The 57,230-nt window shown below is 71.2% G+C and carries 50 protein-coding genes (2 of these 50 cut by a window edge); 32 read left to right on the forward strand and 18 right to left on the reverse strand.

The window, feature by feature from the left end; translation table 11 throughout:
• Positions 1-821, forward strand: the 3' portion of a protein-coding gene (locus I6G21_RS08075; protein ID WP_006947314.1) for an IS630 family transposase. 238 nt of this gene lie to the left of the window's left edge; 821 of the gene's 1,059 nt are visible here — the last part of the coding sequence; the start codon falls outside the window, past its left edge; it ends in the stop codon at positions 819-821.
• A gap of 2 nt (positions 822-823) precedes the next feature.
• On the opposite strand, the gene I6G21_RS08080 is transcribed toward I6G21_RS08075, so the two are convergent.
• Entirely contained in the window at positions 824-1,420 is a 597-nt protein-coding gene (locus tag I6G21_RS08080; RefSeq protein ID WP_006947316.1) for a cadmium resistance transporter, read from the reverse strand.
• The gene (gene cmtR, locus I6G21_RS08085; protein ID WP_006947315.1) at positions 1,417-1,776 is read right to left on the reverse strand and encodes a Cd(II)/Pb(II)-sensing metalloregulatory transcriptional regulator CmtR; all 360 of its coding nucleotides are present in this window, start codon (positions 1,774-1,776) and stop codon (positions 1,417-1,419) included. The genes I6G21_RS08080 and cmtR (I6G21_RS08085) overlap by 4 nt, the downstream gene beginning before the upstream one ends.
• Before the next feature lie 295 nt (positions 1,777-2,071).
• Here cmtR (I6G21_RS08085) and I6G21_RS08090 point away from each other — a divergent pair, with 295 nt between their 5' ends.
• Entirely contained in the window at positions 2,072-3,052 is a 981-nt protein-coding gene (locus tag I6G21_RS08090) for an Abi family protein (protein WP_038566154.1), read from the forward strand.
• Positions 3,053-3,389: 337 nt separating this feature from the next.
• Here the strand turns inward: I6G21_RS08090 and I6G21_RS08095 are convergent, their stop codons facing one another.
• Complete coding sequence (locus I6G21_RS08095) at positions 3,390-4,895, reverse strand: multicopper oxidase family protein (RefSeq protein WP_058731094.1); 1,506 nt, start codon at positions 4,893-4,895, stop codon at positions 3,390-3,392.
• Positions 4,896-5,107: 212 nt separating this feature from the next.
• Positions 5,108-5,554: a DUF6153 family protein gene (locus tag I6G21_RS08100; protein WP_129358159.1), complete on the reverse strand. Its 447-nt coding sequence runs from the start codon at positions 5,552-5,554 to the stop codon at positions 5,108-5,110.
• A gap of 150 nt (positions 5,555-5,704) precedes the next feature.
• On the opposite strand from I6G21_RS08100, the gene I6G21_RS08105 reads away from it, so the two are divergent.
• The 11 genes from I6G21_RS08105 (at position 5,705) to I6G21_RS08155 (ending at position 15,831) form a co-directional block, all read left to right on the forward strand.
• A complete protein-coding gene (locus I6G21_RS08105; RefSeq protein ID WP_006944934.1) occupies positions 5,705-5,914 on the forward strand; it encodes a heavy-metal-associated domain-containing protein in 210 nt (69 codons plus the stop codon).
• Positions 5,915-6,060: 146 nt separating this feature from the next.
• Entirely contained in the window at positions 6,061-8,328 is a 2,268-nt protein-coding gene (locus I6G21_RS08110; protein WP_038566134.1) for a heavy metal translocating P-type ATPase, read from the forward strand.
• Between the two features lie 52 nt (positions 8,329-8,380).
• Positions 8,381-8,653 (forward strand): YHS domain-containing protein, encoded by a 273-nt coding sequence (locus I6G21_RS08115; protein WP_006944982.1) that lies wholly within the window; start codon positions 8,381-8,383, stop codon positions 8,651-8,653.
• 114 nt (positions 8,654-8,767) lie between these two features.
• Positions 8,768-9,373 (forward strand): YdhK family protein, encoded by a 606-nt coding sequence (locus tag I6G21_RS08120; RefSeq protein WP_006944980.1) that lies wholly within the window; start codon positions 8,768-8,770, stop codon positions 9,371-9,373.
• A 44-nt stretch (positions 9,374-9,417) separates the two neighbouring features.
• Positions 9,418-11,583 carry a heavy metal translocating P-type ATPase gene (locus I6G21_RS08125; RefSeq protein WP_038566131.1) on the forward strand — a complete coding sequence of 722 codons (2,166 nt, stop codon included), beginning with the start codon at positions 9,418-9,420 and terminating at the stop codon, positions 11,581-11,583.
• Between the two features lie 11 nt (positions 11,584-11,594).
• Positions 11,595-11,963: a metal-sensitive transcriptional regulator gene (locus I6G21_RS08130; RefSeq protein ID WP_171969963.1), complete on the forward strand. Its 369-nt coding sequence runs from the start codon at positions 11,595-11,597 to the stop codon at positions 11,961-11,963.
• 43 nt (positions 11,964-12,006) lie between these two features.
• The gene (locus I6G21_RS08135; RefSeq protein WP_038566125.1) at positions 12,007-12,531 is read left to right on the forward strand and encodes a carboxymuconolactone decarboxylase family protein; all 525 of its coding nucleotides are present in this window, start codon (positions 12,007-12,009) and stop codon (positions 12,529-12,531) included.
• A gap of 268 nt (positions 12,532-12,799) precedes the next feature.
• The gene (locus tag I6G21_RS08140) at positions 12,800-13,348 is read left to right on the forward strand and encodes a hypothetical protein (RefSeq protein WP_038566122.1); all 549 of its coding nucleotides are present in this window, start codon (positions 12,800-12,802) and stop codon (positions 13,346-13,348) included.
• A 285-nt stretch (positions 13,349-13,633) separates the two neighbouring features.
• Positions 13,634-14,389 carry a hypothetical protein gene (locus I6G21_RS08145; RefSeq protein ID WP_196826333.1) on the forward strand — a complete coding sequence of 252 codons (756 nt, stop codon included), beginning with the start codon at positions 13,634-13,636 and terminating at the stop codon, positions 14,387-14,389.
• Between the two features lie 152 nt (positions 14,390-14,541).
• Positions 14,542-14,991, forward strand: coding sequence for a TlpA family protein disulfide reductase (locus tag I6G21_RS08150; protein ID WP_051805394.1), 450 nt, complete (start codon positions 14,542-14,544; stop codon positions 14,989-14,991).
• 72 nt (positions 14,992-15,063) lie between these two features.
• The gene (locus tag I6G21_RS08155) at positions 15,064-15,831 is read left to right on the forward strand and encodes a cytochrome c biogenesis CcdA family protein (protein WP_224800058.1); all 768 of its coding nucleotides are present in this window, start codon (positions 15,064-15,066) and stop codon (positions 15,829-15,831) included.
• A 201-nt stretch (positions 15,832-16,032) separates the two neighbouring features.
• Here the strand turns inward: I6G21_RS08155 and I6G21_RS08160 are convergent, their stop codons facing one another.
• On the reverse strand, positions 16,033-17,094 hold the full coding sequence (locus tag I6G21_RS08160; protein WP_038566119.1) for a cation diffusion facilitator family transporter: 1,062 nt from the start codon (positions 17,092-17,094) through the stop codon (positions 16,033-16,035).
• Positions 17,091-17,462, reverse strand: coding sequence for an ArsR/SmtB family transcription factor (locus I6G21_RS08165; RefSeq protein ID WP_099049768.1), 372 nt, complete (start codon positions 17,460-17,462; stop codon positions 17,091-17,093). The genes I6G21_RS08160 and I6G21_RS08165 overlap by 4 nt, the downstream gene beginning before the upstream one ends.
• Before the next feature lie 92 nt (positions 17,463-17,554).
• Between I6G21_RS08165 and I6G21_RS08170 the strand changes: the two genes are divergently transcribed.
• The 6 genes from I6G21_RS08170 to I6G21_RS08195 all read left to right on the forward strand — a co-directional run bounded on the left by I6G21_RS08170 (position 17,555) and on the right by I6G21_RS08195 (position 22,926).
• Positions 17,555-18,019 (forward strand): methyltransferase family protein, encoded by a 465-nt coding sequence (locus tag I6G21_RS08170; RefSeq protein ID WP_038566116.1) that lies wholly within the window; start codon positions 17,555-17,557, stop codon positions 18,017-18,019.
• Between the two features lie 19 nt (positions 18,020-18,038).
• Entirely contained in the window at positions 18,039-18,407 is a 369-nt protein-coding gene (cmtR, locus tag I6G21_RS08175) for a Cd(II)/Pb(II)-sensing metalloregulatory transcriptional regulator CmtR (protein ID WP_038566113.1), read from the forward strand.
• Positions 18,404-20,320 carry a heavy metal translocating P-type ATPase gene (locus I6G21_RS08180; protein WP_129358158.1) on the forward strand — a complete coding sequence of 639 codons (1,917 nt, stop codon included), beginning with the start codon at positions 18,404-18,406 and terminating at the stop codon, positions 20,318-20,320. Before cmtR (I6G21_RS08175) ends, I6G21_RS08180 begins: the two co-directional genes overlap by 4 nt.
• Positions 20,320-20,901 carry a signal peptidase II gene (locus I6G21_RS08185; RefSeq protein ID WP_029144369.1) on the forward strand — a complete coding sequence of 194 codons (582 nt, stop codon included), beginning with the start codon at positions 20,320-20,322 and terminating at the stop codon, positions 20,899-20,901. Before I6G21_RS08180 ends, I6G21_RS08185 begins: the two co-directional genes overlap by 1 nt.
• A 39-nt stretch (positions 20,902-20,940) precedes the next feature.
• Positions 20,941-21,573, forward strand: a complete 633-nt coding sequence (locus I6G21_RS10855; protein ID WP_311197648.1) for a hypothetical protein — start codon at positions 20,941-20,943, stop codon at positions 21,571-21,573.
• A 171-nt stretch (positions 21,574-21,744) separates the two neighbouring features.
• A complete protein-coding gene (locus I6G21_RS08195; RefSeq protein WP_058731092.1) occupies positions 21,745-22,926 on the forward strand; it encodes a permease in 1,182 nt (393 codons plus the stop codon).
• A gap of 371 nt (positions 22,927-23,297) precedes the next feature.
• Here I6G21_RS08195 and I6G21_RS08200 read toward each other — a convergent pair whose 3' ends face one another.
• Entirely contained in the window at positions 23,298-23,984 is a 687-nt protein-coding gene (locus tag I6G21_RS08200) for a cytochrome c oxidase assembly protein (protein WP_074046523.1), read from the reverse strand.
• A 68-nt stretch (positions 23,985-24,052) separates the two neighbouring features.
• Here I6G21_RS08200 and cmtR (I6G21_RS08205) point away from each other — a divergent pair, with 68 nt between their 5' ends.
• Positions 24,053-24,412 carry a Cd(II)/Pb(II)-sensing metalloregulatory transcriptional regulator CmtR gene (gene cmtR / locus I6G21_RS08205; protein ID WP_006947315.1) on the forward strand — a complete coding sequence of 120 codons (360 nt, stop codon included), beginning with the start codon at positions 24,053-24,055 and terminating at the stop codon, positions 24,410-24,412.
• A complete protein-coding gene (locus I6G21_RS08210) occupies positions 24,409-25,005 on the forward strand; it encodes a cadmium resistance transporter (protein ID WP_006947316.1) in 597 nt (198 codons plus the stop codon). The genes cmtR (I6G21_RS08205) and I6G21_RS08210 overlap by 4 nt, the downstream gene beginning before the upstream one ends.
• 2 nt (positions 25,006-25,007) lie before the next feature.
• Here the strand turns inward: I6G21_RS08210 and I6G21_RS08215 are convergent, their stop codons facing one another.
• Together I6G21_RS08215 and glnA are read right to left on the reverse strand one after the other, a co-directional pair.
• On the reverse strand, positions 25,008-26,066 hold the full coding sequence (locus tag I6G21_RS08215) for an IS630 family transposase (RefSeq protein ID WP_006947314.1): 1,059 nt from the start codon (positions 26,064-26,066) through the stop codon (positions 25,008-25,010).
• Between the two features lie 564 nt (positions 26,067-26,630).
• On the reverse strand, positions 26,631-28,055 hold the full coding sequence (glnA, locus tag I6G21_RS08220; protein WP_061225493.1) for a type I glutamate--ammonia ligase: 1,425 nt from the start codon (positions 28,053-28,055) through the stop codon (positions 26,631-26,633).
• 258 nt (positions 28,056-28,313) lie between these two features.
• Between glnA and I6G21_RS08225 the strand changes: the two genes are divergently transcribed.
• A complete protein-coding gene (locus I6G21_RS08225; RefSeq protein WP_061225492.1) occupies positions 28,314-28,754 on the forward strand; it encodes an RDD family protein in 441 nt (146 codons plus the stop codon).
• A 141-nt stretch (positions 28,755-28,895) separates the two neighbouring features.
• Here the strand turns inward: I6G21_RS08225 and I6G21_RS08230 are convergent, their stop codons facing one another.
• From I6G21_RS08230 to lipB, 3 genes are all read right to left on the reverse strand, one after another.
• On the reverse strand, positions 28,896-29,645 hold the full coding sequence (locus I6G21_RS08230; RefSeq protein WP_061225491.1) for a DUF4191 domain-containing protein: 750 nt from the start codon (positions 29,643-29,645) through the stop codon (positions 28,896-28,898).
• A gap of 98 nt (positions 29,646-29,743) precedes the next feature.
• Positions 29,744-30,802: a lipoyl synthase gene (lipA, locus tag I6G21_RS08235; RefSeq protein WP_081046186.1), complete on the reverse strand. Its 1,059-nt coding sequence runs from the start codon at positions 30,800-30,802 to the stop codon at positions 29,744-29,746.
• Positions 30,803-30,860: 58 nt separating this feature from the next.
• Complete coding sequence (gene lipB / locus I6G21_RS08240; RefSeq protein ID WP_058731666.1) at positions 30,861-31,541, reverse strand: lipoyl(octanoyl) transferase LipB; 681 nt, start codon at positions 31,539-31,541, stop codon at positions 30,861-30,863.
• A gap of 122 nt (positions 31,542-31,663) precedes the next feature.
• Here lipB and I6G21_RS08245 point away from each other — a divergent pair, with 122 nt between their 5' ends.
• A complete protein-coding gene (locus I6G21_RS08245; protein ID WP_129357593.1) occupies positions 31,664-33,637 on the forward strand; it encodes a protein kinase in 1,974 nt (657 codons plus the stop codon).
• 29 nt (positions 33,638-33,666) lie between these two features.
• On the opposite strand, the gene I6G21_RS08250 is transcribed toward I6G21_RS08245, so the two are convergent.
• The 4 genes from I6G21_RS08250 to I6G21_RS08265 all read right to left on the reverse strand — a co-directional run bounded on the left by I6G21_RS08250 (position 33,667) and on the right by I6G21_RS08265 (position 39,192).
• Positions 33,667-34,020: a hypothetical protein gene (locus I6G21_RS08250; RefSeq protein WP_058730683.1), complete on the reverse strand. Its 354-nt coding sequence runs from the start codon at positions 34,018-34,020 to the stop codon at positions 33,667-33,669.
• A 212-nt stretch (positions 34,021-34,232) separates the two neighbouring features.
• Positions 34,233-36,023, reverse strand: a complete 1,791-nt coding sequence (sucB, locus tag I6G21_RS08255; RefSeq protein ID WP_058730682.1) for a 2-oxoglutarate dehydrogenase, E2 component, dihydrolipoamide succinyltransferase — start codon at positions 36,021-36,023, stop codon at positions 34,233-34,235.
• A gap of 54 nt (positions 36,024-36,077) precedes the next feature.
• Positions 36,078-37,451: a dihydrolipoyl dehydrogenase gene (lpdA, locus tag I6G21_RS08260; protein ID WP_058730681.1), complete on the reverse strand. Its 1,374-nt coding sequence runs from the start codon at positions 37,449-37,451 to the stop codon at positions 36,078-36,080.
• A 220-nt stretch (positions 37,452-37,671) separates the two neighbouring features.
• The gene (locus I6G21_RS08265) at positions 37,672-39,192 is read right to left on the reverse strand and encodes a leucyl aminopeptidase (RefSeq protein WP_129357592.1); all 1,521 of its coding nucleotides are present in this window, start codon (positions 39,190-39,192) and stop codon (positions 37,672-37,674) included.
• A gap of 345 nt (positions 39,193-39,537) precedes the next feature.
• Here I6G21_RS08265 and I6G21_RS08270 point away from each other — a divergent pair, with 345 nt between their 5' ends.
• The 3 genes from I6G21_RS08270 (at position 39,538) to I6G21_RS08280 (ending at position 43,943) form a co-directional block, all read left to right on the forward strand.
• Entirely contained in the window at positions 39,538-40,461 is a 924-nt protein-coding gene (locus I6G21_RS08270; protein ID WP_129357591.1) for a proteasome assembly chaperone family protein, read from the forward strand.
• Between the two features lie 148 nt (positions 40,462-40,609).
• Positions 40,610-42,103, forward strand: coding sequence for a hypothetical protein (locus tag I6G21_RS08275; protein WP_061225490.1), 1,494 nt, complete (start codon positions 40,610-40,612; stop codon positions 42,101-42,103).
• A 241-nt stretch (positions 42,104-42,344) separates the two neighbouring features.
• Positions 42,345-43,943: an RNA polymerase sigma factor gene (locus I6G21_RS08280; RefSeq protein WP_061225489.1), complete on the forward strand. Its 1,599-nt coding sequence runs from the start codon at positions 42,345-42,347 to the stop codon at positions 43,941-43,943.
• A 138-nt stretch (positions 43,944-44,081) separates the two neighbouring features.
• On the opposite strand, the gene I6G21_RS08285 is transcribed toward I6G21_RS08280, so the two are convergent.
• Positions 44,082-44,291 (reverse strand): DUF7455 domain-containing protein, encoded by a 210-nt coding sequence (locus tag I6G21_RS08285; protein ID WP_058730676.1) that lies wholly within the window; start codon positions 44,289-44,291, stop codon positions 44,082-44,084.
• A 219-nt stretch (positions 44,292-44,510) separates the two neighbouring features.
• Here I6G21_RS08285 and I6G21_RS08290 point away from each other — a divergent pair, with 219 nt between their 5' ends.
• The 6 genes from I6G21_RS08290 (at position 44,511) to cydC (ending at position 56,546) form a co-directional block, all read left to right on the forward strand.
• Positions 44,511-46,616, forward strand: coding sequence for a DNA gyrase/topoisomerase IV subunit B (locus I6G21_RS08290; protein ID WP_061225488.1), 2,106 nt, complete (start codon positions 44,511-44,513; stop codon positions 46,614-46,616).
• Positions 46,617-46,793: 177 nt separating this feature from the next.
• Positions 46,794-48,425: an L-lactate permease gene (locus I6G21_RS08295; RefSeq protein ID WP_129357590.1), complete on the forward strand. Its 1,632-nt coding sequence runs from the start codon at positions 46,794-46,796 to the stop codon at positions 48,423-48,425.
• 105 nt (positions 48,426-48,530) lie between these two features.
• Positions 48,531-49,577, forward strand: a complete 1,047-nt coding sequence (locus I6G21_RS08300; protein ID WP_217265788.1) for a malate dehydrogenase — start codon at positions 48,531-48,533, stop codon at positions 49,575-49,577.
• A 290-nt stretch (positions 49,578-49,867) separates the two neighbouring features.
• Complete coding sequence (locus I6G21_RS08305) at positions 49,868-51,454, forward strand: cytochrome ubiquinol oxidase subunit I (protein WP_129357589.1); 1,587 nt, start codon at positions 49,868-49,870, stop codon at positions 51,452-51,454.
• A 9-nt stretch (positions 51,455-51,463) separates the two neighbouring features.
• A complete protein-coding gene (cydB, locus tag I6G21_RS08310) occupies positions 51,464-52,531 on the forward strand; it encodes a cytochrome d ubiquinol oxidase subunit II (protein WP_058730672.1) in 1,068 nt (355 codons plus the stop codon).
• Positions 52,532-52,538: 7 nt separating this feature from the next.
• The gene (gene cydC / locus I6G21_RS08315; protein ID WP_129357588.1) at positions 52,539-56,546 is read left to right on the forward strand and encodes a thiol reductant ABC exporter subunit CydC; all 4,008 of its coding nucleotides are present in this window, start codon (positions 52,539-52,541) and stop codon (positions 56,544-56,546) included.
• A gap of 38 nt (positions 56,547-56,584) precedes the next feature.
• On the opposite strand, the gene I6G21_RS08320 is transcribed toward cydC, so the two are convergent.
• Positions 56,585-57,230: the 3' end of a DNA gyrase/topoisomerase IV subunit A gene (locus I6G21_RS08320; protein WP_129357587.1), read on the reverse strand. Its footprint extends 1,901 nt past the window's final position; only the last 646 of its 2,547 coding nucleotides appear in the window; its start codon lies beyond the right edge, outside the window — the gene reads right to left on this strand; the stop codon is at positions 56,585-56,587.

Below are 57,230 nucleotides of genomic sequence, written 5' to 3' on the forward strand. Positions count from 1 at the left end.
CGGGCCGACCGAAACGCATCGATGATGCCGTGATCATCGCCACCACGCTCGAGCCGCCACCGGCCAAACTCGGGGTGACGCATTGGTCCTCGCGGTTGCTGGGCAGGCACTTGGGGATCGGGGATGCCACCGTCGCCCGTGCCTGGCGCAAGTACGGGGTCAAGCCATGGCGGCGGGAGACGTTCAAGTTCTCCACAGACCCGGAGCTGGAGGCCAAGGTCCGCGACGTGGTCGGGCTGTACCTGAACCCACCGGAGAAGGCGGTCGTGCTGTGCGTGGATGAGAAGTCCCAGATCCAGGCCTTGAACCGGACCGCGCCGATCCTGCCGCTGCGACCAGGCTTGCCGGAGAAGGCGACCCACGACTACAAGCGCAATGGCACCACCACGCTGTTCGCCGCTATCGAGGTAGCCACCGGTGCGGTGACCGACCAGTGCTACGACCGGCACGGTAAGGCCGAGTTCCTCGACTTCCTCAAGAAGGTCGCCAGGGCTTACCCGCGCCGGGAGCTGCACGTGGTCCTGGACAACTACCACACCCACAAGCACGAGGACATCAAGCAGTGGCTGGCCAAGCACCCGCGGATCACGTTGCACTTCACCCCGACCAGCGGGTCCTGGCTCAACCTCGTCGAGGTTTTCTTCGGGATCATCACCCGACAGGCCATCCGCCGCGGCTCCTTCGACAGCGTCAAGCAACTCGTCACAGCGATCAGCACCTTCATCGACGGCTGGAACGAGCGCTGCCACCCATTCATCTGGACCAAGACCGCCGAGGAAATCCTGCCCCACGCCACCCGTCAAACCAGTTCAGGCGCGTGACATCAGAGACCGAACGCGCCGCCGCCGACGAGGATTGCGACGCCCAGTCCGATCAGGACGATGGGGAAGAGGATGTGCTCCCGCCGTTCGAGGACCTCGGCGATGGGTCGACGCGTGGCGACGAACTTGGCGGTGGCCACCAGCACTGCCACGAGCACGAGGAAAACGATGCAGAAGGTGATGACAGCGGGAGTACTGATGTTGAGGAAGACCGGGACGTAAACGCCGATGTTGTCCCCACCGTTGGCGAAGGTGACGCCGGCGACGGTCGCCACGGCAACGCTCTTACCTGACACGGCGGCATCATCGTCGTCGCCCTCGCCGCGGTAGACCTCCCACGCAGCCCAGAGACCCAGCGCGAGGGGGATGAGCCCAAAGTAGGGAATCGCCTCCTCTGGCAGCGCCCACCCCGCCCCCAAGGTCACCACGAGTGCGGCGGCGAGGATCCCGACGAAGCCAAGGTATTGCCCGGCCAAGATCTTCGCGGTCGTCCCGGGGCGTCCGGCACCTCGGGCGAAGAAGAGCGAGAGCACGATGATGTCGTCGATGTTGGTCGCGATGAAGAGCCCGATCGCTTGGAGCAGCGCCGCGGCCGTCATGCGCCGGACCTGCCGTCGTGGCAACCAGGCACCTCGCAGGCGACGTCGAGGCAGGGGGCGTCCGCGTCGACGGCCAGCTTGACCTCGACCAGCTCGGTGAGCGCACGTGCGAGGTGGGGGTCAGCGATCTCGTAAAGGGCCTGGCGGCCCTCATGGGTGGCGACCACGATCCCGCAGTCCCGCAGGCAACCCAGGTGGTTCGACACATTCGAGCGCGTCAGGTCTAGCGCGTTGGCGAGCTCTGCCGGATGCGCGGGGCACGCCAGAAGCGACAGAAGGATCCGTGAACGCGTGGGGTCGGCCATCGCCCGGCCCAGACGCTGCATGGCGTCTAAGCGGGAAGCAAGAGTCAGCATGCACTGAACGATACAGTAACCGCTGAACTACAATCGCCCCACCCAACTCGTCAAACAAGTTCAGACGCGTGACACTAGGAACCTGAGGACCGTCCAGCACCTCATCGACTCGGAAGGCCTGGGCGTGGTCGAGGCCGCAAAGACGGTGGGCTGGTCGAAGGCCACCTACTATCGCCACCGGGCGGCGCAGGCCGGTTCGTAGGAGCCCGTCGTCGGCTCCCCGTGCTAGAGTCGAGTCATCACGATCAGCCCGTTGCCGCAAGGCGCGGGCTGATTTTCTATCTGAAGGAAGCTCGTGGTCGAGTACACGAAGGAGTGGCTTCCGCTCGACCAGCAGGTCGAGCGGCTGATCGACCGCGGCCTCGCGGTCGACGACCCAGAACGAGCGCTCCGACTGCTGCAGTCGATCGGCTACTACCGACTCACCGGCTACCTGTACCCCTTCCTCGAGGCCGAGGAGTACACCGACGACGGTCGCGAGCGAACTCGGGTACTGAACAGGTATCTGCCCGGCACCGCGCTTCACCATGCCGAGACGATCATCGACTTCGACCGCCGACTGCGGATGCTGGTCATGGAAGGCGTCGAGCGCATCGAGGTCGCGGTGCGGATGCAGGCGGGGTACGTCCTCGGCAGGTCCTCCGCGTTCGCCCATGAGGACCCGGCGGCCTTCGACGACTCGTTCACGAAGGCGGGCACGGACAGCCGCGATCCGCAGCCCAGCTCGCACGTGAAGTGGCTGCAGCGCGTCAAGGATCGGCGGGACGGGTCCGACGAGCAGTTCGTCGCGCACTTCCGGGAGAAGTACGACGATCGCATGCCGGTCTGGGCCCTCACCGAGCTCCTCGAGCTCGGACAGCTGTCGAGCCTGTACAGGGGAATGCTCCAGCCGGATGCCGAAGAGCTCGCCCTCGCGTTCGGCGTCCCGAGGAAGAAGCTCATGGCCAGCTGGCTCGCCAGCCTCAACTACGTGCGCAACGTGGCGGCCCACCACTCGCGGCTGTTCAATCGGAAGCTTCAGAACGCGCCGTCGCGTCCTGCTTCAGGGCTGGTGTCGATGCTCGATCACCTCCGTGCGCCGGAAGCGCCGAAGAAGGACTTCGGCACCTACAACGCGCTGGCCGTGATCGCCTACCTCCTGCTCACGGTCGCCCCGGAGTCCGGGTGGCCTCGCCGGCTAGCCGAGCTGCTCGAAGCGTTCCCAGCGTCGCACGCCCTGACGGTCGGATCGATCGGCGTCCCCGACGGCTGGGAGTCGCTGGACCTGTGGCGGTGAGCTCGACGCCGATCAAGTCTCGTAAAGGTGCTTGTTGAGACAGGGGCAGTGAGACATAGTTCTGAGACCGAGGCCCCCGCATGACTGCGGGGGCCTCGTCTCGTCCCGTCAAGGAGATGTCTTCGAGACGCGTCTTCGGAGCACCGCCGAAACCTGCCATTGTCGACGCTGCATCTTCGATGGGACGCGAAAGCAGTCAAAGAACGGTCGCGCTGCTGTCTCGCATCCGCGATGCACACTAGCGAGCGGTACGGCAACGGCGGCGGGGCCGTGCAACCACAGAGCACGCGGCCCCGCCGCTGATGACTGGTCCTACCCAGAAACGTCCGGCCGGAGTTCAGCCCTGCTGGTAGGCGATCGTCGTCATCATGCCGGCTTCCCCGTGGTAGACGTTGTGGCAGTGGCTGAGCCACCGGCCGGGGTTGTCGGCGTCGAACTCGACGCGGAGCGTCTTGCCGGGCAGGACGATCGAGGTGTCCTTGCGGGGCCCGCCTCCGGGATGCTGGTAGGTGTGGCCGTGCAGGTGCATCGGATGCCACATCTTGGTCGAGTTCTTGAACTCCAGCGCGACGCGCTCGCCCTCCTTGAGGCCGAGGGCGTCGCGCATGGGCTGCTCCATGTCCATGCGCTTGCCGTTGATCGCCCAGTCGTACTTCTCCATGCCCCCGGTCAGCTCGAGGACGAGTGTGCGGTCGGCGGCGCGCTGGGGCAGGGCGACCGCATCGATGGCCTTGAGGTCGGCCGCGGTGGCGGGAGCCTTCGTCTGCGGGAGCTTCGCGTCCTTGGCCGGGGCGCTGCCGGATCCGGTGCGCAGGACGGCGACGGCCTGGTCCTGCTTCCCAAGGGCCTCGGCGACGACGGCGAACGCGCCGTCGCCGGCGGTGATGACGGCGTCGTAGCGCTCGCCCATGCCGAGCACGACGCTCTCGGCCTCGAACGGCTGGATCGGGTAGCCGTCGGTGTGGGTGATGGTGAGCGGGTGCTCGGCGACGCCGAACCGGAAGGCGGTGTCGCCGCCGGCGTTGATGATCCGCAGTCTGATCTTCTGGCCCGGCTTCGCGGTGAAGGTCTCCGGGTCGGCCGCTGGCCTGCCGTTGATCAGGTAGAGCGGATAGTAGACGTCGCCGGCGTCGCCGCCGAGCAGCGGCGAGGTCGCCCCCATCAGGGTGTTGCCCATCCGCATCGGCCCCATGTCCATTCCGCCGTGGTCCATCATGCCCTTGCCGAGTTCCTTCATCACCTGGTCGGGCGTCGCGATGACGCCGTCGAGCCAGTCGTCCAGGACGATGATCCACTCCTGGTCGTAGTCGCCCTTCTCGTTCGGGTCGTCGATGATCAGCGGGGCGTACAGGCCGCGGTCCTGCTGGACGCCGACGTGCGGGTGGAACCAGTAGGTCCCGGCGTGCGGGAGCACGAACTCGTAGGAGAACGCGCCGCCTGGCTCGACCGGCTTCTGCGTCAGGTTCGGCACGCCGTCCATGTCGTTGCGCAGTGCCAGGCCGTGCCAGTGCACGGTGGTCGGGTCGGGTAGATCGTTGGTCAGGGCGACCTTCAGGGTGTCGCCGATGTTGCCGCGGATCGGCTCGGTCGCCGACGCGCCGGTGAACGCCCAGGTCTTCGCCTCCTTCCCGGCCAGGTCCACGGTGGTCGGCTCGGCGGTCAGCGCACGCTGCACGGTTGTGCCGGTGCGGCGGCGCTTGGATTCGGCCTTCTCGACGGCGGCGCTGTCGGGCCCGACGAACGAGGTCGTCTTGCTGGTGGAGGTGCAGCCGGCGAGGCCTGCGGCGGTGAGGGTCAGTGCGCCGGCGGCGAGGAACTGGCGGCGGTTCAGGTCGGTGTGCATGGTTGAACGGTGTCCTTCTGTGTCGATGGTGAGCGGTGCCACGGGCATCGGCCTGGACGCGCTCGACGACCACGGGTGATCGGATGCGCAGGCTCGAGGGCTCTCGGGAGAGGGGTCAGCGCCATCTGGGCGCGATGCCGTCGCAGATGCAGGGCAGGCGCATGGGCATGCCCCGATGGGCAGGAGCGCCGCTGGGGGGCGCTCCCCGCTGCTCACGTTCGATAGATCGACAGTTCCAGGTGCGACAGCGCTAATCGGCGGGGCGTCTGGAGAGGCGGCACCGGCTCGGGCGCGCGGCCGAGCTCGGGCAGGGTCGCGGCGAGCGGGGCCGGAAGGACGGGGATGCTCTTGCCGGTCGGCCCGGGGACGCAGGTGGAGCCTGAGCCGCTGCTCATGGCACCCGCGCAGCCGCCGGAGCCGTGGACCATGCCATGCGATCCGGACGTCGACGACGAGGGGGCGACGGCCGCCTCTGCGGTCAGAGCTGGCGTCGCCGGGGCGGAATGCTTCATCGAGGCCATGGGGGCGCTCATGGCCGTGGCCCCGGCACCGTTGGCCAGCGAGTGCATTCCGAGGAGGCCGGCGATCAGCAGGGCCGCGAGGACGAGGAGCTGCAGCCGGTGCCGGCTGCGGCGGGGTTCGTCGGTCGCGGTCTCCACGCTGCACAGCATACCCCGGTGGCGTATCCCGTCTCCAAGGGAGGATCCGTCGGCGAGGCGCACCCCCCGCGTTGCGGGAATACCCGGCAGGGGTATACGGTTACTCGTACGCGGTACCCACTGGGGGTATCTCTGCTGAGGAGGCATTCGATGGCTGCGAACGAGTACCAGGTGACGGGCATGACCTGCGGGCACTGCGAGATGTCGGTCCGCGAGGAGGTCAGCGGGATCCCCGGCGTCGAGGACGTCGAGGTCAGCGCGCAGACCGGCAAGCTCGTCGTGTCGGGCTCCGGCGAGATCGACGACGCGAAGGTCCTGGCCGCCGTCGAGGAGGCCGGCTACACGGCCGTGCGCGCCTGACGACACCACCACCAGCGCGGCTCACGCTCCCCGTCGACCCCGACGGCGGCGGGGGCGGAGCGCGCACCACTGACCGCATCGGCGACATGACCGCCCCTGCGCACGAACCGGACGTCTCAAAGCCCGGAGAAGAAAGGACGCAGAGGATGACTGCACCAGCGCCGCTCAGCACGGACGCCGGCATCGAGCTGGAGATCGGCGGGATGACGTGCGCCTCGTGCGCGAACCGGATTGAGCGCAAGCTCAACAGGCTCGACGGCGTCACCGCGTCGGTCAACTACGCCACAGAGAAGGCCAAGGTCACCGTGCCCGCGGGCTACGACCCGCAGCTGCTGGTCGCCGAGGTCGAGAAGACCGGCTACACCGCCGCCCTGCCCGAGCCCCCGGACGCGAAGACCGATGACGCCTCCGACGGAGGCGCGGACGCCGACCCTGAGCTGATCTCTCTGAGGCAGAGGCTGATCGGGTCGATCGTGCTCACCGTGCCGGTGATCGCGATGGCGATGATCCCTGCCCTGCAGTTCACCTACTGGCAGTGGGCCTCGCTGACCCTGGCCGCGCCGGTGATCGTCTGGGCGGGCTGGCCGTTCCACAAGGCCGCATGGACCAACCTCAAGCACGGCACCGCGACGATGGACACGCTCGTCTCGATGGGCACCTCGGCGGCGTTCCTGTGGTCGCTCTACGCCCTGTTCCTCGGACACGCCGGCATGCCGGGCATGAAGCACCCGTTCGAGTTCGCCCTGGCCCGCTCCGACGGCGCGAGCAACATCTACCTCGAGGCGGCCGCCGGGGTGACGATGTTCATCCTCGCCGGCCGCTACTTCGAGAAGCGCTCCAAGCGCCAGGCCGGTGCCGCGCTACGCGCCTTGCTCGAGCTCGGCGCGAAGGAGGTCTCGGTGCTGCGGGACGGGACCGAGATCAAGATCCCGACCTCCGAACTGGCCGTCGGCGACGAGTTCGTCGTCCGGCCCGGCGAGAAGATCGCCACCGACGGGACGGTCGTCTCCGGCAGCTCCGCGGTGGACGCCTCCATGCTCACCGGCGAATCCGTGCCTGTCGAGGTCGGCGAAGGCGACCCGGTCACCGGGGCCACCGTGAACGCCGGCGGCCGGCTCGTCGTCCGGGCGACCCGCGTCGGCTCGGACACCCAGCTGGCGCAGATGGCCAAGCTGGTCGAGGACGCCCAGTCCGGCAAGGCCGCTGTCCAGCGGCTGGCCGACAGGATCTCCGGAGTGTTCGTCCCGATCGTCATCGCCATCGCGCTCGTCGCCCTGGCGGCGTGGCTGATCTCCGGGGCCGGCGTCTCGACGGCGTTCACCGCCGCGGTCGCGGTCCTCGTCATCGCCTGCCCCTGCGCCCTGGGCCTCGCCACCCCGACCGCACTGCTGGTCGGCACCGGCCGCGGCGCGCAGCTGGGCATCCTGATCAAGGGCCCCGAGGTCCTCGAATCCACCCGCAAGGTCGACACCGTCGTGCTGGACAAGACCGGCACCGTCACCACCGGCAGGATGACCCTGGTCGACGTGATCGCCGAGGCCGGCACCGACCGCGCCGAGCTGCTCCGCCTGGCCGGGGCCCTGGAGGACGCCTCCGAGCACCCGATCGCCCAGGCCGTCGCCAAGGGCGCGGTCCAGGAGACCGGCCAGCTCCCGACGCCGGAGGACTTCGCCAACGTCGAGGGCAAGGGCGTGCAGGGCGTCGTCGACGGCCACGCCGTGCTCGTCGGCCGGGAGTCCCTGCTGGCCGACTGGTCCCAGCACCTCTCCCCTGACGTCGCCGCCGCCAAGGCCGCAGCCGAGGCCGAGGGCAAGACCGTCGTCGCCGTCGGCTGGGACGGGCAGGCCCGCGGCGTCCTCGTCGTGGCCGACACGGTCAAGCCCACCAGCGCCGAGGCGATCCAGGGCCTGAAGGGCCTGGGCCTGACCCCGGTGCTGCTCACCGGAGACAACGAGGCCGTCGCGAAGCGGATCGCCGCCGAGGTCGGCATCGACCAGGTCATCGCCGAGGTCCTGCCCAAGGACAAGGTCGACGTCGTCGCCCGCCTCCAGGGCGAAGGCAAGGTCGTCGCGATGGTCGGCGACGGCGTCAACGACGCCCCCGCCCTCGCCCAGGCCGATCTGGGTCTGGCGATGGGCACCGGCACCGACGTCGCCATCGAGGCCTCCGACATCACTCTGGTGCGCGGGGACCTGCGGGCCGCCGTCGACGCGATCCGGCTGTCCCGCCGGACCTTGGGCACCATCAAGGCCAACCTGTTCTGGGCCTTCGCCTACAACGTCGCGGCCATCCCGGTCGCGGCGCTGGGCATGCTCAACCCCATGCTCGCGGGCGCGGCGATGGCGTTCTCATCCGTCTTCGTCGTCGGCAACAGCCTCCGCCTGCGCGGATTCCGCAGCGTCACCCCGCACTGACCCGCACAACCACCCACCCGAACTGAACTGATCGCACGAGAGGCATCCGACGATGACGAACGACTCCCACGCCCACGCCAGCTGCTGCAGCACCTCCAGCGCCGCGAACCCGGCGGTCGACGCCGAGGGCCGCGAGAACCTGCTGAGCGGCAGCGACGACATGACCACCTGCCCCGTCATGGTCGGCAGCCGGGTCAGCAAGACCGCGGCCGAGGCGGCAGGCCTCTTCCGCGACTACCGAGGCCAGCGCTACTGGTTCTGCTGCGCCGGCTGCGGGCCGGCCTTCGACGCCGACCCCGCCAAGTACGCCGCCGCCATGGCGTAGTCCGAGCACCGGATCGGAGCGCCCGGATAGACGCTCCGGCGGACCAGCAGGATTGCGATATACCCCACCGGGGTATATGGTCGGAGATGGACAAGGCAACGAACAGGAGACCACATGCGCAAGCGCCTCACCATGACCCTCGCAGCAGGAGTGCTCGGCGGAGCACTCCTGCTGACCGGCTGCAGCTCCGGCGACCAGGACCCCTCGAAAGCCGGCCCGCACCACGGCGGCAGCAGCTCGACGAGCTCCCCGGCCAGCAGCGACGGCGGGATGGACCACTCCTCGATGGAGCACCCGATGGACGGCGGCCCAGCGCCCGCCGGCATCGAGAAGGCCGCCTCCCCCAAGTACCCGGTCGGCACCCAGGTGATCCTCACCGCCGACCACATGATGGGCATGGACGGCGCGAAGGCCACGATCGTCGGCGCGTACGACACCTACACCTACGCGGTGAACTTCACGCCCACCACCGGCGGCGAACCGGTCAAGGACCACAAGTGGGTCGTCCAGCAGGAGATCAAGGACGCCGGCAGCAAGCAGCTGGCCGACGGCACCGAAGTCACCCTGGAGGCCGAGCACATGAAGGGCATGAAGGGCGCGAAGGCCACCATCGCCTCCTCCACCGACGAGACCGTCTACATGGTCGACTACGAAGCAGGCGGCATGAAGATGACCAACCACAAGTGGGTCGTCGAGAGCGAGATCAAGCCGGCCTCCTGAGCCGGCCACCACCGCAGAGCAGGGCCCGGACAAGGGAAGCAGCAATGACAGACCCGAACGCGCATCAGCACCACCACGGCGACACCGCAGACGCGCCCGCCCACAGCGGGCACGCCGTCGCGACCACCGCGCCCGGCCACGGGGAAGATCCGCACGCGGGGCACGCAGGCCACGTCGCGCACCAGGGGCAGCACGGAGACCACGCCGGTCACGGCGGTCATGGAGGCCACGGGGACCACGTCGGCCAGTTCCGTCGGCTGTTCTGGATCAACCTCGTCATCGCCGCCCCGGTGGTGGGGCTCTCGCCCATGTTCGCCATGCTGCTCGGGTACTCCGTGCCCGGCTGGGCGGGGTGGGTCGCAGCGGTGCTCGGCACCGTCATGTACGTCTGGGGCGGCAAGCCGTTCCTCACCGGTGCCTGGAGCGAGCTGAGGAGCCGCAAGCCGGGGATGATGCTGCTGATCGCGCTGGCGATCACCGTGGCGTTCTTCGCCTCCTGGGCCGCCACCCTCGGGCTCGTCCACCACGAGCTGGAGTTCTGGTGGGAGCTGGCGCTGCTGATCGTCATCATGCTGCTGGGGCACTGGATCGAGATGCGCTCCCTGGCCCAGACCACCTCCGCGCTCGACTCGCTTGCCGCCCTGCTGCCCGACGAGGCCGAGCGTGTCGAGGGCGACGACATCGTCAAGGTGGACCCCGCCGAGCTTCGCGTCGGCGACGTCGTCATCGTCCGCCCCGGCGGCAGCGTCCCCGCCGACGGCACCGTCGTCGACGGCCACGCCGACATGGACGAGTCGATGATCACCGGCGAGTCCCGGCCCGTCGCCCGCGGCGAGGGCGACCCGGTCACCGCCGGCACGGTGGCCACCGACTCCGGCCTGCGGGTCGAGATCACCGCCACCGGCGACGACACCGCCCTGGCCGGCATCAACCGGCTCGTCGCCGAGGCGCAGGGCTCCTCCTCCCGCGCTCAGCGCATCGCCGACCGCGCCGCCGCCTGGCTGTTCTGGTTCGCCCTCGGCGCTGCCCTGATCACCGCGATCGTCTGGACGCTGGCCGGGTCCCCCGACGACGCCGTGGTCCGCACCATCACCGTGCTCGTGATCGCCTGCCCCCACGCCCTGGGCCTGGCGATCCCGCTGGTCGTCTCCATCGCCACCGAGCGCGCCGCTCGCGGCGGCGTCCTGGTCAAGGACCGCCTCGCGCTGGAGTCCATGCGCCAGGTCGATGCCGTGCTGTTCGACAAGACCGGCACCCTCACCAGGGGCGAGCCCACCGTCACCGGCGTCGAACCGACCGGAGACCTGGACGCCAACCAGGTCCTCGCCCTGGCCGCATCGGCCGAGGCCGACAGCGAGCACCCGCTCGCCCGGGCCATCGTCGCCGCCGCCAAGGACCGCGGCCTCGCCCTGCAGCAGGCCACCGGATTCTCCTCCTCGCCCGCCGTCGGCGTCACAGCGACCGTGGCCGGCCACGAGATCCGCGTCGGCGGCCCCCGGCTGCTCGAGGAGACCGGCCAGCACGAAACTGAATCCGCAGAAGCCTGGCGCGGCGAGGGCGCGATCATCCTGCACGTCCTGCGCGACGGGCAGGTGATCGGCGGCCTCAAACTCGCCGACGAGGTCCGCCCGGAGTCCCGCGACGCCGTCGACGCGCTCCACGAACTGGGTGTCGAGGTCGTCATGATCACCGGCGACGCCGAGGCCGTGGCGAACGAGGTCGGCCAGGAGCTCGGCATCGACCGCGTCTTCGCCGGCGTCCGCCCCGAGGACAAGTCGGCCAAGGTCGCCCAGCTGCAGCACGAGGGCAAGAAGGTCGCCATGGTCGGCGACGGCGTCAACGACGCCCCGGCGCTGGCCCAGGCCGACGTCGGCATCGCCATCGGCGCGGGCACCGACGTCGCCATCGCCTCCGCCGGCGTCATCCTGGCCAGCTCCGACCCCCGCTCGGTTCTGTCGGTCACCCAGCTGTCGAAGGCCGCCTACCGGAAGATGAAGCAGAACCTGTGGTGGGCCGCCGGGTACAACCTGATCTCCGTCCCGCTGGCGGCCGGCGTCCTCGCACCCGTCGGCTTCGTGCTGCCGATGTCGGTCGGCGCGATCCTGATGTCGCTGTCCACCGTCGTCGTCGCCCTCAACGCCCAGCTGCTGCGGCGCATCGACCTCACCCCCCAAGCCAGCACCCGCTCGATCCTGGAGCGTCAGAAGTGAAGGACACGCCCATGACACTCGACACCACCACCGACACCACTGACAGCACCGGCACCGCCAGCCCCGGCACCGAAGTCGCCGCCGCCGCGGCCCACCATCACGGCTACATCAGCGACAAGGACCGCTACCTGACGCGCATGAAGCGGATCGAGGGCCAGGCCCGCGGCATCGCCAAGATGATCGACGACGAGAAGTACTGCATCGACATCCTCACCCAGGTCTCAGCGCTCACCCGAGCCCTGCAGGGCGTCGCGACCGGGCTGCTCGACGCCCACCTCAAGCACTGCGTCCTCGACGCCGCCAAGCTCGGCGACGACGACGCGGCGATCGCCAAGATCCAGGAAGCCACCGACGCGATCAACCGCCTCGTCCGCTCCTGAGGCTCACGAGCAGCGCACCCGCGCACACGAAGGAGAAGGACCCATGCCCCGTTTCGCCCCGCTGACCGCGGAGACCGCCGTCGGCGCGTCCCGGGACCTGCTCGGCGAGCTCGTCGAGCGCCACGGCACCGTGGGCGACATGGTCTCCACGATGGCCCACTCCCCGGCCGTCCTCGGCGGCTACCTGCAGCTGAGTAGAGCGATGCGCCGCGCCAAGCTCGACCGGAGAATCAGCGAGCTTCTCTCCATCGCGGTGCAGGCGCAGCAGGGCTGCGGCCTGTGCCTCGACGCCCACGTCGCGGCCGCCCGCTCCCTGGGCGTCGCCGAGGAGGAGATCAGCCTCGCCCACCAGGGCACGTCGAGCAATCCCGCCATCTCGGCCATGATCCGGCTCGGGCGGCAGGTCTATCGGGAGCCGACCTCCGTCACCGACGAGCAGATCGACCAGCTCCGCGCGTTCGGCTACAGCGACCGCGCGATCGCCGACGTCGTCGGCGTCGTCGCGCTCAACATCCTCACCGGCGCGTTCAACCTCGTCGCCGGGCTGGGACCCGAGGACCAGCACTGACGCCCGAGGGCATTCTCTTCGGCGACCCGACTGTGCACGGGGCCTTTCGACCGGCGGGTGCGGGCCGCGTCGTCGGCCTCGCACCGGCTGGCCTGGCAGCGGGAGCCGTGCTCGCAGCAGTCGCCCTGGCCTCGGCCAGAGCGGGGTCTGGCGGTCAGCTCCCGGGTCGGATTGGCATGTCGCCGGTGTTTGCCGAATACTTGTCCGGGGCCACGGCGTGCTCCGCGGCACTCTGGGGCCACCGAATCGAGCGGAAGGCGGGAAGGCAGTGCAGCGTTTCCTGAGCATCGCGCGCCGCTTCTCGCCGGTGCTCGCGGTCCTCACCGTCGCAGCTCTGCTGATGCTGCAGCCGCCGGCTCGCGCCGCTGACCATTTCTCGATGTCTGCGTCACTGGGCACCGCCGCCGCCGATGCCGGCGCTGCCGAGATGGCGACCGGCCATTCCCCGGAGAACAGCGCTCCCATTGTGGTCCACGGCCAGTTCTCGACCAAGAACGTCGGTGACCAGCAGGCGGCCGCGGCCGCCGGCCATTTGTCCATGGGGACCGTGTCCTCCGGGATGGGCATGGCGTCGGGCTGCGGCCCGGACTGCGGCTCGCCGGCGAGCCCGTCCCCGGGTCCGATGGACTGCGTCGCAGCGGGCTGCCTGATCCTGCTGGTGCTGCTGGTCGGGATCGGAGGCCTGCGGCCGGCAGCCCGCGGAGGCGGCTGGTCGCTTCCGCGCCCATCACGGCGCACTCTTATGGAATCGTTGGTCCTCCGCTGCTGGGCTCGCCCTCCGCTGAGCCTCGCCGAGCTGTCGATCAGTCGCACCTGAGCCGGTCGCAGGTCCATCCGCGCCCGTTTCGGGGCAGCAGACATGCAGCCGTGGCCGTTCCCAGCCGGAGAACCGGCAAGTAACCACGGACCCGGCAAGTAACCACGGAACCTGTGGGCGGGTGTGCCGACCCGCGACGCTCGCGACGCCCCGGCGTCCATTCTCTGACGACTCCTTTGACAACTCGCGACGACCCCACCGGCTGGAGTTGAGCGGTCCATGCATCCTCGGCGACGTCGGGCACGTCTTCCCCGGTGGCCGTCGACCATCCCAGCTGAGAGACCCATGACCAAGAACCAGAAATCATCCACTAAGTCTTCGAAATCGTCGCCATCGCAGCGCTCGACCGGCGGGCGTACGGCCAGCAGCCGGTCCGCGCGGGACCGGCTGCGGCAGATGCAGCTCCAGGAGGCCAAGGCCCGACGGGCGCGACGGCTGATCACGGGTGCCGCGATCGCTGTCGTGGTGCTGGCCGTCGCCGCCGGAGCGGTGGTCATCGCCAGCCTCCAAGGCGGTGGATCCGACGGCCCCACCGGCGGGGCTGCCGCCGCGGGGCGTCGGGACCTGCCGCCATGGTCGCTGCCCGCCAACACCTCTGACGCGGCGAAGGCCGTCGGCCTCCGAGTCGGCCCGATGGAGGGAACGGCGGCCCACTTCCACTCCCACCTCGACATCAGCGTCAACGGGCAGCCCATCGCCGTGCCGGCCAACATCGGCGTCGACCCCGCTAGCGGCCAGATGTCGGAGCTCCACACCCACGACGAACGCGGCGTGCTGCACGTCGAGGCCCCCACCGCCGACGGCCGCTACACCCTCGGCCAGGTCTTCACCGAGTGGCAGGTCCGCCTCGACGCCGAAGGCATCGGCGGACTGGACAACAGCAACACCGACAGCCTGCGCGCCTACGTCGACGGGAAGCGATTCCAGGGAGACCCCGCCACGATCCAGCTCACCGCCCACCGGCAGATCTCACTGGTCTACGGGCCGCGAGACGCCACCGACGACCCGGCGGCCAGCTACGCGTTCGAGCAGGGCGAGTAGACGATGCCAGCGAGAGGACCACAGACCGCGGCCCGGACCGTTGCGCTGGCCGCCGCCGTGCTGAGCCTGGGGCTGGCCGCGGGCTGCACGAAGTCCATAGACCCCGCCTCGCCGTCGAAGGACGGCTCCGCCGGGCCGGCCTCCGGTGTGGTGTGCAGCTCTATCAACCCGGACAGCGCAAGCCCGCCTCGACCGCCGAAGGGCCCGACGTCAGGACCGGCGGGAACGTGACCACCGACCATCCCGGCAAGGTGGTCGTGGTCAACGTGTGGGCGTCCTGGTGCGGGCCCTGCCGCAAGGAGGCCCCCGACCTCGCCGCCGCGAGCCGTGACACGGCCAAGACGGCCCGGTTCGTCGGCCTCAACATCCGCGACGACCGCGAAGCCGCGCAGGCCTTCACCCGCGCCTTCAAGACCCCCTACCCGAGCATCTTCGACCCCGAGGGCAAGCAGCTGGTGAAGTTCTCCGGGCAGCTGTCCACCACGGCCATCCCGACCACCCTGGTGATCGACCGCGCAGGGCGCAGCGCTGCCCGCATCACCGGACCCGTGGATCGCGACACCCTCGCCGCGCTCATCACCGACACCGCCAACGGCAAGTAGCCGACCGGCCCCAGGCATCGACCAGCGCTGCGGCCGGCCCGGGAGTCGACAGACCACGAGAAAGGAAATCTGGTGCTCGAGTCACTGGGAAGCTGGGCCGCGCAGACGGTCAGCGGGGCGATGCCATTGGCGTTGCCGGTCGCGTTCCTGGCCGGCCTCGTGTCGTTCTTCTCGCCCTGCGTGGTGCCGCTGCTGCCGGGATATATCTCCTACGCAACCGGCCTGTCGGCCGCCGAGATCGTGGCCGCTCGACCGCGGACGAGGATGTGGCGCGCGCTGGCGGGGACCGTCTTGTTCGTCGCCGGCTTCGGCGTCGTGTTCGTCGGCAGCGCCACCCTGGCCGGGGCTCTCGGCGGCATCGTCCTGCGATGGCAGGGACCCCTCACCCGCGCGATGGGCGCGATCATGATCGTGCTTGGCCTGATCTTCGCCGGCCTGGTCCGCTTCGGCCAGCGCGACCTACGGCCCACCCGGCTGCCTCGGGTCGGCCTCGCCGCTGCTCCGCTGGTCGGTCTCATCTTCGGCCTGGGATGGACGCCCTGCACCGGCCCGACGCTCGGCGCGGTGCTGACGATGGCGCTGAACGCGGGCAGCGCGGCCAAGGGCGCATGGCTGGCCGTGGCCTACACCCTCGGGCTCGGCGTGCCGTTCATCGTCGCAGCGGTGGCCTTCCAGCGCATCAGCCGTGCCGTCGCCTTCCTGCGGGCCCGGCAGGAACTGATCATGCGGATCGGCGGCCTGTTGATGATCGCGACCGGGGCGCTGATGATCACCGGCGTTTGGGGCTGGCTGATGGGCGTCATCCGGCAGGTCGTCAGCGGATTCGTCACCGTGATCTGACCGCGTTCCGAGCCCGACCCGCCGGCTCGCCGCCCCGGGCTCGGGCAGGTGAGGTGATGACTGCTGGCCGCGGCACCCTTGCCGCGATGGGCAGCAGGAGTCATGATCGGCAGCTCCGGCATCGACCACCCGTGCGGGCAGCCGCGTTGCCTCTCACCAAGTGAGGGCATCAAGTGAGGGCGCGTCATCTGCGTTTCGGTGTCAGGCCGCAGACCCCGTGACCCGCACCGCCATCTCGTCCACGTTCGGCATGCGCTCCTTCACCGACGCCTCCGCCTCTGCCGCCACGCGGTCGGCCTCGGCCAGGCTCAGCGACCGCGTGCGCAGCAGGGCGTCGCCGTGCAGGCGATGGCCGACCCACCGCAGCCGCACCTGCTCCACCGACTCGACCTCGGTCAGGTGCTCCAGGGCGTGCTCGGCCCGGTCGAGGAGCTCGGGCTCGATGCCGTCCATCAGCCGCCGGCCGACCGATCGGACAGTGCCGACCAGCAGCACCGCGATCATCGCCGAGATCAGCAGCCCGACGATCGGGTCGGCCAGCGGGAAGCCCAGCAGCACGCCGATCCCGCCGGCGACCACCGCCAGCGAGGTGAACCCGTCGGTCCGGGCGTGCACGCCGTCGGCGACCAGCGCGGCCGAGCCGATCTTCCGGCCCACGCGGATCCGGTACACCGCGACCGCCTCGTTGCCCAGGAACCCGGCGATCCCTGCGGCGATCACCCAGCCGATGTTCTCCATCGGGCGTGGGTTGATCATCCGGTCGATCGCCTCGTAGGCGGCCACGATCGAGGACAGCGCGATCATCAGCACGATGAACAGGCCGGCGAGGTCCTCGGCCCGGTTGAAGCCGTAGGTGTACTTCCGCGTCGCGGCCCGCCTTGACAGTGCGAACGCGATCCACAGCGGGATCGCGGTGAGCGCGTCGGAGAGGTTGTGGATCGTGTCGGCCAGCAGCGCGACCGAGCCGGAGAAGGCGACGATCACCGCCTGCACCACGGTGGTGGCGATCATGATCACGAGGCTGATCTTCAGCGCCCGGACGCCCTCTGCGTTCGCCTCCATCGCGTCGTCGATCGAGTCCGCGGCGTCGTGGGAGTGCGGCACGAAGATCCCGTAGAGGAATCCCTTGAGTCCCGTCGGGTGCGAGTGGCCGTGGCCATGCCCATCGCCGCGATCATGATCGTGGTCGGGCTCATGGTCATGATCGTGCCCGGGCTCGATTTCGACGGCGTCGTGCGGATGGGCGTGGTCGTGCCGGGTCATGCTCGTTCCCGTTCCTGGTGGTGGTGCGCCGGGGGCTGGCCCTGCGCAATGGAGTGCTCGGCCTGGAAGATCGCGTCGGACACCAGCTGCGAGGCGTGCTCGTTCTCCAGTCGGTAGAACACCCGCTGCCCCTCCTGCCGGGTCGACACGATCCGCGCCATCCGCAGCTTCGCCAGATGCTGCGACACCGCCGCCGGGGACTTGTCCACGATGTCGGCCAGATGGTTGACCGACACCTCCCCGCTGCCGCGCAGCGCCAGGATGATCCGCACCCGCGTCGCGTCCGCGAGCAGCCCGAACACCTCCACCGCCAGCTCCACGAACGGCGAGTCCGGGTCCAGCCCGCACATCTGCTTATCTGCGTCCATGCGCAGATTATCGCATGACCGATGCGTCAGCGCATCCTGTATGGTCATCGCATGATGACCATTCTTGCTCGGACCGCCGAGGGGTCTCGATCATGACGCGCGTCCCGCCGCTCCTTCTGGCCGCCGGCGCGGCCGCGGCTCAGGGGCTGATCGCGCGGGGGTCGGCGAGCACCGCGCTGTCGCGGGCAACGGCTGGCGCGATGGCCGCGGCATCGGCAGGGCTGCTGCTCTCATCGACCACGGCGTTCCGACGCCGGGGCACGACCGTCGACCCCCTCGCCGTCGACCGGGCAGAGGCGCTGGTCACGACCGGGCCGTTCCGCCTCACGCGGAACCCGATGTACACGGTCATGGCCGGGCTGCTCCTCGCCCACGCGGCCCTTCGCCGATCGTGGGCGGCGCTCCTGCCCGCCGCCGGCTTCGTCGCCCTGATCGACCGGATCCAGATCCCGGCGGAGGAGAGCGCCCTGCGGGAGAAGTTCGGTGCCGCCTTCGACGCCTATGCGGCCGCGGCTCCCCGCTGGATCGGCCCGCCAACCTTGCCGTCTGGTCAGTGATCACTGTATAGTTCAGCGTGTGCTGACTATTGCTTCGCGTCTCGACGTCATGAACCGGCTCGGCCGGGCCATGGCGGACCCGACGCGCTCCCGGATCCTGATGTCCTTGCTCGACGGCCCGAGCCACCCCGCCGTGCTCTCGCGCGAGCTCGGGCTGACGCGCTCGAACGTGTCCAACCACCTGACCTGCCTGCGCGACTGCGGGATCGTGGTCGCCGAGCCCGAGGGCCGTCAGACCCGCTACGAGATCGCCGACCCGCACCTGGCCGCGGCGCTGACGGCGCTGGTGGACGTGACGCTGGCCGTGGACGAGAGCGCGCCGTGCATCGACCCGCAGTGCTCGGTGCCGGGCTGCTGCGCCGCGACCGGCTCGGGGGACGCCTCGTGAGCGCCGCCTGCGGCTGCGACGAGCCGACCACCAGCTCATCCGAGGAAGCCGAGGAGACCGAGCGCCCTTGGTGGCGCGACCCGGGACTGGTCGTGCCGATCCTCTCCGGCGTCGCGTTCGGCACCGGCCTGGTGCTGGAGTGGTCGGGGCTGCACGTCGCGGCGCTGGTCGCGTTCTGGGCGGGGCTGCTGCTGGGCGCGTACACGTTCGTGCCCGGCGCGCTGCGGAACCTGGTCGTCAGGCGGAGGCTGGGGATCGCGCTGCTGATGACGATCAGCGCCGTCGGCGCGGTGATCCTCGGCTACGTGGAGGAGGCCGCCGCGCTGGCGTTCCTCTACTCGATCGCCGAGGCCCTGGAGGACAAGGCGATGGACCGCGCTCGCGGCGGCCTGCGCGCGCTGCTCAAGCTCGTGCCGGATACCGCGACCGTGCTGCGCGACGGGGCCTCGGTCGAGATCCCGGCGAAGGAGATCGCCGTCGGCGACGTGCTGCTGGTCCGCCCGGGCGAGCGGGTCGCGACCGACGGGACTGTCCGGTCCGGCCGCTCCAGTCTGGACACCTCGGCGATCACCGGCGAGTCGATCCCGGTCGAGGTCGCCCCCGATGACGCGGTGTCGGCGGGCGCGATCAACACCGCGGGTGTGCTGGAGGTCGAGGCGACCGCGGCGGGCACCGACAACTCGCTGACCACCATCGTTGAGCTGGTCGAGCAGGCCCAGGCCGAGAAGGGCGAACGCGCGCGCATCGCCGACCGGATCGCCCGCCCGCTGGTGCCCGGCGTGATGGTCCTCGCCGTCCTGGTCGGCGTGCTCGGCTCGCTGCTCGGCGACCCCGAGACCTGGATCACCCGCGCCCTGGTCGTCCTCGTCGCCGCCAGCCCGTGCGCGCTGGCGATCGCGGTGCCCGTCACCGTGGTCTCCGCGATCGGGGCGGCGACGAAGTTCGGCGTCGTCATCAAGAGCGGTGCCGCCTTCGAGCGCCTCGGCGGCATCCGCCACCTCGCCGTGGACAAGACCGGCACCCTGACCCGCAACCGGCCCGAGGTCACCGCCGTCGTCGCCGCCGACGGCATCGACGACGCCCAGGTGCTCGCCTGGGCCGCCGCCGTCGAGCAGCACTCGACGCACCCGCTGGCCGCCGCCATCGCCGCCGCGGGCCAGGCAGCCCCCGCCGCGCAGGACGTGGCCGAGGAGGCCGGGCACGGCATCGGCGGCCTGGTCGACGGCCGCCGGGTGACGGTGGGCAGCCCCCGCTGGATCGACGCGGGGGCGCTCAAGGCCCGGGTCGAGGACCTGGAGGCCGAGGGACAGACCTGCGTGCTCGTGGCCGTCGACGGCCGCCTGGCCGGGGCGATCAGCGTCCGCGACGAGCTGCGCCCCGAGGTCCCCGAGGTCGTGCGCACGCTGCGGGCCCAGGGCGTCGAGGTGAGCATGCTCACCGGCGACAACGCCCGCACCGCGCACGCGCTCGCGCAGCGCGCCGGGATCGGCGACGTGCACGCCGAGCTGCGGCCCGAGGACAAGGCCCGCATCGTCGCCCAGCTCTCCGAGGCCTCGCCCACGGCGATGATCGGCGACGGCATCAACGACGCTCCCGCCCTGGCCGGGGCGACCGTGGGCATCGCGATGGGAGCGACCGGCTCCGACGCCGCGATCGAGTCCGCCGACGTCGCCTTCACCGGCCACGACCTCGGCCTGATCCCGCAGGCGCTGCGCCACGCCCGCCGCGGCCGGGCGATCATGAACCAGAACATCGTGCTGTCCCTGGCGATCATCACCGTGCTGCTGCCCCTGGCCATCACCGGCGTGCTCGGCCTGGCCGCGGTCGTCCTCGTCCACGAGGTCGCCGAGGTCGTCGTCATCGCCAACGGGCTGCGCGCCGCGCGTGCCCGCAAGCCTCAGGCAGCGGGCTGATGCGGGCGAAGGACGCGGTCCGCGGGTCCACTGCCCGGATCGCTCATGGTCCGAGGCGGACGCTCCTGGTAGCGGGGACCTTCCTGCTCGGCGGTTTGGTCGTCCTGGTCGACCAAGGGACCAAGGCATGGGCTGAGGCCACCCTCTCGACGCAGGAGCGCATCCCGCTCGTCGGCGAGCTGCTGGGACTCCAGCTGGCGTACAACCCCGGTGCGGCGTTCTCCTTCGGTGAGGGCTCGACCTGGGTGTTCGCGCTGGTCGCTGTCGCGGCCGCGGTCGCCGCGGTCGTCTTCGCGTTCCGTGTCCGGCGTCTTCGGTGGGCGGTCGTGATCGGTGCCGTCGGCGGTGCGGCGGCCTCGCACGCCGGGGACCGGCTCTTCCGCGCCCCCGGCTTCGCCCGCGGCCACGTCGTGGACTTCCTGGCCTACGGCGACTGGTTCATCGGGAACGTCGCCGACATCGTCATCGTCGTGGGCGCGGTCACCGGGGCGTTCCTGATGCTCCACGACGGCTCATCGCCAGAAGACTCCCCGAGTTCTTCGGCACGGCTCAGTTCCGAAGAGGCTGGCGAGCGGAGCTGACGACGGCTGCCGAGCCGCAGACAGGATTGAGAGGAGAAGATGTTGGAGATCACGCTGCAGTACTTCGACGGGTGCCCGAACTGGGAGGTGATCGACCGGCGGCTCGCCGAGGCCCTCGACGGCCGATCGGACGTCCGCGTCGCGCATCAGCGAGTCGAGACCGCCGACGACGCCGCCCGCCTCGAGTTCCACGGGTCCCCGACCGTCCTCGTCGACGGCGTCGACCCCTTCGCCGACGAGCACACACCGGTCGGGCTCGCCTGCCGGGTGTTCCGCACTCCTGCCGGGCTGGCCGGGTCGCCGACCGTCGATCAGCTGCGCGCAGCCATCGGTCGCGCGCCGACGTCGGCGGTGACGGGGCTCGAGTCGCCGGTCGGACCGCTGGGCGGGCTGCCGATCGCCTGCGCGCTCGCGCCGACCGCGGGCAAGCAGCAGCTCGAGAGGTGGCGAGCCTTCGACGACGACTACCTCCTCGAGGTCGAGCGCGGAGAGGCCAGACTGGTCGTGCACTACGCCCGGACCGGCGACTCAGCGCGGCGGCTGCGCGATCTGGTCGCGACCGAGAGCGCCTGCTGCTCGTTCGTCGACTGGCAGATCGACGACGACCACGCCGACCTGCGCCTTGTCGTCACCGGCACCCCTGAGCAGCTCGCTGGTCTCAGCATCGGCTAGGTAGGTGCTCGGGGCCAGCCGCTGGCCGCGGCGACGCCGATGCGCCACCAGCATCGTCGTCCCGGTTTCTCAGGCAGCTCGGCGCAATCCGCGCGTGGACGGGCCGCGTCCGGGTACGGGACCGGATGGCCGAACAGTCGCTGACCGTGTTGCCGGGAGGAACGAATCCTGATGGACGTCCTGAGCGCAGCCGTCGACGCGCTGGCGATGGCCGGCTCGATGGGCTGGCAGATCCTCTGGCCCCTCGTGCTCGGCTTCACGCTGTCCGGCGTCATCCAGGCGGTGGTGCGCAAGGAGCGCGTCACGCAGCTGATGGCCGACGACTCGCCGAGATCGATCGCGGTCTCCGCACTGTTCGGCGCGGCGTCCTCGTCCTGCTCCTACGCCGCGGTCGCGCTGGCCCGGGCGCTGTTTCGCAAGGGCGCGGACTTCGCGGCGGCGATGGCCTTCGAGATCGCCTCGACCAACCTGGTGCTCGAGCTCGGGCTGGTCCTGTGGTTCGTGATGGGCTGGCAGTTCACCGCCGCGGAGTTCGTCGGCGGCCCGATCATGATCGTGCTGGTCGCGCTCGGATTCAGGCTCTGGATGCGCGGCCGGATCGTCGAGGCGGCGCGGCGGCAGGCCGAGCAGAGGCTCGCCGGGTCGATGGAGGGCCACGCCGCCATGGACATGTCCGTCCAGGGCGACGCCGGATTCTGGGCCCGGCTGCTCTCCCGGGACGGCGTGACCGCGGTCTCGCGCTACTTCGTGATGGACTGGGCGGCCGTGCTCCGCGACATCGTGCTGGGCCTGCTGATCGCCGGCGCGTTCGCCGCCTGGGTGCCCAAGGCCTGGCTGCAGGCAGTGTTCTTCACCGAAGACCCGGTCGCCTCGTTCGTGCTGGGCCCGCTGATCGGGCCACTGCTGGCCGTGATCAGCTTCGTCTGCTCGGTCGGGAACGTGCCACTGGCGGCGGTGCTGTGGAACGGCGGGATCAGCTTCGGCGGCGTGGTCAGCTTCCTGTTCGCCGACCTGATCATCATCCCGATCATCCTCATCTACAAGAAGTACTACGGCTGGAAGGCCACGTCCCGGATCTGCCTGGTCTTCTACGCCGCAATGGTCATCGCCGGGTACGCCGTCGAATTGATCTTCGGCCCGCTCGGCATGGTCCCGCACGACCGGAGCCTGGCGGTCGCCGAGACCGGCATCAGCTGGAACTACACCACCTGGCTGAACATCGCCTTCCTCGCACTCGCCGCCGCCCTGCTGACCGTGTTCCTCCGCACCGGCAGTATCGGCATGCTGCGCATGATGGGCGGCTCCCCGGAGCCGGCCGGGCGCGGCGACTCTGCCTCGCACAGGCAAGAATGATCAACGGCCGACCAGTTCCGAGGTGCCGGCCGGCCCCACTCATGCGGTCGCCACACTTGGTCGCCGCTTTCCGGCGCACTCGCGGCGTGGACGGATCAGCTGTCGTGCGCCCGCGCCGGCTGATACCGTCCCGGGGGCCGTGTCCGACCAGTCCCGCAGGCCCGGCTGCTGCACCGCGAGGATGACCCCGAAACCCCATCGTAGGCAAGGCACAGGACCGACCGCCCGGCGAGGAACTTGCCCGTCCCGCGGACGAACGCCAGGCCAGCCGTCCGCAATTCAGGCAGGGGGGCCTCATCTCGACGCTGCGACGGTGTCGAGTCCGCTTCTCACAGCGAGGGAGTCGGCACTATCGCAGGTCCGGGCCGGCACTACCGATCTGAGCCCCGTCCCGCCTGCGTCGTCTCGGTATCACCACGGCCGTCACGTGCTGCGAGGACGGCCAGGTATCGGTTATACGCGGCCAGTTCGGGGTCCCCACTCCGATCGGCGTCGCGGTCGGCTGAAGCGGACCTGGCAGAGTCGTAGCGGTACCATCGCCACACCAGATATGCGACGATCGCGGTGGCGGGTCCCTCGCCGTAGGACCAGGCAAGCCCGCCGGCGATCTGCTGGTCGGCGACAGGATCGATTCCCCAGGACCGTGGGGGTGCGGCGAACGCGGCGACCACGGTCGTCGGTGTCATCATGATCAGCACGCCGAAGAACGCGTGCAGGGCCATCTCGGCGAAGACGTCGAGCATCCGGCCGAGATGGGTGGGGTGGACCGGCCCCGGTCCGACCGTGAGGATCGGGACGGCGAACAGGACCCCTGCGGCCAGGAAGCCGATCTCGAGGCCGTTGTGGCCCGCCCAGGTCCCGAGGAGCCGGGAGCCGAGGTCGCTGAGGTAGAGGCCGTAGTAGGTGAGCAGGAATAGCGGGATGCCGAACGCCGGATGCAACATGATGCGGTGCGGCCGGGAATAGACGATGGCCGTAACCGTGCGCAGCAGCCCACCGAACGACCCACGATGCGGGACGGCTCGCAATGCCAGTCGGAACGGGGCACCTAGTGTCACGCGTCTGAACTTGTTTGACGAGTTGGGTGGGGCGATTGTAGTTCAGCGGTTACTGTATCGTTCAGTGCATGCTGACTCTTGCTTCCCGCTTAGACGCCATGCAGCGTCTGGGCCGGGCGATGGCCGACCCCACGCGTTCACGGATCCTTCTGTCGCTTCTGGCGTGCCCCGCGCATCCGGCAGAGCTCGCCAACGCGCTAGACCTGACGCGCTCGAATGTGTCGAACCACCTGGGTTGCCTGCGGGACTGCGGGATCGTGGTCGCCACCCATGAGGGCCGCCAGGCCCTTTACGAGATCGCTGACCCCCACCTCGCACGTGCGCTCACCGAGCTGGTCGAGGTCAAGCTGGCCGTCGACGCGGACGCCCCCTGCCTCGACGTCGCCTGCGAGGTGCCTGGTTGCCACGACGGCAGGTCCGGCGCATGACGGCCGCGGCGCTGCTCCAAGCGATCGGGCTCTTCATCGCGACCAACATCGACGACATCATCGTGCTCTCGCTCTTCTTCGCCCGAGGTGCCGGACGCCCCGGGACGACCGCGAAGATCTTGGCCGGGCAATACCTTGGCTTCGTCGGGATCCTCGCCGCCGCACTCGTGGTGACCTTGGGGGCGGGGTGGGCGCTGCCAGAGGAGGCGATTCCCTACTTTGGGCTCATCCCCCTCGCGCTGGGTCTCTGGGCTGCGTGGGAGGTCTACCGCGGCGAGGGCGACGACGATGATGCCGCCGTGTCAGGTAAGAGCGTTGCCGTGGCGACCGTCGCCGGCGTCACCTTCGCCAACGGTGGGGACAACATCGGCGTTTACGTCCCGGTCTTCCTCAACATCAGTACTCCCGCTGTCATCACCTTCTGCATCGTTTTCCTCGTGCTCGTGGCAGTGCTGGTGGCCACCGCCAAGTTCGTCGCCACGCGTCGACCCATCGCCGAGGTCCTCGAACGGCGGGAGCACATCCTCTTCCCCATCGTCCTGATCGGACTGGGCGTCGCAATCCTCGTCGGCGGCGGCGCGTTCGGTCTCTGATGTCACGCGCCTGAACTGGTTTGACGGGTGGCGTGGGGCAGGATTTCCTCGGCGGTCTTGGTCCAGATGAATGGGTGGCAGCGCTCGTTCCAGCCGTCGATGAAGGTGCTGATCGCTGTGACGAGTTGCTTGACGCTGTCGAAGGAGCCGCGGCGGATGGCCTGTCGGGTGATGATCCCGAAGAAAACCTCGACGAGGTTGAGCCAGGACCCGCTGGTCGGGGTGAAGTGCAACGTGATCCGCGGGTGCTTGGCCAGCCACTGCTTGATGTCCTCGTGCTTGTGGGTGTGGTAGTTGTCCAGGACCACGTGCAGCTCCCGGCGCGGGTAAGCCCTGGCGACCTTCTTGAGGAAGTCGAGGAACTCGGCCTTACCGTGCCGGTCGTAGCACTGGTCGGTCACCGCACCGGTGGCTACCTCGATAGCGGCGAACAGCGTGGTGGTGCCATTGCGCTTGTAGTCGTGGGTCGCCTTCTCCGGCAAGCCTGGTCGCAGCGGCAGGATCGGCGCGGTCCGGTTCAAGGCCTGGATCTGGGACTTCTCATCCACGCACAGCACGACCGCCTTCTCCGGTGGGTTCAGGTACAGCCCGACCACGTCGCGGACCTTGGCCTCCAGCTCCGGGTCTGTGGAGAACTTGAACGTCTCCCGCCGCCATGGCTTGACCCCGTACTTGCGCCAGGCACGGGCGACGGTGGCATCCCCGATCCCCAAGTGCCTGCCCAGCAACCGCGAGGACCAATGCGTCACCCCGAGTTTGGCCGGTGGCGGCTCGAGCGTGGTGGCGATGATCACGGCATCATCGATGCGTTTCGGTCGGCCCGAACGCTCCTCGTCCTCGAGGCCAGCGAGCCCGTCGACGGCGAACCGGTCACGCCACTTGATCACAGTCGGACGCGAGACCCCGACATGCCGCGCCACTGCCGAGGTGCCCGTCCCCGCCGCGACGGCCAGCACGATCCGCGCACGCTGCGCACGTCCCGCCGGCAACGTCCGCGACCGTGTCCACGAGGTCAGGGTCGCACGGTCCTCTTCGCTGATCTCCAGCACAGGTGACGGCATATGCCATCATCCCATACTGTCAACGAATTAATGACGCGCGACACTAGGCGCTTCTGGGAGTCCCGGCATCCCAGCAGACGCTGCATCGGGATCAGCCGCGTCGTCACCTGCACGCGCACCCAATCCACGACCTCGGGGGACTAGTGCCCGGCGGTAAGCTACTCGAGCTCGTGCGTCAGCGTGGATCGCGCCCTCACCCAGGTCAAGACAGGCGAGTGCCACATAGGCTCATTATCGGTCACCCCGGGCAGGTGGGACGGCTGGAGACCGACCCCTCTGCTGCGCATCGCGTATCCGCTGGATGCCCTGTTGACGGAGGTGGCCAGAAGTTCCCACCAGATGCAGGGGAAACTGGCGAGATGCTGGCGGTGTCATGAGCCAGGCTCCAACGAGCTGAAGGCCGAACAGATCGTCGCCGCGCTCCACCAGATCGGGATGATGACCTCAGATGCGTTGAGCAGGTGCGGGCCCTCGAACGCAGTCGCACCGTCCCAGAGCACGGGAAAGCCCCCGCTCCACCGGCCCGTGAGGGCGGGGGAGCGGGGGCTTTCCGGCGTCGAGGGCTCAGACCCCGTAGTACATCTGGAACTCCAGCGGGTGGGGAACCTGGGTGAGCGGCTTGAGCTCGTTCTCCCGCTTGTACTCGATCCAGGTGGAGATCAGGTCCTCGGTGAACACGTCCCCCTCCAGCAGGAAGTCGTGGTCCGCCTCGAGGGCGTCCAGGGCCTCCTCCAGGGAGCCCGGGGCCTTCTTGATGTCCTTGGCCTCCTCCGGGGGCAGCTCGTAGAGGTCCTTGTCGATGGGCTCCGGCGGCTCGATCCGGTTGCGGATCCCGTCCAGCCCGGCCATCAGCTGCGCGGCGAAGGCCAGGTACGGGTTGCAGGAGGGGTCCGGGGCGCGGAACTCCAGGCGCTTAGCCTTGGGGTTGGAGCCGGTGATCGGGATGCGGATGCCCGCGGAGCGGTTGCCCTGCGAGTAGACCATGTTCACCGGGGCCTCGAAGCCCTTGACCAGGCGCTTGTAGGAGTTCACCGTCGGGTTGGTGAAGGCCAGCACGGCCGAGGAGTGCTCCAGCAGGCCGCCGATGTACCAGCGGGCGGTGTCGGAGAGGTTGGCGTAGCCGCGCTCGTCGAAGAACAGCGGCTCCCCGCCCTTCCACAGCGACTGGTGGCAGTGCATCCCGGAGCCGTTGTCGCCGAAGACCGGCTTGGGCATGAAGGTCGCGGACTTCCCGAAGGCGTCCGCGGTGTTCTTGACCACGTACTTGAACTTCATCAGGTCATCCGCGGCCAGGGTCAGCGTGGAGAACCTGTAGTTGATCTCCGCCTGCCCGGGGGCGCCGACCTCGTGGTGGGCACGCTCCACCTCCAGGCCGACCTCGTCCAGGGCCACGGAGATCGCATCGCGCAGATCCCCCTGCTTGTCCACCGGGGCCACGGGGAAGTACCCGCCCTTGGTGAGGGTCTTGTTGCCGAGGTTCCCGCCCTCCTCCTCGCGCCCGGAGTTCCACGGGGCCTCGTCGGAGTCCACGCGGTAGAAGGTGTGCTGCGGGGTGACCTGGAAGCGCACATCCTCGAAGATGAAGAACTCGGCCTCGGAGGCGAAGTTCGCGGTGTCCGCGATCCCGGTGGACCTCATGTAGGCCTCGGCCCGCTCGGCCACGCCGCGGGGGTCGCGGTGGTAGGGATCGCCGGTGCGCGGGTTGACGATGGAGCAGGAGACCACGAGGGTCTTCTCCACCCGGAAGGGATCCACGAAGGCGGTCTTCGGGTCCGGGATCAGCTGCATGTCCGACTCGGCGATGCCCTGGAAGCCGCGGATCGAGGAGCCGTCGAACAGCTGCCCGTTGACGAAGAAGTCGTCGTCCACGGCCTTGGCGGGGAGGTTGAAGTGCTGCTGCACGCCGGGCAGGTCGGTGAAGCGGATGTCGACGAACACGACATCCTCTTCCTTCAGATAGTCCAGCACTTCCTGGCCGTTCTGGAACATGGTCGGGGCTCTCCTTCGGGTAGCTTGCGGCGACCGCGCGGCGATCCCGGAAGCGGCTTCCGGGCCGTGCGCCGCGGTGCGGGTGGCCCCAACCTAGGGTGACGACGTTGCCCCGCCGTATCCCGAGTGTTTCCCCGCGGTAACGCGGGCCCGGGGCGAGGCGGCGACGCGGGTCGGCGGCCGGCCTGTGGCTCCCACCCTACCGCGGGGGACCCCCGGCCTCCGGGAGGCGGCGGCTCTCGGCTATCCTGGGCCATCATGGCTATCCCCGATCCCCCCACCTCCGAGCACGACGCCGCGGCCCCGGACTGGCCGGGTCAGCGCCTGGGCCGTCCCGCGGCGGGCCCGGGCTCCGTGGCGCGCTTCCCCCGGCGCCTGCTGGCCCTGGCCCTGGACTGGTATCTGTGCTTCGGGATCTGCTGGCTGGCCGTGGGCACGGTGCAGGGCTGGGCCGGGATCTGGCCGCTGGTGGTCTTCCTCGCCTACCAGAGCCTGCTGGTGGGGATGTGGGGCCACACCCTGGGCCACCTGCTGTGCGGGATGCAGGTGCAGACCCTGCGCGGGACCCCCGCCGGATTCGGCCGGGCCGCGCTGCGGGCCCTGCTGGTCACCCTGGTGATCCCCGCCGTCGTCATGGATGAAGACCAGCGCGGGCTGCAGGATCGCCTCAACGACACCGTGCTGGTGCGCATCCGCTGAGGATCCCCTGCGGCGAGCCCACGGACGGTGAGCCCACCGCCCGTGAGGGCGCCCCCGATGACGCCGGCGGCCCGGTCTCCACCCCTCGGGGAGGGGAGGTGGAGACCGGGCCGCTCAGGTCGATGCGGTCGCAGGGCGCCTTCAGCGCATCATCTTCCGATCCGGGCGGGCCCGCATGGGGTCCACGCCCTTGGGCACCGGCAGGGACCGGTTCAGGGAGGACAGGCGCTTGGAGACCTCGTGGACCTCCTGCTGGGTCAGCTTCTTGGGCAGGGCGCGCACCGTCTTGCTCACGCGCTTCAGGGCCACCTGCCCCTCGCCGTCGCCGGTGTTGACCACGTGCACGGGGACGTTGGGGGCCAGCCGGTGCAGCCTCTTGCGCTCCTGACCCACCAGGGAGCGCACCCGCTGGGTCGGACCTTCGGTGACCAGCACGACGCCGGGTCGTCCCAGGGCCCGGAACACCAGGTCCTGGGTGCGCGGGTTGAAGGCCACCGGCTGCTCCTCGATGATCCAGCCGCGCCCCAGGTCCTGCAGCGTGGCGCCGGCCGCGCCGGGCTGGCCCTCCACCTGGGCGTAGGCAGCGCGCCGGGCCCGCCGGGAGAGGATGATGACGGCGACCAGCACCGCGACGGGGATGCCGATGATCAGCCAGGTGATCCAGTTGTGCAGCAGGACGCCGATGAGCAGGAACACCAGGAGGGTCGCCAGGGCGGACAGCAGCAGGATCCAGGTGATGTTGGGATCCGACTTCTTGGTCATCCCGTAGACCTGCTTCATCTGGGAGAACCAGCCGGGCCCCTTGTTCTGCTTCCGCTGCCGCTTCTGCTCACGCCGCTCCTCGCGGGTGGGCGCGGGCTTCCTGTTCGACGACGTCGACGCCAAGTCCATACCTCGCTAGCACTGCTGATGATGGGTGTCCGCCTCCGCCCCGGCGGCCGCAGCGCGATCCCGGGAGCGGAAGGGAACGGAGAAAGACGGGGTCCAGTCTACGCGAGGCTCTTCAGCAGGGAGGACGCCTCCTGCCGGGCGCTGCCTTCGTCGGCGATGTGGGCCAGGTGCTCCGGGATCTCCCGCCCCATCTTGCGCATGGCCCGCGCCCACAGGCGCCCGGCCCGGTAGGAGGAGCGCACCATGGGTCCGGCCATGACCCCCAGGAAGCCGATCTCCTCGGCCGCCTCGGACAGCTGCACGAACTCCTCGGGCTTGACCCACCGGTCGATCGGGTGGAACAGCGGAGACGGACGCAGGTACTGGGTGAGGGTGATGATGTCGCAGCCGGCGTCGTGCAGATCGCACAGCGCCTCGTAGATCTCCTCGTTGGTCTCGCCCATCCCGAGGATCAGGTTGGACTTGGTGACCAGCCCGCGCTCCTTGCCGTAGGAGATCACGTCCAGGGATCCCTCGTAGGAGAAGGCGGGGCGGATCTTCTTGAAGATCCTCGGGACGGTCTCGACGTTGTGCGCGAAGACCTCCGGTTCGGCGTCGGCCACCAGCTTCAGCCGCTCGTGCTTGTCCTGGAAGTCGGGGATGAGGATCTCCACGCCGGTGTTCGGGTTCTGCTCGTGCACGGCCTCGATGACCCGCCCGTAGTGCGCGGCCGAGCCGTCGTCCAGGTCATCCCGGGCCACACCCGTGATCGTGGCGTAGCGCAGATCCATCTGCCGGATGGAGCGGGCCACCTTCATCGGCTCCAGCGGGTCCAGGGCGGAGGGCCGCCCGGTCATGATGTCGCAGAAGTCGCAGCGTCGGGTGCAGGTGTCCCCGGCGATCAGGAACGTGGCCTCCCGGTCCTCCCAGCACTCGTAGATGTTGGGGCAGCCGGCCTCCTCGCACACGGTGTGCAGGCCCTGGCTGTGGGTCAGCTGCTTCAGCTCCTGGTACTCCGGGCCCATCACGGCCCGGTTCTTCATCCAGCTGGGCTTCTTCTCGATGGGCGTCTCGGCGTTCTTGCGCTCGACGCGGCGCAGCCTGCGGTCCTTGTCCGCGGCGCGTCCGGAGCGGGCCTGCACGCTCAGCAGCCGACGGCCTTCGGGGGCGATGGTCATGGGTGCTCCTCCTGCGGGGGCGGGTGGGCCGCACGGGCCCGACGACGATGGCGGGGCCTCAGGCGGCCGTGGTGGGGCGGGCGGGTTCGAAGGATGCTGCCAGCAGGTCGGCCCGGCGACGCAATGCGTCCTCCACCGTGTCAACGATGTCCTCGGGGGTGATATTCCGCCCGGTGACCCGGCTGATGGTGGTGACCCCGGCGTCGCTGATCCCGCACGGGACGAAGGTGTCGAAGGCATCGAGGCTGTTGCTGCAGTTGATCGCGAAGCCGTGCATCGCGGTGCCGCGGGCCACGCGCAGCCCGATCGCGGCGATCTTCCGGTCCGGGGCGGTGCCCTCGCCGCGGATCCACACCCCGGAGCGGCCCTCCACCTGCTCGCCGTGCACGCCCAGGGAAGCCAGGACCTCGATGATGGCCTCCTCCAGGATCCGGACATAGCGCACCACGTCCAGCGGCTCCGGCAGCTTCACGATGGGGTAGCCGATGAGCATGCCGGGTCCGTGCCAGGTGATCTTGCCGCCGCGGTCGATGGGCACCACCTCGGTGCCGTCGCGCGGATACTCCTCGGGCAGGGCGCGCTTGCCCGCGGTGTAGACCGGGGGGTGCTCCAGCAGCAGCACGGTGTTCTGGCGGCGCCCGGAGGCGACCTCCTCGTGCAGCCGCTCCTGCAGGGCCAGGGCCTGTCGGTAGTCCACGAGGTCCGGGGCGAAGCCGACCCGCCGCATCTCAAGTGCCATGCCGTCCAGCGTACTCCCGGCCCGCACGCGCCCCAACCGGAGTCGAGTCCGGGACCCTGCGATCGGGGGCAGCCTGTGGACAACGCCGTCGTCGGCGGCTTGCGGCCGGTAGAACTGGGCCCATGAGACCCCAGGACTCCGACGCCACCCCCTCCGCCCGACGACTGCGCGCGCTGCTCGACCCCTCCGCCGGCCCCGGCCACCCGGAACCGCCGCCACCGACCCCGCAGGCCCCGGCGGTCCCGCAGGCCTCATCTGCAGCGGCGTCACCCGCACGGGAGTCATCCGGGCCGCGCGGGCCCGTGCTGCCCGAGGTCCAGGCGCCGGGTGCCCCGCCTCCGGAGGACGATCCCGAGCCGGGGGAGTCCGCGGGAAGGGGTGGCGACTACGAGCTGGTCACCCGGCTGCGTCGGGAGGAATCCTCCGTGCTCTGGTACGCCCGGTGCACGGCGGAAGGGGACGACCCCGCCGCACCGGATCCGCGCACCCGCATCGGGGAAGCCGCCGCCGCGCGCGGGCCCGTGCGCGCCCTGGAGCGCGGGTACCTCGACGCCGCCCGACGCCGCCTGGCCCGCGAGCGCATGGTGCGGGTGTACCTCCCTCCGGAGGGCGCAGCGGCCCAGGAGCAGCTGATCCGCAGCGCGACGCGGTGGGCCGAGCAGGTCAGCGCCCGGGCCCCGGGCCTGCGCCACCCGCACCTGCTGCACGTGTACGGCGCCGATGCCGCAGACCCCCTGTCCCCGCTGCTGATCAGCGAGTTCCCGGAGGGAGGCGGGCTCGCGGAGGTCCTCGCGGCCAGGGAGCGGATCAGCCCCGCCGAGTGCGCCGGCGTCGTGGCCCACCTGTGCCGGGCGCTGTCCTGGCTGCACGCCCAGGACCTCGTGCACGGCGGCCTGGACGCGGGGGCGGTGTTCTTCACCCGCAGCTCCCAGACGCTCCTGCGCCCGCCCCTGCCCGATCCGTGGCGGGAGGCCGAGGAAGGTCTCGAGCCTGCGGAGGACGTGTGGGCCCTCGCCGAGCTGGCGTGGCTGATGCTCACCGGCCGGCCGCCGGGGCCCGAGGCCCAGCGGGCGCCGCTGCCCCTGATGTGCCCCGGAATCGGCTCCCAGGTGGTGGCGGTCCTGGAGGAGGCCCTGGACCCGGATCCGCAGCGGCGCCCGCGCGTGCAGGAGATCGTGCAGGTCTTCCGCGGCGCCCTGCAGGCCGAGCCCGTGGATCTGCACGCCTCCGTGCGGGAGGAGTTCGCCGGGCGCCTGCCCCGCCAGCGGGAGGGGCATCCCGGCGGGGCCGGGCCTCGCCGGGCAGGCCCGGGATCGGGCGAGCAGGTCGAGGAGGCGGAGCAGTCCCGGGACCGGCTGGTCTACGACGTCGAGGATCCGGGCACGCGCAAGCTGCGCCGCACCGGGCGATCACGACGTCGCTCGGCCGCGGCGCTGCGCCTGTCGGCCCCGGCCCGGCGTCGGCGCGCCCTGGTGCTCGGCGCCGCGGGGCTGCTGGGTCTGTCCGCGCTCGCCGTCGGAGGCGGCCTGCTGCTGCGCGACGGGCAGGAGCAGGTGCAGCCGCTAGCCCAGGCGAGCGCGGAGACCGCCGATCCCGCGTCGACGGGCGGGGGCTCGGAGGGCGGCTCGGGCGCCTCGGAACACGCGGTGTCCTCCGCCGAGCCGCGGCGATCGGCGGAGGGGGAGTCGCCCGCGGCCGCCGAGGATCCCGCGGCGGCCCTGGGCGGGCTGCTCGCGGCCCGTGACGAAGCGCTGCGCTCCCGGGACGCCGCGCTGCTGGCGCGTTACGCGGTGCCCGACCAGGAGCTGGCCACCCAGGATGCGCAGCTGATCCGGCGGCTGCAGGAGACGGACACGGACTGGTCCGGTCTGCGCTCCACGGTCCAGGACCCCGAGCCGATCTCCCGCAGCGGATCCGAGGCGATCGTGCGCACGACGCTGCGGGTGCAGGGGTATCGGACCCAGGAACCCGCCCAGGCCGGGGAGGGGCGGGCGCGCGGAGACAAAGACGGCGCCGAACCCGATGAGCAGCGGATCGAGGTCCGGCTGCGCGCCGAGTCCGGCGCCTGGCGGATCGAGAGCGTGCGGGTCCTGTGACCGGCCCGCCGGATCCCGGGGGGGGGGCGTCAGTGCAGCAGCGTGGCCACGGCGATGTTGATCAGCGCGAGGCCGCCGACGGCGTGGGCCAGGCCGGTGGACACGGTCTCGCCCCGCTTGTCCTTGCGCTGGCCGATGTAGGCCAGGACGGTGATGACCAGGCCGAGGATCAGCTTGATGCCGATCCAGGTGTAGGAGTGGGAGCTGCCGCCGTGGGCCTCGCTGATGCCCACCATCGCCAGTCCCGTGATCAGCTGCAGCAGGGCGGCGTGGAACTGGCCGGGCAGGACCCGCGGGGTCCGCAGGTGGGCGACCCACAGGCCGAAGACCAGGGCCGCGCCGACGATGTGCAGGAAGAGTAGGAGTGACATGAGCACAGACATGCCTCCAGCATAGGCAGACTCGGACGATCTTGGCGACATGGTGTCACCATGATGTCGTGCGGTTCACGCCCCCAGCTCCCCGGGTCCCGGACCAGTGGAGACGAAGGACGCCGGGCCGGCGACGACGCCGGGTGCCGGTGGAGACGGCGACGGTCCGCCGACCCCGCCGTGGGCGGGAGTCAGCGGGCCGTGGAGTCCGGGATCCGGGAGCCTCAGAGGCCGAGCTCGGCCTCGAACTGCCCCTCCTCGAGGCGCTTCTTCACGGTCGCCAGGAAGCGTCCGGCGTCCGCGCCGTCGACCAGCCGGTGATCGTAGGTCAGCGACAGGTAGCACATGTGGCGGATCGCGATCGAGTCGTTGCCGTCGGCGTCCGTGACGACCATGGGCCGCTTCACGATGGTGCCGGTGCCCAGGATGCCCACCTGCGGCTGGTTGATGATCGGGGTGTCGAACAGGGCCCCGAAGGAGCCGATGTTCGTGATCGTGAACGTGCCGCCGGAGAGCTCATCCGGGCCGATCGAGCCGTCCTTGGTGCGCGCCCCGACGTCGGCGATCTTCTTGGCCAGACCGGCCAGGTTCAGGTCGCCCGCGTTCGGGACCACCGGGACCAGCAGACCCCGCGGGGTGTCCACGGCGAAGGCGAGGTCCTCGGAGGCGTTGTAGGTGATCTCCTTCTTCTCCTCGTCGAAGGAGCCGTTGAGCACCGGGTGCTGCTGCAGCGCCTCGGCCACGGCCTTCGCGAAGAAGGGCAGGAAGGTCAGCTTGGCGCCCTCGCGGGCCTGGAAGTCCGCCTTGGCGCGGTTGCGCAGCATCGCCACCCGGGTCATATCCACCTCGGTGACCTGGGTCAGCTGCGCGGAGACCTCCAGGGACTCCTTCATCCGCTTGGCGATGACCTGGCGGATGCGCGGGGCCTTCTCCGTGGTGCCGCGCTTGGCCGACGGCTTCGGGGCCTGGGGCGGCTTCTCGGCGCGCGGGGCGGCCTGAGCCGGTGCGGAGGCGGGAGCGCTCTGCTCGGCGGAGGCGGGGCCCTGGCTCTTCTTCGCCTCGACCGCGGCCTGCACGTCCTGCTTGCGGATGCGACCGCCGACGCCGGTGCCCTCGATGGTGGACAGGTCGATGCCCTCCTGCTTGGCCAGCTTGCGCACCAGCGGAGTGACGTACGGGGTCCCGGAGGACTGTCCGGCGGCGGGGGTGGCAGCGGCCGGCTCCGGGGCCTTGCTCTGCTGCTTCGCGGAGCGCTGCTCGGCCCGGGCCGCGGAGGACTCCTGCTTCGGCTGCTCGGCCTCCTTCTTCTCCTCCTTCTGCTCGGCCGGGGCCTGCTGCTCGGGGGTGGGCTCCGGCTCGGCGGACCCCGCGGAGGCACCCTGCTCGCCGACCAGGGCGAGGACCTGGCCGACCTCGGCCTCCTCGTCCTCCTGGACCTTGATCTCCAGCAGCGTGCCGGCCACGGGGGAGGGGATCTCGGTGTCGACCTTGTCGGTGGAGACCTCCACCAGCGGCTCGTCCACCTCGACCGTCTCGCCGATCTCCTTGAGCCAGCGGGTCACGGTCCCCTCGGTCACGGACTCGCCCAGAGCCGGGAGGGTGACCTCCTGGGCCTCACCGGAGCCGCTGGAAGCGGAGGACGACTCCTCGTCCTTCTGCTCCTTCTCCTCGGCCGGGGTCTCGGGTTCGGATTCGTTCTCCTGCTGCGCGGAGTCATCAGACTCCTCGGCCGCGGCGGAGTCCTCGGCGGCGTCATCGTCGGAGGAGGAGGCGCCGGAGCCGTCGCCGATCTTCACCAGCGGGGCGCCGACCTCCACCTCCTCGTCCTCCTCCACGAGGATCTCCTCGATGACCCCGGCCACGGGGGAGGGGATCTCGGTGTCGACCTTGTCGGTGGAGACCTCCACCAGCGGCTCGTCGACCTCCACGGAGTCGCCGACGGCCTTGAGCCAGCGGGTCACGGTTCCCTCGGTCACGGATTCGCCGAGTGCGGGCAGTTCTACGGTTTCGGACATCGTCTTCCCGTTTCTCCTAGTGATTTGTGCCTGTGCGCGGGGTGGTGCGGTGGCTCAGCCGTGCAGCGGGTGCCCGGCCAGCATCATGGCCGCCTCGCCGAGGGACTCGTTCTGCGTCGGGTGGGCGTGGATGAGCTTGGCGACGTCTTTGGGGTAGGCCTCCCAGTTCACGATCAGCTGGGCCTCGCCGATCTGCTCGCCCATGCGCCGGCCCACGGCGTGCACGCCGATGATCGGGCCGTCCTTCTCCCGCACGAGCTTGACGATGCCGCCGGTCCCGAGGATCGAGGACTTGCCGTTGCCGGCGAGGTTGTACTCGGAGACCTCGATGTTCTCCTTGCCGAACTTCTCCTCGGCCTTGGGCTGGGTGTAGCCCACCGAGGCGATCTCCGGATCGCAGAAGGTGACCTTGGGGATGTCGATGTCCGCGACGACCACCGGGTTCAGCCCGGCGATCTCCTCGGCCAGGAAGATGCCCTGCTGGAAGCCGCGGTGGGCCAGCTGCAGACCCGGGACGATGTCCCCGGCGGCGTAGATGTTCCCCACGCCGGTGTGCAGGCGCTCGTCGGTGATGACGAAGCCGCGGTCCATCGTGATCCCGGCTTCCTCGTAGCCCATGTCCTTGGTGTTCGGACCGCGGCCCACGGCCACCAGCACGATGTCGGCGTCGAACTCCTTGCCGTCGGCCAGGGTCACCTTGGCGCCGTCGTCGTCCTGCTCGACCTTCTCGAAGAAGGTGCCGAGGTTGGACTTGATGCCGCGCTTCTTGAAGGAGCGCTCCACGACCTTGATGATCGCCGGATCCTCGTTGGGCACCAGGTGCGGCAGGCCCTCGATGATCGTGACGTCCACGCCCATCGAGTTCCACATGGAGGCGAACTCGGAGCCGATCACGCCGCCGCCGAGCACGATCGCGGACTTCGGCAGGTAGTCCAGCTCGAGGGCCTCGGTGGAGGTCATGATCCGACCTCCGATCTCCAGCCCCATGGTCTTGGACACCGAGCCGGAGGCCAGGATGATGTGCTCGCCGGTGTACTCGGTGCCGTCCACCTCGATGGTGCGCTCCCCGGTCAGGCGGCCCCAGCCGTTGATGACGGTGACCCCGCGCATCTTCAGCAGGCCCTGCAGGCCCTTGAACTTGCCGGCGATGATCTTGTCCTTGTAGTCCCGCACGGCGGCCATGTCGATGCCCTCGTAGGAGAGCTTGACGCCGTACTTCTCGGACTCGCGGGCCTCCTCGGCGACCTCCGCGGAGTGCAGGTACGCCTTGGTGGGGATGCAGCCCCAGTGCAGGCAGGTGCCGCCGACCTTGGAGCCCTCGATCAGACCGACGCTGAAGCCGAGCTGGACGGCGCGCAGGGCGGCGGCGTAGCCCGCGCTGCCTCCGCCGAGGATGAGAATGTCGAAAGCTTTGGGCGAATCGGCCACGTGGACGCTCCTCGAGTGTGGATCGGACCTCCATCGGTCCGCGACGTGTGGGTCAGTCACCACCTACCCTATAGTGCCGTCCGGCACCGCTCCACCTGCCGCGCCGCGTCCCGACGAAGCCCGACCCCCGACGGAGTCCGATCCCGGCGGCCCCCGAAACCGGAGGCGCCGCGGGACCGGTCGAGACCGACCCCGCGGCGCCACCGAGGAGGAGAGGGGCTCAGGCCCCCGCGATGCGCTCGGCCAGGGTGACCAGGGTGCGCACGGCCACCCCGGTGCCCTGCTTCGGGGTGAACCCGTACTCCGAGCCCTCGTTGAAGGACGGCCCGGCGATGTCCAGGTGGGCCCACGGGATCTGCTGCCCGTCGACCTCCCCGACGAAGCGCTGCAGGAACAGCCCGGCCGTGAGCATCCCGCCGGCCCGGCCCGCGCCGATGTTCTTCAGATCCGCCACGGGCGACTTCAGCCCGGCGCGCAGCTCCTCCGGCAGGGGCATCGGCCAAAACGGCTCGCCCGCCTCCGCACCGGCCTCGGCGACGGACTCGCGCAGGGACTCCTCGCCCATCACCGCCGCGTACCGCTCGCCCAGGGCCACCACCTGCGCCCCGGTCAGGGTGGCGACGTCGAGCAGGCAGTCCGGGGACTGCTCGGAGGCGTAGGCCAGCCCGTCGGCCATCACCAGGCGACCCTCGGCGTCGGTGTTGAGGACCTCCACCGTGGTGCCCCCGCGCATGACCAGCACGTCCTCCGGGCGGGTCGCCCCGCCGCCGGGCAGGTTCTCGGCCAGGCACAGGTACCCCGTGACCCGCAGGGGAAGGCGCAGCTCCGCCGCGGCGGCCACCGTGTTCAGCACGGCCGCGGCCCCGGCCATGTCCGACTTCATGGTCATCATGCCGGTGCCCGGCTTCAGGGACAGTCCGCCGGAATCGAAGGTGATGCCCTTGCCGACCAGGGCCATGTGCTGCCCGGCGTCCTCGGGACGGTAGTCCACGACCACCAGGCGCGGCGGGCGGTGGGAACCGCGGCCCACGCCGAGGATCCCTCCGAAGCCGCCCTCGGCCAGGGCTTCCTCGTCCAGGACCTCGACCTCGACGTCGTCGATCCCGGCCACCCGCTCCAGGACCCGGCCGGCGAAGGAATCGGGATACAGGTGGTTCGGGGCCTCGTTGACCAGGCGGCGGGTCGAATCCACGGCCTCGCCCAGGATCAGCGCCCGGGTCAGGACCGGCTCGGCCTCCTCGGCCTCCACCTCCGTGAGGATCACGACCTCGCCCACCGGGGTGCGCTGCCGATCCTCCTCGGAGGTCCGGTGCATCGGGTCCACGAAGGCCCCGAAGGCCGCCCCCTCGGCCAGGGCCCCGGCCTCCGCGACGTCGCCCGCCGGCAGGTCCAGGGCCGCGCTGTCCATGCCGTGCAGCTGCCGGATCGCGGAGCCGGCCGCGTAGCGCAGGGCATCCAGGCGCGCCCGGCCCTCCTCGGGCAGCTCGCCCATGCCGACCAGCACCAGCACGTCGGCCCCGGTGGACTCGGCCCCCGGCAGGCGGCGGACCTCATCGCGGGCCCCGGTGATGCCGAGGTCCGCCAGGACGGCCTGCAGACCCTCCGCCGTCTCCTCCGGCAGGTGGTGCGGGGCCAGCCGGGCCCCCTGCCCCGAGGGCAGGACGCCGACGACGAGCGCCCGGACCTCGAGACCGTCGTCGGGGGCCGTGACGGACAGGGCCAGATCGTGGGATTCGGTCATGGAAGCTCTCCTTGCTCGGAAAACGGGGATGCAGTCAGCGCCGCCGCAAGCCGGTGCACTGCGCCGCGGCTCACCCGGAGGCGGGAAATACCGCGGGCGCCGGTACCGTTGCTACAGACACGGGACGTCGAGCCATCCGGCGGCGCCCCGCGGCGCGCACACCACCACCTTAGGCCCTCACCGGGCCGCAGGTGTCGGGCGGATCACCCCGAAAGGCCCTCTTCCGGTGGGCCGGAACGTGTTCCCCGCCCGGACGCGCCGGGATCTGGATCAGGCCGTGTCGCCGCTCATCGGGCCCTCTCACCCGTCGGGCCCGGGGGCACGTGAGGAAGGGGAATCGGCACCATGCACGAATCGCACAAGCTCTACCTGGGTCACGCGGGGCTGCTGGGCGATCCCCGGCTGAAGGGCCTGCCGCTGGTCGTGGCCATGACCGGCTACGCCGAGGCCGGGCAGGCTGCGCGCCAGGTGGGGGAGGAGATCCTGGAGACGCTGGATTCCCAGCAGGTCGCCGAATTCGACGTCGACCGGCTCTACGACTACCGCTCCCGGCGCCCCCGGGTGAAGTTCATCGAGGACCACTTCGAGGACTTGGACCTGCCGGAGCTGTCCCTGCGGGCCGTGACCGACGGGCTCGGACAGCCGTTCCTGCTGTTGTCCGGGCCCGAGCCGGACCTGCTGTGGCAGCGGTTCGCGCAGTCCGTCGTGGAGCTGGCCGAGACCCTCGACGTCTCTCTGGTGGCCTCCGTGTCTTCGATGCCCATGCCCGTGCCGCACACCCGACCGCTGCCGGTGACCGCGCACGGCAACCGGGAGGACCTGATCGCCGGGATCTCCCTGTGGAAGCCGATCGCCGAGCTCGGCGGCTCCGCGGCTCAGATGCTGGAGGTCGTCCTCGGCGAGCGGGGCTTCGACACGATCGGGTACACGGTGAACGTCCCGCAGTACCTCGCCGACGCCGAGCTGCCCCAGGCCGCGCTGATCGCCCTGGAGCACCTGGGGGCCGCGACGCACCTGAACCTTCCCACGGACCGACTGCGGGAATCCGGGCGCGAGGTCGAGCAGCAGATCGACGACCAGGTCAGCGGCTCCCCGGAGGTCCAGGCCATCGTCACCCACCTGGAGCAGCGCTACGACGAGCACGTCGGAGGCTCCGCCCAGCGGTCCCTGCTGGCGCGGGACGAATCCGAGATCCCCGACGCCGACGAGCTGGGCGCGACCATCGAGGCCTTCCTGGCCGAACAGGACGAAGACTCCTCGGAGGACTGAGCCCGAGGCTCTGGTGGCGCCGCAGCGGGGACGGGAGTTTCCCCAGGCGCACGATCTCCGGCGGGATCCGCCCGCCCATCCACAGGGACGCCGGAATCGCGCGGCCTCGCTCGGGGACGGGGTCTGGGCCCTCGGGCACCCTGGGGCCATGACGACATCCCCAGCCTCCGACCTGCCCCTCGACGCCGACCCCGGCACCCCGATCACCCGGGCCCAGGACGTGATCGCCCTGCTGCCCCTGCACTCCGGCCGCTGGCCGCAGGAGTGCCTCGCCCTGATCTTCTTCACCGACCAGCGCCTGGGCCCGTGCCTGACCCTGCCCCTGCCGGATCCCGACGAGGACATCGGCTCCTGGGCCGGGTGCCTGGAGCCCGTGCTGGAGCAGGTGCAGCGCAGCAGCGCCCCCGACGGGATGTTCACCGTGGCCTACACCCACCGCACGGCCCCGCTCGCGCCCGAGGCCCGGCGTCTCCTGGACACCGGGCGGCCTCCCGAGGCCGCCTCCTTCCTCGCCGAGACCGCGGTGCTGCTGGCCAGCATGCACGCGGTGGCCGCCGCGGGACTGCGCGGGGCCCGGCCCCGGGAGCTGCTGGTCATGGACCGGAGCGCAGGGCGCTGGGGGCGGCTGAGCGTGGGCAGCGCCGACGGGGAGTTCGCCCCGCTGCTGGCCCCGCCCGAGCACCGCGTGGGCGAGGCCTGCTGGCTGGTGGACGGCGGCGGGACCCTGGAGGACGTCCTCGCCTCCCCGGTGGCCGTCGCGGCGGCCGTCGGCGGTCATCCGCTGAGCGCCCGGTCCCCGGTCGGCGCGGTGCAGCCGCTGCCGGGCATTCCCGACCTGGAGGCCCTGTGCGGACGGGACCGGGCCCGGGCCTGGCGCGACTCCTTCCGCAGCCGCTGCGCCGAGATCTTCCTGCGCTTGGCTGCCGATCACGATCCCGACACCGGATGCTGGCCGCCGACCCCGCAGGGGCCCCGGCGGGCGCCGGCCCTCGAGGAGCAGCGGCGCCTCGGCGACGCGCTGGATCGCATGGCCCGGCTGTGTCGAGCCCACCGCGTGCGGGCCGAAGAGCAGGGCTGGTCCCCGGACGCCGCCAGCCCCGAGGCCGCAGTCCTGAGCGCGAGTCTGGCCGAGGCCACCGCGCCGGAGGATGCCGCGGCCCTGGGCGCTCGCCTGCCGGGCATCTGCGGGGTGCTCACGATGCTCGCCGCGGCCCAGCTGGGCCCCCGGCACGGCGAGGCCCTGCGGGGGTGGCTGGAGCGGCGCCTGGACACGCTCACCGAGGCCGCGGAGAACCAGCCCGTCTCCGACGCCGACCCGGAGCCCGCGGGTCCGCCGGAAGACGACCCCCTGACGGTCTCCGCCCTGGAGCTGATCTTCGGTCGGGGATCGACCGCACCCGATCCGGACCGGCGCTGCGCCCTGCGCTTCCTGCTGGGGCTGATCGCCGCCGACGGCGAGCAGCCCTGGGCCTCGGGGGCCGAGGTGGGGCTGTCCCTGCTGGCCTGGCAGGAGGGGTGCACCCGGGAGGCCTACCGTCGCCTGGAGGCGGCGCAGGACCCGATCCTGGGGCAGGCCGTGGTGCTGGTGAGCGGACTGCTGGATCGGGGATACCTGCCGGAGTGGCTGTTCCACCGGGACTGACCCCCCGGGCTGCTGCGGCGGGGGGGGAGTCCATTACCCCCGCGGGGTCGCGGCGTCAACAGATCCGTCGGAGAAATCTGCGCCGACGGGAATAAGCGGTGCGGCCCCGGGCGTTGTCACCACCGAACGACCTTGCGGGCCCGGCAGTGGGAATCGTCCTCACGGAGGACGCCGGACTTGACAGGGTCATAGGCGTTTCGGGCGCATCTGACGTCCGACCACCGGGAAGAAAGGCTCTTGAGTGTCTCCTGCTGCCCAGAAGACGACCGCCGAGCGGACCGACTCCGCCGCGGCCACCACGACCACGACGTCCGCCGGCACCACCACGGCCCGGCGTTCGAGCGCGCGCTCCGCGTCCGCGGCGAAGGCCGGCGGAACCAAGACCGCGGCCGCCAAGAGCGGCGCCAAGTCCACCGCCACCAAGGCCGCCGGCAAGACCACCGCGCGCAAGAGCGGGACGAAGACCGCCGGGACCGCTGCGGCAAAGACCGCGGCCGCCAAGACCGCTGAGTCCGGAACCGACGCCGGTCAGACCGCCGCCAAGGCCGGTGCGGGCAAGACCGGCGGGACGAAGACCGGTGCCGCCAAGACCTCCGCGGGCAAGACCACGCGGGCCAAGTCCGCCGCGAAGTCGGGCACCACGGCGAAGTCCGGGACCCGCACCGCCACCGCGAAGAAGACCTCCACCCGCTCGCGCTCGGCCGCTAAGGCCGCCCCGAAGAAGGGTGCGCGCAAGACCAAGGCCGATGAGATCGAGGAGCTGGCCAACAGCGCCGACGTCGAGGACCAGGCCGAGGAGACCGAGGAGGAGGTCGTCGAGGACGAGGACAAGAAGGAGAAGAAGACCGTGGCCGCGCGCGGCAACGGCTTCGTGATCTCCACCTCCGATGACGACGACGAGCCGGCCCTGCGCGTGCAGGCCCCCGGTGCCACCGCGGACCCGGTCAAGGACTACCTCAAGCAGATCGGCAAGGTCTCCCTGCTGAACGCCGAGCAGGAGGTGGACCTGGCGATGCGCATCGAGGCCGGGCTGTACGCCGAGCACAAGATGAAGACCGAGGGGGACACCCTGGACCCGCAGCTGCGCAAGGAGCTGCGCTGGGTCATCCACGACGGCAAGCGGGCCAAGAACCACCTGCTGGAGGCCAACCTGCGCCTGGTGGTCTCCCTGGCCAAGCGCTACACCGGGCGCGGCATGCTCTTCCTGGACCTGATCCAGGAGGGCAACCTGGGCCTGATCCGCGCGGTGGAGAAGTTCGACTACTCCAAGGGCTTCAAATTCTCCACCTACGCCACCTGGTGGATCCGGCAGGCGATCACCCGGGCGATGGCCGACCAGGCCCGCACCATCCGCATCCCCGTGCACATGGTCGAGGTCATCAACAAGCTGGCCCGCGTGCAGCGGCAGATGCTGCAGGACCTCGGCCGCGAGCCCACCCCGGAGGAGCTGGCCAAGGAGCTGGACATGACCCCGGAGAAGGTCGTGGAGGTCCAGAAGTACGGCCGCGAGCCGATCTCCCTGCACACCCCGCTGGGCGAGGACGGGGACTCCGAGTTCGGCGACCTCATCGAGGACTCCGAGGCCGTGGTCCCCGCCGACGCCGTGTCCTTCACCCTGCTGCAGGAGCAGCTGCACTCCGTGCTGGACACCCTCTCCGAGCGGGAGGCCGGCGTGGTGGCCATGCGCTTCGGCATGACCGACGGCCAGCCGAAGACCCTCGATGAGATCGGCAAGGTCTACGGCGTGACCCGCGAGCGGATCCGCCAGATCGAGTCCAAGACCATGTCCAAGCTGCGCCACCCCTCCCGCTCCCAGGTGCTGCGGGACTACCTGGACTGAGCCGGACCCGGGTCGGGGAGGCCCCTGGTGCGGCTCACCGGCCCGCCGGGATCCTCTCGGACCCGCCTCAGAGCGCGAAGAACCCCGCACCGCCGTGTCGGCGATGCGGGGTTCTTCGCGTGGCTGCCCGAGGAGATCTCAGACCGCGGCGGGCGTGGTGAGCCGATCCCGCTCGTCCTGCCAGAGGCTGGCCATCGGGCGCAGCTTGGCCTCGTTGGCGCTGGCGTGGTGGGCGCAGAACAGCAGCTCCCCGCCCGATTCCAGCACGACGCGCACGTAGGCCTGGGCTCCGCAGGAGTCGCAGCGGTCGGTCGCGTCGAGCTGGCGTGCTTCCAGAGTTGCCGTCATGATGGTCCTCCTGACGAGTCGTTCCCGCCCCTGCACCCGCACGCGGCGGGGGATCGGGGCGGCGCTGATGTCCATCTATGCAAACACGGAGCACCCCCGATGTCATCCCGGCCCCGTCCAGTTCGCTGTGGGCATGGGTGCTGCCCGCGCCCGTCGTAGACTGGGGCACTGTCCCGACCCCGCCCGCACCCGCCCGTCCCCGTGAGGAGCACCGTTTCCGTGAGTCCCCAGCAGTCCGAGTACACGGCACGTCAGCTCTCCGTCCTGGAGGGCCTGGAGGCGGTGCGCAAGCGCCCCGGCATGTACATCGGCTCCACCGACTCCCGCGGGCTGATGCACTGCCTGTGGGAGATCATCGACAACTCCGTGGACGAGGCCCTGGCCGGGTACGGCCAGGCCATCGGCATCGTGCTCAACCGGGACGGCTCCGTGGAGGTGCGCGACGACGGGCGCGGCATCCCCACCGACATCGAACCGCGCACCGGACTCACCGGCGTCGAGGTGGTCTTCACCAAGCTGCACGCCGGCGGCAAGTTCGGCGGCGGCACCTACAACGCCGTCGGCGGCCTGCACGGGGTCGGCGCCTCCGTGGTCAACGCCCTGTCCTCCCGCCTGGACGTGCAGGTGGACCGGGGCGGGAAGACCCACCAGATGTCCTTCCGCCACGGCATCCCGGGGACCTTCGACGACACCGGAGCCCCCTCCCCGGACGCCCCCTTCACCCCGGCCGAGCCCGGGGAAGCCCTGCGGGTGGTCGGGAAGGCCCGCCGCGGGGCCACCGGCACCCGGGTGCGCTACTGGGCCGACCGGCAGATCTTCACCCCGGACGCCGCCTTCGGCTACGAGGACCTCGTGCAGCGGGCTCGCCAGACCAGCTTCCTGGTGCCCGGCCTGCGCCTGTCCATCACCGACGAGCGCAGGCTTCCCGGCACGGCCGGGGCCGAGGGCCCGCACGAGGAGGTCTTCCAGCACGACGGCGGCATCGCCGAATACGTGGAGTTCCTCGCCCCGGACGCGCCGGTGACCGACGTCTGGCGCTTCCAGGGCACCGGGGCCTTCACCGAGACCGTGCCCGTGCTCGGGCCCGACGGGCGCTCGCAGCTGCAGGAGGTGCAGCGCGAGTGCGAGGTGGACGTGGCGCTGCGCTGGGGCATCGGCTACGAGACCACCGTGCGCTCCTACGTCAACATCATCGCGACCCCCAAGGGCGGCACCCACCTGACCGGCTTCGAGCAGGGGCTGCTGAAGACCGTGCGCAAGCAGATCGCGGCCAACGCCCGCAAGCTCAAGGCCGGCACGGACAAAGTGGAGAAGGACGACGCCCTGGCCGGACTCACCGCCGTGCTCAACGTCCGCCTCGTGGAGCCGCAGTTCGAGGGCCAGACCAAGGAGATCCTGGGCACTCCCGCGGCCCGCCAGATCGTCTCCAAGGTGGTCTCCCAGCAGCTGGAGAAGACCCTGACCTCCTCGGCCCGAGCGCAGAAGCAGCAGGCCGGGCAGGTGCTGGAGAAGATCGTCGCGGAGATGAAATCCAGGATCTCCGCGCGGGTGCACAAGGAGACCCAGCGGCGCAAGAACGCCCTGGAGACCTCGCAGATGCCGGCCAAGCTGGTGGACTGCCGCACGGACGACGTCGCCCACTCCGAGCTGTTCATCGTGGAGGGCGACTCCGCGCTGGGCACGGCCCGCCTGGCCCGGGCCTCCCACTACCAGGCCCTGCTGCCCATCCGCGGGAAGATCCTCAACGTGCAGAAGGCCTCCCTGACGGACATGCTGGCCAACGCCGAGTGCGCGGCGCTGATCCAGGTGATCGGGGCCGGCTCGGGGCGCACCTTCGACCTCGACGCCGCCCGCTACGGCAAGGTCGTGATGATGACCGACGCCGATGTGGACGGCGCGCACATCCGCACCCTGCTGCTGACGCTGTTCTACCGCTACATGCGCCCGCTGGTGGAGGCCGGGCGGGTCTACGCCGCGGTGCCCCCGCTGCACCGGGTGGAGATCGTGCGCCGGGGCAGGGACAACGAGATGGTCTACACCTACTCGGAGAAGCAGCTGCACGAGGTGCTGGCCCGCCTGGAGGCCGAGGGGCAGCGGTACAAGGAGCCGATCCAGCGGTACAAGGGCCTGGGGGAGATGGACGCGGACCAGCTGGCCGAGACCACGATGGACCCGCGCCAGCGCCTGCTGCGCCGGGTGCGCATCGAGGACGCCCAGGCCGCCGAGCGGGCGTTCTCCCTGCTGATGGGCTCCGAGGTGGCCCCCCGGAAGGACTTCATCATCTCCCACGCGGACGAGCTGGACCTGGAGCAGATCGACGCCTGAGCCGGCGGGTCGTGCGGCTTGACGAAGGTCACGCCGTCACATACTGCGTTCGTGTGGGTTTATGTGGGTTCGTGAGTGTTCTGCTGGGTAGACTCGGGTCCGGAGGATCCCCGGCACGCGTGGACGATGGCGCTCACGGACGGGGCCTTCCGAGAACACGAAAGGCTCGCACCGGACATGTTCCTGCAGCACTACGACCCGCTGGGCTCCCTCTGGCTCTCCGCTCTCGTCGCGGCCCTGCCCATCCTCGTCTTCCTCCTCGGATTGACCCTGTTCAAACTCAAGGGCATCACCGCCGCGATCATCGCCCTGGCGCTCACCGCCGTGCTGGGCACCGCGGTCTTCGGGCTGCCCGTGCCCTCGGCCGCTTCGGCCGCCGTCTACGGTGTGCTCAACGGCCTGTGGCCCATCGGCTGGATCGTGCTGATGGCCGTCTGGCTGTACCGCATCGCGGTGCGCGCCGGGAAGTTCGAGACCATCCGGGCCTCGATCGCCGCGATCTCCACGGACCAGCGGGTGCAGGTCCTGCTCATCGCCTACTGCTTCGGCGGCTTCCTGGAGGGCGCGGCCGGCTTCGGCATCCCCATCGCGATCTGCGCGGCGCTGCTGGTGGCTCTCGGCTTCGAACCGCTGCGCGCGGCCATGCTGGCGCTCGTGGCCAATGCCGCGGCCGGCTCCTACGGGGCCATCGGCATCCCCGTGATCGTCGGGGCCCAGCAGGGCGGGGTGGGCCTGCACGAGCTGTCGGCCATGATGGTGCTGGTGACCATCCTGGTCACCGCCGCCGTGCCCTTCCTGCTGATGGCCATCATGGACGGCTGGCGCGGGCTGCGCGAGACCTTCCCCGTGGCCCTGGTCTCCGGGCTGGTCTTCGGCGGGCTGCAGGCCGCGGTCCTGCTGCTGCTCGGCCCGGAGCTGGCCGACATCGTCCCGCCGCTGGGCGCGATGGTGGCCCTGACCGTGACGATGCGCCGCTGGCAGCCGAAGCGGATCTACCGCGAACCCGGCGCCCCCGAACCTGCGGCTGCGACCGGCGGGGATCGCCCCGCCGGCAGGCAGGTGCTGGCCGCCTGGAGCCCCTTCTACATCCTCTCCGTGCTGATCCTGCTGTGGTCCCTGCCGGGCGTGAAGGCTCTCACCGCCCCGGGCGGGCCACTGTCCTTCACCTCGCTGTCCCTGCAGATGCCCGCCCTGCATCAGGCGGTGGCCCGCACCACCCCGATCGTGGAGCAGGACGCCCCGCTGACGGCGGTGTGGAACCTCAACCTGCTCTCCGCCAGCGGCACCGCGATCCTTGTCGCGGCGATCATCACCGTGCTGAGCACCCGCGCCATCGGCTGGCGCGAGGCCGGTCAGGAGCTGGCCGGGGCCTGGCGGCAGCTGTCCACCCCGATCCTCATGATCTGCCTCGTCATGGCGGTGGCGAACATCATGAGCTTCGCGGGCATGTCCTCGACCCTCGGCCTCGCTCTGGCCGCGGCCGGTTCCGTCTTCCCCCTGCTGTCCCCGATCATCGGGTGGATCGGCGTGTTCGTCACCGGCTCGGTGGTCAACAGCAACACCCTCTTCGCGGGCCTGCAGGCCGTGACCGCCGGGCAGATCGGGGTCAACCAGACCCTGCTGGTGGCCTCCAGCACCGCCGGCGGGCTGATGGCGAAGGTTGTCTCCCCGCAGTCCATCGCCATCGCCACCGCAGCGGTGGACCGCTCCGGGCAGGAGTCCCGCCTGATGCGCCTGGCCCTGCCCTACAGCCTCGGCCTGCTCGCCTACGCCTGCCTGTGGGTGCTGGCCCTGTCCCTGGTGCTCTAGTCCCCGGTGCTCCGGCCCGACGCCGTCGCCGGCCCATCCCTGCCGCCCCGTCGGCCCCGCGTCACACACGCGGGGCCGACGGGGCGGATCACTAGCCTGGGAACCATGCAGACCAGCACCACGACCACCGCCCGACTGCGCCGGGACCCCGTGACCGTCACCGTGACCGGGGCCGCCGGGCAGATCGGCTACGCCATCCTCTTCCGCATCGCCGCCGGTGAGATGCTCGGTCCGGATCAGCCGGTGCGCCTGAAGCTGCTGGAGATCCCCGCGGCCCTGCCCGCCGCCGAAGGCACCGCCATGGAGCTTGCGGACTGCGCCTTCGGCCTGCTGGACTCCGTGGAGATCACCGACGATCCCGAGGTCGCCTTCGACGGGGCGAACCTCGCCCTGCTCATCGGCTCCGCCCCGCGCCGACCCGGCATGGACCGCGGGGACCTGCTCTCCTTCAACGCCGCGATCTTCGCCGAGCAGGGTCGGGCCATCAACGCCGCCGCGGCCGAGGACGTGCGGGTGGCCGTCGTCGGCAACCCGGCCAACACCAACGCCCTGATCGCCGCCAGCCACGCCCCGGACGTGCCCCTGGGGCGCTTCACCGCCCTGTCCCGCCTGGACCACCTGCGGGCCGAGGCCCAGCTGGCCGAGGCCGCCGGGGCGCCCGTGCGGGACGTCTCCCGGGTGATCATCTGGGGCAACCACTCCGGAACCCAGGTCCCGGACCTGGACCACGCCCGCATCGGCGGACGCGGTGCCCGCGAGGTGCTCACCGAGCGGGGCCTGGGACAGGAGTGGATCACCGAGACCTTCATGCCCACCGTGGCCATGCGCGGACACGCGATCATCGCCGCGCGCGGCGGCTCGTCGGTGGCCTCCGCGGCCCACGCGACGCTGCGCCACGTGCGCGACTGGGTGCACGGCACCCCGGAGGGCACCTGGACCTCCATGTGCGTGCCCAGCGACGGCTCCTACGGCGTCGAGCCCGGGGTCATCTCCTCCGCCCCCGTCATCTGCTCCGCCGGCGGCTGGCGGGTCGTGCCGGACCTGGAGATGTCCGAGGACATCACCACCCGGCTGGAGGCCTCGGTGCGGGAGCTGCGCGCCGAGCGCCAGGCGGTGCAGGACCTCGGTCTGCTGGGTCCCCGCACCCGCTGAACCCGACATCGGGCGGCCGCGTCGATCCGCGCCCGGACCCCGTCTGCCGGACGGGGGCGGGGCGTGCGGCCGGAATCACCCCTGATCGCTGCGCCACACCCCGCAGCCCTCGGCGGCCCGGCTGCCGCAGGATCCCGCGGTGCGCCCCCGGTCACCCAGGCTGGATCCCAGGAGGCGGTGCTACGGTCTGGCCCATCGGCGCGCCCGCGCCCGCAACCGCCTCCCGACGGGCGGCGCGATGCCACGGGAGCGCCGCGCATCACCCTCTTCACGATCCCTCGAGGAGCAGCGTGGACATCGTCGACATCGCACGGTGGCAGTTCGGCATCACCACCGTGTACCACTTCATGATGGTCCCCCTGACCATCGGCCTCGGCACCGTCGTGGCCACCCTCAACATCGCGTGGGTGCGCACCCGCAGACCCGAGTACCTGAGGATGACCAAGTTCTGGGGCAAGCTCTTCCTCATCAACTTCATCATGGGCGTGGCCACCGGGCTGGTCCAGGAGTTCCAGTTCGGGATGGCCTGGTCCGAGTACTCCCGCTTCGTCGGCGACGTCTTCGGCGCGCCGCTGGCCATGGAGTCCCTGCTGGCGTTCTTCGTCGAATCCACGTTCCTGGGCCTGTGGATCTTCGGCTGGGATCGGCTGAAGCCCTGGGTGCACGCCGCGTGCCTGTGCTGCGCGGTGGTCGCCTCCCTGCTGTCCGCGTACTTCATCATCGTCGCCAACTCCTGGATGCAGCACCCGGTGGGCTACGAGATCGTCGACGGGCGCCCGGTGCTCGACGACATCGCCGCGGTGCTGACCAACAACACCGCGATCGTCGCGATCATCCACACCCTGTTCGGCTCGATCGCGGTGGCCGGATCCTTCCTGCTGGGCATCGCCTGGTACAAGCTGTGGCAGCGCCGCCGGGCCGGCATCGACACCGTGGATGCGCAGGGCCGGGTGGTCGTGGGCGAGGAGCCCACCGGCGCCCGGGACCGCACCGACTACCGGGTCTGGTGGCGCTCCCTGCGCATCGGCTGCCTGATCGGCATCGTCGGCTTCCTCGGCACCGCCTTCTCCGGGCACGTGCAGGCCCAGCTGATGATCCACCAGCAGCCGCTGAAGATGGCCTCCGCCGAGGCCGCCTGCCACGACGGCACGGCCTTCTCCGTGTTCACCTTCTCCAACCCCGGGGCGCGGGACTGCAACAACGTGCACACCGTCATCGAGATCCCCGGGCTGCTGTCCTTCCTCGCCCACGACAACTTCCACACCGACGTCGCCGGGATCAACACCCTGGTGCCCCAGTACGAGAAGGAGTACGGCACCAACCTCGCCCAGGACGCCAAGTACGGGGACCGAGCGGGGCAGGAGATCAACTACGTCCCGCTGATGATCGTCACCTACTGGGGCTTCCGGATCATGATCACGTTCGGCGGCCTGGCCGCGCTGGCCTGTGCCCTGGCGTGGTGGCTGACCCGCAAGGGCACCGTGCCGGAATCCCGGTGGCTGATGCGCCTGGCCGTGTTCGGGATCCTCGCGCCCTTCGGCGCCAACGTCACCGGGTGGGTGTTCACGGAGATGGGCCGCCAGCCCTTCGTCGTCGCCCCCAACCCGGATCTGCCGGCCAGCCAGCGCATCCACATGTTCACCGAGGCCGCCGTCTCCCCGACGATCACCCCCGGCGAGCTGCTGACCTCCCTGATCTGCCTGTGCCTGGTCTACCTGGTGCTGATGATCGTGGAGGTCTGGCTGCTGGCCAAGTACGTGCGCACCGGCGTCGTGGCGGCCATGCCGGAGCTGGTGCGGGACCCCGAGCACGATGACGACGACGCGGACGCGCCTACCGGCCGACGCTCCGACGACGTCCTGGCCTTCGCCTACTAGGAGCACCCGATGATCGAGACCCTCGCGAACGAACCCGCGCTGAACACCGCCTGGTTCCTGGTGATCGGCCTGTTCTGGACCGGCTACCTGGTGCTGGACGGCTTCGACCTCGGCGTCGGGATGCTCATGGGCCGCATCTTCGCCCGGGACGAGAAGGAGCGGCGGCTGCTGCTGAACACCATCGGACCGGTCTGGGACGGCAACGAGGTCTGGCTGGTCACCGCCGGTGCCGCGACCTTCGCCGCCTTCCCGTTCTGGTACGGCGCCCTGTTCTCCGCCCTGTACCTGCCGCTGACCCTGCTGCTGCTGGCGCTGATCCTGCGGGCCGTGTCCATCGAATACCGGGGCAAGGGCTCCTCCGCCCGGTGGGCGCGCACCTGGAACGGGATCCTGGCGGTCTCCTCCGGGGCGATCGCCTTCCTCATCGGCGCGGCCCTGGCCCTGACCACCACCGGCCTGCCGCTGGATGCGAACGGGGACCGGATCGGCGGGGCCTTCGCGTGGCTGACCTGGCCCGCGGTGCTCGGCGGCCTCGGCTTCCTCGGCTTCGCCCTGGTCCACGGGCTGGCGTTCCTGGCCCTGAAGACCTCCGGGCCGGTGCAGGAGCGGGCCCAGCGGGCCCTGGTGCGCCTGCTGCCGGTGGGCCTGCTGCCCCTGGCCGGGTGGGTCCTGCTGGTGCAGGTGCGCGACGGCGTCGGCCCGACCTGGGCGCTGACCGGACTGGCCGTGCTCGGGGCCGTGCTGTCCTGGGCCTTCGCCCGCGCCGGGCGCGACGGGGCGAGCTTCGCCGGCAGCGCCGTGTTCCTCATCGCCGGGGCGGCGGCCGTCTTCCTGGCCGTGTTCCCCGTGGTGCTGCCCACGACCCTGGCCGGAGGAGCGGATCTGACCGTGACCAGCGCCGCCTCCTCCCAGTACACCCTGAAGATCATGACCATCGTGGGCTGCTTCGGCCTGCCCGTGCTGTTCCTGTACCAGGGCTGGTCCTACTGGGTGTTCCGCAAGCGCCTGCGCACCGAGCACATCCCGGACGCCCACGACGTGCGGGAGCTGGCCGAGCACCCGACCCGCACCGCCTGAGCCGCTGATGAGCCCGGCCCGCCCCGGCGTCGACCCCGGCGCCGATCCCCACCTCGCCACCGAGGCCGCCCCCGGTGCGCCCTCCGAGGCCGAGTCCCGGGGTGGGTCGTCCGCGCGGCCCCCGCTGGGGCCGAACGCTCGCAGGGCCCTGCCCGCACTGGGGCTCCTGCAGGCGATGCGCGCGGTCGGCACGGTGCTGTTCAGCCTGGGCCTGGCCGTGCTGCTGACCGGACTGGCCCAGGCGGGGCTGGCCGGCCTGTCGGATCCCGGCGCCGCCGGGCCCCTGCCCGAGTACATCGGCACACAGGTCCTGCGCGATGACGCCCTGCTGCCCGGGCTCGGCGGGTCCTGGACGCCCGGCGGATTCCCCGCGCAGCGTCTGAGCGCGGCCCTGGCGATCGCGGTCGGCGGCCTGGCGCTGCGGGCGGCGGGTGACTGGCTGCTGGGTGTTGCCGCCCGGCGCGCGGCCCGCGGCGCCCAGACCGAGCTGCGCGAGCGGCTGCTGCGCCGCGAGCTGCTCGGCGGGCACCTCGGCGCGGGCGGGGCGGCCGTGCTGATCACCCGGGGACTGGACGCCCTGGACGACTACTACACCCGGTCCGTGACCGCCCTGGTGGCCACCGGCGTCGTCCCCGTGATCCTGCTGGGCGTGGTGGCGCTGGTCGATCCGATCAGCGCGCTCGTGCTGGTGCTGACCCTGCCGCTGGTGCCGGTGTTCATGGTGCTGATCGGCAAGACCACCCAGCGGGACACCCGCACCGCCCAGGCCGGGCTGCTGCGGCTGTCCTCGCACCTGGCGGAGCTGGCCCGGGGCCTGCCCGTGCTGGTGGGGCTGAACCGGGATCGGGCGCAGCGGCGCGCTCTGGCCGAGCTGGGGGAGCGTTACCGGCGCACCACCATGACCACCCTGCGCTCGGCCTTCCTCTCCTCCCTGGCCCTGGAGCTGATCACCACGCTGTCCGTGGCGGTGGTGGCCGTGACCATCGGGGTGCGCCTGGTCAACGGGAGCCTGGGGCTGGACACCGGGCTGCTGGTGCTGCTGCTGGCCCCCGAATGCTTCCAGCCCCTGCGCGACGTCGGCACCGCCTACCACCAGTCCCAGGACGGGGTCGCGGCCCTGCGTCGGGCCGAGGAGATCCTCCGGGAGGACCCTGCGGCGACCGGGCAGGAGGAGCCGGGGGACGCGGCCGATGCTGCGCCGGGGGACGCGCCGGGCGCAGCGGCGGGTCGCCCGGTCCTGGCCGTCGAGGGGCTGAGCGTGACCTACCCCGGGCGCACCGAGCCCGCCGTGCACGACGTCGAGATGACCGCCCGGTCCGGGGAGATCACCGCGCTGGTGGGTCCCTCCGGGGCGGGCAAGACCACCCTGCTGCGCGCAGCCGCCGGGCTGCTGCCCGCGGGGTCCGCGGTGACCGGATCGGTGCGGGTGTGCGGCCCGGTGGCGTGGGTCGGGCAGGATCCCCGCTTCCTGGCCGAGACCGCCGCGGCGGAGACGGCCCTGTACGCCGAGCCGTCTCGGGCCGGGCAGTGGCTCGCGGCCGGCGAGGGCATCGGATCCCTGCCGGGGGAGAAGGACCGGGACCGGGGAGCCCTGGCGGTGCCCGGGGTGCGGGCGGCCCTGGAGCGGCTGGGCCTGCTGGGCCTGGCCCGGGTGGCCCCGGCGGCGCTGAGTGCGGGCCAGCAGCGGCGGCTGGCCCTGGCCCGCGCCCTGGCGCCCCTCCTGGCTCGCCGCGCGGACCCCGCCTCTGGCGCCCACGGGGTGAGTATCGATGGGCCAGGAGCCGACGGAACGGGAACCGAGGGGCCGGTGATCGACGCGCCCGGTGCTTCCGGGCCGGACGCCCACGGGCTGGTGCTGGTGGACGAGCCCACGGCCCACCTGGACCCGGCGGCCGCCGCGCGGGTGCTGGACAGCCTGCGGGCCCTGGCCGCCGCGGGGGCCGCCGTCGTGGTGGTCACCCACAGCCCGCGGGTGCGCGCCGTGGCCGATCGGGTCCTGCGCGTGGACGCCCGGGGCGCGCTCGGCCCGGACCCGGCCCCGGAACCCGCACCCGACGCGTCGGACCCGGCCAGGCAGGGGAGGACCGACGAGGAGCGAGCCCCGCGGGAGGCCGGGGCGCCGGACGCCGTCGCGGGGCCTGCCACCGCGGGTCCCACCGCCGCGGCCGACGGCTCCCGGCCCCGGGTGCGCGAGGTGCTGGGGATCCTGCGCCGGGTCACCGGCCTGCGCGCCCGCGCCCTGCTCGGGGCCCTGACCCTGAACACCCTGGCCGTCCTGGCCGGGGCCGCCCTGACCGCGCTGTCCGGGTGGCTGATCGTGCGCGCGGCCCAGCAGCCGGGGCTGATGTACCTGCTCGTGGCCATCACCGGGGTGCGCTTCTTCGGCCTGGCCCGGGCCGGGTTCCGCTACGCCGAGCGGCTGCGCACCCACGATCTCGCCCTGCGCGCGGCCGATGCGCTGCGGCTGCGCACCTGGAGCGCGACCGGCGCCACCGCCCTGGGCCTGCGCTCCCTGCTGCGCGGCCGGGAGTTCCTGCGTCGGCTGATCGCCGACGTCGAGGACCTGCGCGATGCCCTGCCCCGGGTGCTGCTGCCCGCCGCGACCGCCGTGCCCGTCCTGGCGGTGGCCGTCATCGCCACCGCGGTGTGTCTCCCGTCGGCCGCGTGGCTGATGGCCGGAGCCTGCGTCCTGGGGCTGATCGTGATCCCCGGCCTGGCCCTGCGGGCCAACGCCGCGGGGGAGGGGACCCAGCGGGAGGTGCGGGCCCGCGCCCTGGGCCTGGCCGCCGGGGTCCTGGAGAACCGGGAGGATCTGCGCGGCAACGGCGTGGTCGAGCCCGTGCTCGCGGTGTTCCGGTCCGCCGACGCCGCCGCGCACGCGGCGGCCCGCCGGGCGGCCTGGGCGACGGGCCTCGGTTCCGGCGGGCAGGTGCTGCTGTGGTGGGGCACCGCCCTGGGCACGGCGGCCCTGGCCTGGCCGGCCGTCTCCTCCGGTGCGGTCTCCGCACCGGTGGCGGCGATCCCCGTGCTGCTGGCCACCGCCCTGGTGGAGCCGATGACGGCGGCCACCGAGGCGATCCGCGCGTGGCCCGCCTTCGCCCGACTGACCCGGCGGGTCGGTTCCCAGGCGCAGGAGGGCACCCCGTCGGAGGTCGGAGATCGGACGGAAGACGCCGTCCGGGCCGGTGCGCAGGACCGCGCCCCCGCCGCACCCCAGGGGAGGGACCGTGCCGAGCGGGATGACGTCGAGCCGGCGGGCCTGGTGCTGCGGGAGGTCGCCGCGCGCTGGCCCGGGATGGACCGGCCGGCGGTGCGCGGGCTCACCGGAACCGCGGCCCGGGGACGCTGGTGGGGCATCACCGGGCCCTCCGGCTCCGGGAAGTCCACCGCGCTGGCGGTGCTGCTGGGCTTCCTGCCCCGCGAGTCCGGCAGCATCCGGGCGCTGGACCCCGCGGTCTCCGCCCCCGCCGATCCCGCCTCCTCCGCGGCGGGGCCCGAGCTCGGTCCGTCCCGGCTGCGCGGGCTGGCCGCCTGGTGCCCGCAGGACGCCTACGTCTTCGACTCGACCGTGCGCGGGAACCTGTCCCTGGCCCGGGACCGGGAGCACGCGCCCACCGACGATCAGCTGTTCGCCGCCCTGGAGCGGGCCGGTCTCGCGCAGGACGTCGCGGCCCTGCTGCAGGGCCTGGACACCCGGGTGGGCCCGGCCGGCGGCCTGCTGTCCGGGGGTCAGCGCCAGCGCCTGGCCGTGGCCCGTGCGCTGCTGACCGAGGCGCCCCTGCTGTACCTGGATGAGCCCACCGCCCACCTGGACGAACCCACCGCGCGCGCCATGATGGCCCGGCTGGCCGCGGGTCTGAGCCCCGGCCCGGGGGAGAACGACGCGACGGCGCCCGGTGTCATCGTCATCTCCCACCGCCCGGCGGACCTGGCACACTGCCGCAGCGTCCTGCGCCTGGCTCCGGGCACGGCCGACGCCCGGGAGCCGCACCCGGTGCCCGGCGAGGCGTCCTGAGGCCGCTGCGCTGGCCGCCCGCCGCCCGCGGGCCCGGCCTACGACGTCGGGCTCTGCCGCTGCCCGGCGTCGAGGCCGTCCAGGGAGGGGCCGACGGCGACGATGCCGCGCTCCAGCGGCACCCCGGACCCGTCCCTGGCACCGTGCTCGGTGGGCAGGGACCGGGCCACCCCGGACTTGGACACGGCCCGCACCGGGCCGGGCCCGGCGAAGGCCAGCGCCAGTCGGGACTCCCCGCGCAGGAAGCGATGCGCCCGCACCCCGCCGGTGGCCCGGCCTTTGGCGGGGAACTCCTCGAAGGCCGTGACCTTCGCGGAGCCGGCGCCGGTGCCGGGCAGGGAGTCGTCCTGGGCGGCGATGGTGACGACCTCGGCCCGCTGACCGGGGCGCACCACCCCGAAGGCCAGCACGGCGTCGTCCTCGGCCAGCTTGATCCCGGCCACCCCGGAGCCGGTGCGGCCCTGCGGGCGCACCTTGGAGGCGTCGAAGGTCAGCAGCTTCGCCGCCCGGGTGATGAACACCAGGTGGTCGTCATCGGCGGCCGCGGCGCACCCGAGGACCTCGTCGCGGCCCTTCAGGGTGATGACCTCCCAGTCGTCCCGGTTCAGCGGGTAGTCGGGATTCACCCGCTTGACCACCCCGTCCCGGGTGCCCAGGGCGATGACCTCGGAGGTCGGCACCAGG

The organism is Rothia kristinae (genome assembly GCF_016028855.1).
GTDB lineage: Bacteria > Actinomycetota > Actinomycetes > Actinomycetales > Micrococcaceae > Rothia > Rothia kristinae.

Coding starts and splice junctions, on each gene's coding strand:
- I6G21_RS08080 (WP_006947316.1), bottom strand. CDS start 1,420: ATGACGGCCGCGGCGCTGCTCCAAGCGATCGGGCTCTTCATCGCGACC.
- cmtR (WP_006947315.1), bottom strand. CDS start 1,776: ATGCTGACTCTTGCTTCCCGCTTAGACGCCATGCAGCGTCTGGGCCGG.
- I6G21_RS08095 (WP_058731094.1), bottom strand. CDS start 4,895: ATGCACACCGACCTGAACCGCCGCCAGTTCCTCGCCGCCGGCGCACTG.
- I6G21_RS08105 (WP_006944934.1), top strand. CDS start 5,705: ATGGCTGCGAACGAGTACCAGGTGACGGGCATGACCTGCGGGCACTGC.
- I6G21_RS08110 (WP_038566134.1), top strand. CDS start 6,061: ATGACTGCACCAGCGCCGCTCAGCACGGACGCCGGCATCGAGCTGGAG.
- I6G21_RS08115 (WP_006944982.1), top strand. CDS start 8,381: ATGACGAACGACTCCCACGCCCACGCCAGCTGCTGCAGCACCTCCAGC.
- I6G21_RS08120 (WP_006944980.1), top strand. CDS start 8,768: ATGCGCAAGCGCCTCACCATGACCCTCGCAGCAGGAGTGCTCGGCGGA.
- I6G21_RS08125 (WP_038566131.1), top strand. CDS start 9,418: ATGACAGACCCGAACGCGCATCAGCACCACCACGGCGACACCGCAGAC.
- I6G21_RS08130 (WP_171969963.1), top strand. CDS start 11,595: ATGACACTCGACACCACCACCGACACCACTGACAGCACCGGCACCGCC.
- I6G21_RS08135 (WP_038566125.1), top strand. CDS start 12,007: ATGCCCCGTTTCGCCCCGCTGACCGCGGAGACCGCCGTCGGCGCGTCC.
- I6G21_RS08145 (WP_196826333.1), top strand. CDS start 13,634: ATGACCAAGAACCAGAAATCATCCACTAAGTCTTCGAAATCGTCGCCA.
- I6G21_RS08160 (WP_038566119.1), bottom strand. CDS start 17,094: ATGACCCGGCACGACCACGCCCATCCGCACGACGCCGTCGAAATCGAG.
- I6G21_RS08165 (WP_099049768.1), bottom strand. CDS start 17,462: ATGGACGCAGATAAGCAGATGTGCGGGCTGGACCCGGACTCGCCGTTC.
- I6G21_RS08170 (WP_038566116.1), top strand. CDS start 17,555: ATGACGCGCGTCCCGCCGCTCCTTCTGGCCGCCGGCGCGGCCGCGGCT.
- I6G21_RS08185 (WP_029144369.1), top strand. CDS start 20,320: ATGCGGGCGAAGGACGCGGTCCGCGGGTCCACTGCCCGGATCGCTCAT.
- I6G21_RS10855 (WP_311197648.1), top strand. CDS start 20,941: ATGTTGGAGATCACGCTGCAGTACTTCGACGGGTGCCCGAACTGGGAG.
- I6G21_RS08195 (WP_058731092.1), top strand. CDS start 21,745: ATGGACGTCCTGAGCGCAGCCGTCGACGCGCTGGCGATGGCCGGCTCG.
- cmtR (WP_006947315.1), top strand. CDS start 24,053: ATGCTGACTCTTGCTTCCCGCTTAGACGCCATGCAGCGTCTGGGCCGG.
- I6G21_RS08210 (WP_006947316.1), top strand. CDS start 24,409: ATGACGGCCGCGGCGCTGCTCCAAGCGATCGGGCTCTTCATCGCGACC.
- I6G21_RS08215 (WP_006947314.1), bottom strand. CDS start 26,066: ATGCCGTCACCTGTGCTGGAGATCAGCGAAGAGGACCGTGCGACCCTG.
- glnA (WP_061225493.1), bottom strand. CDS start 28,055: ATGTTCCAGAACGGCCAGGAAGTGCTGGACTATCTGAAGGAAGAGGAT.
- I6G21_RS08225 (WP_061225492.1), top strand. CDS start 28,314: ATGGCTATCCCCGATCCCCCCACCTCCGAGCACGACGCCGCGGCCCCG.
- I6G21_RS08230 (WP_061225491.1), bottom strand. CDS start 29,645: ATGGACTTGGCGTCGACGTCGTCGAACAGGAAGCCCGCGCCCACCCGC.
- lipA (WP_081046186.1), bottom strand. CDS start 30,802: ATGACCATCGCCCCCGAAGGCCGTCGGCTGCTGAGCGTGCAGGCCCGC.
- lipB (WP_058731666.1), bottom strand. CDS start 31,541: ATGGCACTTGAGATGCGGCGGGTCGGCTTCGCCCCGGACCTCGTGGAC.
- I6G21_RS08245 (WP_129357593.1), top strand. CDS start 31,664: ATGAGACCCCAGGACTCCGACGCCACCCCCTCCGCCCGACGACTGCGC.
- I6G21_RS08250 (WP_058730683.1), bottom strand. CDS start 34,020: ATGTCTGTGCTCATGTCACTCCTACTCTTCCTGCACATCGTCGGCGCG.
- sucB (WP_058730682.1), bottom strand. CDS start 36,023: ATGTCCGAAACCGTAGAACTGCCCGCACTCGGCGAATCCGTGACCGAG.
- I6G21_RS08265 (WP_129357592.1), bottom strand. CDS start 39,192: ATGACCGAATCCCACGATCTGGCCCTGTCCGTCACGGCCCCCGACGAC.
- I6G21_RS08270 (WP_129357591.1), top strand. CDS start 39,538: ATGCACGAATCGCACAAGCTCTACCTGGGTCACGCGGGGCTGCTGGGC.
- I6G21_RS08275 (WP_061225490.1), top strand. CDS start 40,610: ATGACGACATCCCCAGCCTCCGACCTGCCCCTCGACGCCGACCCCGGC.
- I6G21_RS08285 (WP_058730676.1), bottom strand. CDS start 44,291: ATGACGGCAACTCTGGAAGCACGCCAGCTCGACGCGACCGACCGCTGC.
- I6G21_RS08295 (WP_129357590.1), top strand. CDS start 46,794: ATGTTCCTGCAGCACTACGACCCGCTGGGCTCCCTCTGGCTCTCCGCT.
- I6G21_RS08300 (WP_217265788.1), top strand. CDS start 48,531: ATGCAGACCAGCACCACGACCACCGCCCGACTGCGCCGGGACCCCGTG.
- cydB (WP_058730672.1), top strand. CDS start 51,464: ATGATCGAGACCCTCGCGAACGAACCCGCGCTGAACACCGCCTGGTTC.
- cydC (WP_129357588.1), top strand. CDS start 52,539: ATGAGCCCGGCCCGCCCCGGCGTCGACCCCGGCGCCGATCCCCACCTC.